This window comes from Acutalibacter intestini (assembly GCF_034334985.1).
In the GTDB taxonomy this organism is placed as follows: Bacteria; Bacillota; Clostridia; order Oscillospirales; family Acutalibacteraceae; genus Acutalibacter; species Acutalibacter intestini.
This window is the reverse complement of the sequence record NZ_JAWXXL010000017.1, coordinates 1-57,671: the sequence shown is the minus strand read 5'-3', so window position 1 is coordinate 57,671 and position 57,671 is coordinate 1. Positions and strand designations below refer to the sequence as shown.

Below are 57,671 nucleotides of genomic sequence, written 5' to 3'. Positions count from 1 at the left end.
CGGCAGAGATGACAAACGCGATGGCGTTGCCATAGGTGTCCATAGCGCCGGCGCCCTCTTCCAGGTAGGTGACATAGTTCTCGTAATTGGGGACCATGCTGGGCTTCAGCTTGTCGGTGCTGCCGGTCTCCACCGCTTCTTTAATGGAGAGGGCGTCCTCATACACTGTGTCACGGTAGTTTAGCTCAAGGGGAATGGGCCAGTTCTCCCAGGAAACGCCCAGGCCGTAGTAGATCTTTGCGCCCTCCTCGTCCAGCATCCGCAGGCCCTGATACTCTTTTGAGAGCAGCTTCATGACCGCCTCGGGGTGCTTGCACTTTTTGCTCACCACCAAGTACTGGCTTACCGGCTCGGGAGAGACAATTTTCAGCTTGCCGTCCTCACCCACCGGCGCCGCCAGCATCTCCCACTCGGCCTCTGGGTTGGCCCGTACCGCGTCGCTGGCCATCCAGGCGCCGTGCCAGGGGTAGAAGAACATTCCCGCTTGGCCAGAGGAGACCAGCCCCGCGTTGGCGTTCCAGTCCCGGGAGGCCAGCTCCTTTTCAAGGGTGCCCTTCTGATACATATCTGCCAAAAGCTTCAGGGCTTCCTTGGTCTCCGGCTGGGTAGAGCCGTAGACAATCTCTCCCGCGTCGTTACGGACAAAAGCTCTGGGATAGGAGCCGAATACATTGAACATGGCATTCAGGGTAAAGCCGCCGCCTACGCCGTTCAGGGATTTGTCCGCGATCAGGCCCACGGTGTCGTTCTGGCCGTTGCCGTCAGGGTCCTGATTTACAAAGGCGTCGGCCAACGCCACCACATCGTCCAGGGTTTCCGGAACGTCCAGATTCAGCTTCTCGCGCCAGTCCTTGCGCACCCACAAAAGCGGCTGGGAATCCTGGGGCTTTGCATTGGGAATGGCATAGGCCCTGCCGTTTATTTTTGCATACTCAATGGGCCGGTTATCATAGGAGGTGTAATAGTCGTGAATCAGCTGGGAGGAATACTGGGGGATAATATCCGTCATATCCGCCAGAAGGTCCGCCTCCACCATTGCCTCATACTGCTGGCGGTTCACAAAAGCCACGTCGGGCAGGTCGTCGGTAGTGGTCATCAGGTTGATGCGGGTGTTGTAAGAATCGCTGTCAGTGGCAAGGTAAGAGAACTCGATCTTCATGTTCAGTTCCTTTTCCAGCCACTGGATGTACTGGTTGGTCTCAAACTCGTCCCCATCGGGAAGATTGTTGCCGTTGACAGCCTGGCGGGCAATGCTCAGCGTCACCGTTTCCTCATAGGGGGCGAAAATTTCCTCCTCGCTCAAGGGGTGGCCAGGGTCTGCGGTCTCTCCTTCCTGCGCCTCTGAGGAGCTGCCTTCTGTCTGGCTTGCCGCAGAGCTGGAACCGGTCCCGCTGCTTTGGGCGCTGGAGCTGCTCTGGCCCTGGCCGCCGCAGGCGGCCAAAGACAAAAGCAGAGAAGCTGCCAGCAGCATACTAAGTAGTCTTTTCTTCATTTCAGATTCCCTCCATATCCTAATTGTGCTCTTTGTGAGCAATTTGATTGAGTACATTCTAGCATATGTAATTACATTAGTCAAGCAGTTCTAGGGGATTTATGCTAACAAATTTTGAAATCATTCAGACAAACTATATCATATATAGACTTGATGGAAAAATTGCGTAGCCATACCTTCTGCCTTTTGAAAAGATCCCAAGAGCAGTCATATTTGTAAATACATAAATTCAGCAGTCAAACTGGTAAAAGGCTGTCACGCCCCCATGTATGGCCCGCAGCTGCCGGAACAGCTCTTCCGGCTCCTTCTCCTCTGAAAGAGCAAATGTAAAGCGGTACTGATGGAATCCTCCCAGCGACGCCTTAAAGTTAGTCTCCCAGAAGTTGTTCATGAGCCAAGCATAGAGGGCATCGTCATTGCGCACCCCTTCCTCTCCACAGAGCCGGATGGGATGAGCCTGGATATCTCCCATGGCCGCAAGAGGCGTATCCCGCATTCCCAGCAGCACACTGACGTTCTTCTTGTTCACAACAACGCCATTTTGCAGCAGATAGAAGTCCGTGCAGGTGCCGGGAATCTGGTCTATTCTGGGCCGCAGGAGGCAGCCTGCCTTGTCCATCCACAAAACATCCTCTCCGGTGCGGGCGTTGAAGGGCAGGGCCAGGTACAGGTTTTCCGGGTCCCACACGCTGGACTTGTGCAGCTGGAAATCCACATCCAGGCGGGGGCTGTGGTGATAGAGAGTAAGAATCAGCGCGCAGTTTTCGGCGCCCTCCAGCTCATAGGAAAGCGCAACGCGTGAGTATAGCGGTCCCTCCTCCAAAACGTTTGCTCCACACATGCGACCGTAGCTCCGGCGGGTGGCAATGGCTTTGCGGTTGCGTCCCATGTCCCGGCGGCCCAGCTGCTGGTTCTCCCCCAGCCGGGTCACCTCATAGATAGGCTGAAACGCTGTTCCAATGCCCGGCGTGACCATCTCCATCTCCCTCTGCTTGTCGTATATGGAGACGATCCCCTCACCCTCCTCATAGCGGATGCGGAGGAAATGGTTCTCCATAGAGAAGGGTGTGGCGCAGGAGCCCCTTTCCAGCCGTCTCTGAAATACCCGCTGGAAGTCGCAGATTCCGTCATGGCCCCTCTCTGCCGACCGCCCGCTGGACACCAAGGGGGGCGCTTCCGTCTCCTCCACCCGGAAGGTGCGCTCTTCTCCTGGCTGAAGCTGGGCCAGAATCTGGAATGCCCGCCCCCGGGCATAAAAGCCCAGCTGATAGGGCGTTTCCAAGCCAGACTGCTCGTCGACCACCCTAAAGTGCTTATGTCCATACAGCACCTCCATGTTGATGCTGGACATATCGCAGATAGGCACATCGTGGGGATTGATAAGCTTAAAGCGGTAGTCATGGTAAAGGGACAGAGCGGTTTTGCCTTTTGACTCCTCGATTTTATCCATAGCCTTATGGGCCAGCTCATTGGCCTTTTGGGCGAAAAGCGCCTTACGCAGGTCCAAATAGTTCACGTTCGGGTGCCACGGCTCTGTAATGGAGGAGGAATAACCCCAGGTGTGTTCAGCATAGAAAATCAGGTTGTAGCTAATGGCCTCTCTCTCCTCCTTTGTAACAACAGCGCAGTCCGGGTCTAGGGCGCAGACCATGTCATATAGCCGGCTGGCCTCCCGGTAGTGGGCCACAATATTGGGGGTAGAGCCTACCCCGTCTGCCCACCAGTCGGTCCAGTCCCCGGAATAAGTGGGGATATCACCCAGCCGGTTCTTTACCGCATCAAAAAACTCCTGGAGGGTCACCATCTTCAGCTGAATTTCCGCTTCGTGCTTCTCATTGAACTGGTGGATAAAGCGTATCACCTTCACGCTGGGCGGGGCGTTGTCGGTCATCATGCCAGAGACTGTCACCGGGACAAAGTCATAGGGATAGCCCTGCTCCTCCATGGTTTTTATATACGAATACAGCCGCAGCTCCGCCTTGCGGAAGCGGTCCCGCATTTCGGGCATCCCATCCTGTATGGTGTACTGGAACTCAGACTCCTGGGCCAGGCCCAGCTCGTTGCCCAGAAGATAGTGCTCTCCATTCCAGACCAGCAGCTTTCTGCCTGAGGGGGCCCTCCACCAAAAGGGGTTCTGCTTTTGAAAGGTGGGATGATACCCATGGTGGGTGTGCAGGCAGCAGAGCAGGCTCTCCACCCCGGCGTCCAGGAGCGCGTCGGCAAAGCCCCAACTGTAGCCGTTGATGTCCGCCGTCATAGCCGAGCGGAGCTTTACGCCGTTCTCCCCCATCAGTCTTTGTATCTTTTGAAGGTTCTGTCCCAGCACCCGGCTGCTTGCCAACTCGGTCAAGTTGAGGTAGCTGCCGGAAACACCAATGCGCCCTGCCTTCACATATTGGAAAAAGCGCTCCCTCTCCTCGGGCAGGGCGTCCGCTAAAAAGCGCTCTACACACCAGGCGCTCTCACAGTTCCACTTGAAGCCGCTCCACTCCCTTTTGCCCTTGTCCTCCTGGCAGAGAATATCCAGCACTTGGCGTATGAACTGGACATGGTGGAACTCCATCTCCTCCTGGGCGTCTGTATAGCCGATGTCCGTATGGCTGTGATGTATCACATAGATGGTCCATTTTTTGTCTGGCGCTTTCATAACGTCCTCCTTATGTTCTAACATATGCCTTGACAACTGTTACCGCCTGGCCCTCTGCCCTGCCAAATGGCCGGATCCTGTAGCGCTTTACCTGTTCTGGGATCATGAAGGTCTCCGCATAGTGTACCACAAAGGGTGCAAACGCCCCCTCTGGGCTTTCCACAACAGCCTCCGCCCCCTCCACCAGGTTCAACACGTTGACGCTGTGCCTGGTTTCATGAAGCACCGGCCCCGCCGAGGTATAGCGCTCTGTTTGGATAAACTCCCGCTGGTGCAGGCCGGTAACCTGGGCGCTGACTCCTTCCGGCGCGGGAAGGGATTGAAAGCGGTTGATCAGGTTCTCCCGCACCCAGGGAGTGGTGCGCTCCCAAACGATGTTCTTTGCCCCATGTCCAATGTGGATGGGCCTGGGTCTGCCGTCCAGGCCCAGACGGTCCCAGTCCCACAGCTTAAAGGTGAAGATATATGGCGTTGCGCTGATTTCCAGAACCATGGCCCCTTTGCCCGAGCAGTGCACAGTACCCGCGGGAATGAGGAAGTGGTCATGCTTTTGGGCGGGGAATGTATTCACATATTTCTCCGCCGGAAAGCTGCCCCCCTCCTCTTGGGCCCGATAGAGCTCCCGGACCATTTCCTCCCGGTCAACGCCCTCCCTGAGCCCCAGGTATACCTGCGCCCCGGGCTCCGCATCCAGAATATAGTAGCTCTCGTCCTGGGTGTAATGCATGCCAAAGGTCTGCTGGATGTACTCTGTCAGAGGATGCACCTGCAAGGAGAGATTCTGCCCGCCCATGGTGTCCAGAAAGTCGAACCGGATAGGGAACTCCGCACCAAAGCGGGCGTGCACCCTGTCCCCCAACAGACCGATGGGCTGGTACAGCACCAGGTCCATGGCCGGAAACTCCACCCGCAGGTCCCCGAAGCGGACATAGAGGCTGTTCTCCTCCGGAACGCCGTCAAAGCTCCAGGCAAAGTTGGGCTGCTCCCGGTCTAGGCCGCAGACCTCCTTCATCCACTGGCCCCCCCATACCCCTGGGTCAAAGTAGGGGACCAGCCGGAAAGGCTCGCTGGCGAGCTTCTTTAAGGCCTGGCGGAAGCACTCCCCCCGAACCATCCTGGGCTCTCCCGGGATGTTGGTATCCAGTAGAAAGTCCAGCGTGGACAGCAGGGGCTTTTTGTGCCGGTCCGCCAGCCGCCACTCAAGAAAGAAGCCCTGCTTGAATTTCTTTGTAAAGCTTTCTCCCTCATTGTGGGCCTTCCAGTTGCCCATGCCCCTTTTCATGCGAGTCTGGATCTCCCAGCGGGCCAGGTCCGCATAGACCAGAATATCCGGCTGGCAGACCAACGACGCGCCAACGCCCAGAATAAGCAGAATCCCCTGCTCCACCCCCTGAACGGCCTCCCGCATTTTGTTCATGGCGGTCGGGTCCACAAAGTCTTCCAGGCGTTTGCAGGTCATCACTCCAAACACCCGGTCGTCTGTCAGGTATTCTGCGCTGCGGCGCTGATATTCGCTGTCTGGCACAAAAACCGCGTCGCTGAGAAAGACGCCGGCAGTGTTCAGCCCTCGCAGTCCCTCCTCTATTTCCAAAAGGTCCACACCCGGGTAGCAATCCACCGCAATTACGGTGCGGCCGCGGCCCGCAGCCGCCTGCCTTATCCGTTCACAAATGGCTCCATAACCACTGACCGCGTCCCCAGAGACAACCTCCAAGCGCTTTTCAGGCCATTTGTCATAATTCTGATAACCGTGTTGATTCATGTGCTCCCTCCGTTATGCTCATTCTATACGGTGCTATCAGTCTAGCATATGTAATTACAAATGTCAAGGCATCCCAAAAAATATCTAACATGACTTCTTCACACCTGCGCCAATCTGGCGAAAAAAAGGAAGTGCCTTTTCAAAAAGCACTTCTTTGTGTTTACATATTGACATTTGTCGGAAAGCACTTTATAATGATAGAAAATTCAGTTACCCGGAGGTTCCCTATGAACGCCTTCATTGCTCTTGATGTGGGAGGTACACAGATCAAATCCGCCATACTGGCAGAGGGCCGTCTCTCGTCCATTTCCAGGGACGCTGCCCTGGCCCGTGAGGACGCAGAAACCATTGTCGGCAATCTGGCTGGAATTATCGCGGCCAGGCAGGCAGAGCTCACCGCGCAGGGACATACTCTTGCCGGGGTGGGGCTGGCTTTTCCGGGCCCCTTCGACTATGCGAGAGGAATCAGCCTGCTGCGGGGCATCGGAAAGTATGACTCCATCTACGGCCTGGACCTGCGGTCGCGGCTGGCCAAAATCTGCGGGTTGGCCGGAGAGCGCTTTGCCTTTCAGAACGACGCGGACCTGTTCTGCCTGGGAGAAGCCGCTTTTGGCCAGGGCAGAGGATTTGACCGGTCCATGATGATCTGTATTGGCACAGGGCTCGGGTCTGGCTTTGTGGAAAAGGGCCGGCTGGTGAAGTCCGGTCCCCGGGTGCCTGAGAACGGTTGGGTCTATTCCCTGCCATACCAGGGCGGCACTGTGGACCAGTACCTTTCTGCCACAGGGCTGGCCCGTATGCTGCGGGAGAGCGGCCTTTTTCACCCGGATATCACGGTCAGAGAGGCCGCGGATCTGGCCCGGCAGGGGGACCCCCAGGCCAGGAAAATCTTTGCCGAATTCGGCGCCCGGCTGGAAGAAGTGATCCCACCTATTTCAGAGTGTTTTGGCGCGGAATGCCTGGTGATAGGCGGTCAGGTGGCAAAGAGCAGCGCCCTGTTCTGCGAAGGACTGGAACGGACCCTAAAACGCCTGGGGACAGCCCTGCGCGTCTCAGCAGACTCCTCCGCTTCTGCCATGCGCGCGGTGCCGCTGCTGTTTCGGTCTGCCGAGGAGGGCGAAAATCATGCATAATTATTCCAAAGTCTATCAATACATTCTGGAAAAAATCCAGAACGGGGAGTTTTTGGAGGGAGACCTGATTCCCAAGGAAATGGACCTTAGCGAGCAGTTCAGCGTCAGCCGCCCCACGGTGCGCCACGCCCTGAACGACCTTGTGAACGAGGGCTATCTAACCAGAGTACGGGGCCGGGGCAGCTTTGTAACAAAGCCAAAGGTATTGCAGGAATATACAAAATTTATTGAGAGCTATAACCAGGAGATGGAGAAAAAAGGGTTCTCTCCCCTGACAAAGGTCCTGGAGCTAAGCATGATCTACCCCAGCGAACACATTCAAAGCTGCCTGTCTATTACAGAGGAGGAACGGGTCATCAAGCTGCGCCGCCTGCGCTTTATCAAGGATGCCGACACAGCAAAGCCCATGATATTGACCACCGTCTATTTCCCCCACTCCCTGGTTCCCACAGCGCTGCAGTTCGATTTTGAGCAGCGCTCCTTCTACGATGTGTTGGAGGAAAACGGCGTTTATGTCAACAAGGTCCGGCGCTTTCTGGAGGTGCGGATGCTCTATGGAAAGACGGCCTCTCTGTTTGGGTTGCCGGATAATTCCCCCTGCCACTACATCTCCTCCACAGGCTATGACAGCGCGGAGCGGCCCATTGAATACTCTGAAAATTTCTATCCGGCGGACCGTAATCAATTCATCGTGGAGATTGTCAAATAGGCTCTCCGCTCAAATTGAAATGGATGAATATCGCTTGACTCTTTCTTTTTTTGCAACGCAGATTTTGCGGACGCTTCCGTTTTCGGCCTTTCGCTTTCTCAGCGCCCAACCCACTTTCTGACCCAGAACCGGAAAAGCTCAGGGAAGCATATAGTGCCAGACTTTCGGGTTTTGGCCGGAAGAATCGAGCAAAAAGGGCCGGAAATGCCTGGAAGCTGCTGGAAAAAATCGAATCACCACAGCCATAACCCGAAGGCCGCAGGTTCGAATCCTGCCCCCGCAACCGAAAATCCCCGGAAACTTTAGGGTTTCCGGAGATTTCTTTTTTCGTTTTCCCTTCGTTGACCCACTGACCCATACCAGAACCCGCTCGGACGTTTCGGGGGTCTGCGACAGCAGAATCAAAAAACTCCGGGAGAAACCGCTTGCGGTTTCTCCTACCCATCACGGGGATAGGAGCGGAAACGACCGGATACTACTCCCCAGGAGGTTGCCCATCGTCTTGGCTGCTTCTTTTTGCGCGGCGGTGGTGACGTGGGCGTAGGTGTCCAGGGTGAACCCTGCACTGTAGTGGCCCAGCATACCCGACACCGTTTTGATGTCTACTCCATTTTGGAGTGCCAGGGTCGAAAACGTGTGCCGTTACGGTATAATAACGACAAACGGAAAAAGCCTTTATTTTCAAGGGGTTTGAGCGTTTGCCGTCATTTATTCAATTCCTTTTCCAAGTTGAAACATGGCGAGAAAAATATCGAAAAAAGGAGGCTGTTTCATTAACGACAAAATTTAATAGTGCCAGCGGTCCGGTGTATCGCCTGACCGCTGGTTGCCGTGGGCGTTTCACTTTTATAGGTGGGCGCCCTTTTTTTATACCCATTTTCAAGAGAAAGGAGATCCACATGGAATTAAACGAAATGGAAAAACGGCTGCTGTTTTCAGGTTGAGGGCGACTATCAATACAAAGTCCTGAACGAGCTCCACATGACTGTATGGTTTCCCGTTATGGGAAAGAACGCTTAGACGAGACTATGGAGCTTATGATTGAAGTGGTTTTGTCCAAGCGTCCATATATCCGTATTGCCGGGGATGATTTTCCCAGGGAGGTGGTAAAGGGCCGTTTCCTGAAGATCAATTCCGGCCACCTGGAGTATGTCTTTGACTGCATTGACAAGAACACCACAAAAGTCGGAAATGTCAAGGCATACCTGCTGGCAGCGCTGTATAATGCCCCGGCAACAATGGACAGTTATTACCGTGCCGAGGTCAATCACGACCTATACGGCTGTTAGGCGCCTTCGGGTGTCTTTTTTCATCACAGAAAGGAGGCGGGGCACGATGAAAAGAAATTCTGTGCCGGCACTATGCCCGGCGTAAGCAAAGAGCAGATTCAGGCAGCGAGGGAGCTGTGCCTGGAGCATGGGCTTTCCATTGTAGAGAATCCGAAACCCAGCCGGGACCATTATGGCACATGGATGGGAAAAGGAGATTATACTGAACAGGCAATACGGGAAAGGATCGCCGGAACCTATATTCCCTCTGTTCAGCCCAAACGGTCCAATTCTTCGGTGAGGATGCTGATTGATATTGACGCCGCAATGCGGGCCGGTAAAGGTGCCGGTTATGAGCGTTGTGCCAAAGTGTTCAATGTGAAGCAGCTTGCGAAAGCTGTGGCTTACCTGAAAGAGCATGGGGATATGAGCTATGAGGACCTTCAAGCAAAGGCCCAGGCTACGACTTCCCGGTTTAATGAGCTTTCCACGCAGATCAAGGATATGGAAAGCCGTTTATCTCAAAATGGAGAATTGCAGAAACAGATCGTCAATTACTCTAAGACGAGATCTGTCTACATTGCGTATCGAAAAGCCGGTTACAGCAAAAAAATTCCGGGCCGAGCATGAGGCTGACATCCTGATCCACCAGGCAGCGAAGAAATATTTTGACAGCCTGGGAGTGGAGAAGCTGCCTACCGTAAAGACTCTGCGGGAAGAATATGCCGAAGTGCTGGAGGCCAAGAGAAAAGCCTATGCGGAATATAAGCAGGTACGGGAAGAAATGCGGGAGCTGCAGAATGTGAAGGCCAATATTGACTATCTGCTGGGACCGTCTGCGGAAAGGACACAGGAAAAAGAACATTCATAAGCATATATGGAAATTATTCAGAAAATTTGATATACTTATTGGCGTGTCTGTGTGGAGTCTACTGCCTTACTTGACAAAGTTTCTCGTTATCCATGGAAAATTCATATACATGACACATTGGAATGCTAATATCTAAATAAAAAAGGGTGATGAAATGGCAAACTTATTGATAGTAGAAGATGATGTCCTGACAAACGAATCTGTTTGTGAGTATTTGCAGGATATGGGCCACATCGTGTTTTCAGCATACGATGGAGAACAGGCTTTAGAGTTGTTCAATAGCAAAGAGATAGACCTGGTTGTTTTGGACATCATGCTTCCCCAAATAAACGGTCTGAATGTTTTGAAAAAGATTCGTCAGGCAAGCAGCATACCAATTCTTATGCTCACAGCGATGGACGACATGGATACACAGATTATGAGTTTTGACAATCTGGCAGATGATTATGTAACGAAACCGTTTTCCATCGTTTTACTGGGAAAAAGGATTACGGCGCTTCTTCGGCGTATTGGAAAAACGGAACCAGCAAATATTTGGAGTTATAAAGATATTATAGTGGACTTCTCCGGCTTTTCAGCAGAAAAGGCAGGAAAGCTGATTGATATTTCACCCAAAGAAGTGCAGTTGCTGAAAATTCTGGTGGATCATACAGGAGTTGTGTTGACTAGAGATCAAATTCTCGATTCTATTTGGGGGACAGATGTTCCATTGAATGATAGGACGATTGACACATATATCGGCAGACTTCGTAAAAAGTTAGGATTGGACTGTATTGTAACAGTAAAGGGAATCGGCTATAAATTTGAGGCTGTGCGATGAAACTATTTCCAAAAACTTTTTGTTATACCCTTACGTTCATGATTATCATTACGTTAATTGGGCATGGGTTGATGTATTTTCTGATACCTGCTTTTTATACAAACCAAAAAGAAAGTCTTGCGGAAAGCATAGGGGAGGAAATAATACAGCAGCTTCAACAATCCTCAGAATTATCGGAAGATAAGGTTTTGGAGCGGTATGCTAAGAATAAGGCATTTGTGAACTTGACCTGCGGAGATAAACAGTATGTCTATGGTTCTTTTTATATTGAAGATGCCCTGAATGGAAACGGGAAAGATTATTCTTTTCAAGCCTCTCCCGGAGATCAAGCGAATGATGCTCAGTCTAATGTTACGGGCGCTGAACAAGGGATTGATGGCCTGGCTCACTACTTAACAGCACAATTTGTAAAGCGGGAATTTACGTTTCAAAATGCAGATAACGAAGATTGTACGTTGCTTATTCTTGTTACATTGCAGCCGGTAAATGAAACAAAAGGCATTGTTCTTGAGATCCTTCCTATTAACTTGTTGATTTGCTTTATTATTTCTGCTATTGTGGCGTTTTTGTATTCCAGACGGCTTTCTACACCAATCAAGAAAATATCAGAAACTACAGAGCAAATGAGGTTATTAAAGAGAAATGCTGTCTGTGAAATTCGCACAAAGGATGAGATCGGACAGTTATCTCAAAATATCAACGCACTTTATAAGGAACTTTTGACATCAATAGATCATCTGCACGCAGAAATCGCCCATGTTAGCGAAGTGGAGCAATCAAAAATAGACTTCATGCGAGCTGCTTCGCATGAGTTGAAAACGCCTGTATCGGCAGTTTGCACTATGCTGGACAGCATGATCTTAGGTGTGGGGAAATTTGAAGATACAGATACTTATCTCCCTGTATGCAAAGAAAAAATGCTGCAGCTTTCTTCTATGATCCAAGAGGTGCTTGACGCCTCTAAATTGACTGGACAGCCAGAAGAACCTATCAAGAAAGTCCAGCTTTCTGAGTTGCTCCATGAGGTCTGTAATTCCTACCGCTTGATTGCAGATTCAAAGGGAATTGTATTTTATATTGAAACAGAAAAAGCCGGGGTGGTTCATATTCCGGTCAAAGCTGTAAAGCGGGCAATCTCCAATGTTATCTCTAATGCTGTGAATTATACAAACAGTGGTGGAAAAGTCTCTGTTATCTGTTCAGAAGGCACGATCATAGTAGAAAATGAATGCGTCCCGATTTCAGAGAAAGACCTAAATCATTTGTTTGAAGCGTTTTACCGGCCTGATTATTCTCGCAGCAGGGAAACTGGTGGAAATGGCCTTGGATTATATATCACCCATAAACTTTTGGATACTTACAAAATCCCTTACTCCTTTATGCCGTATGAGCATGGAATGAGATTTACAATAAACTGCCCCACAAATAACCGCTTCGTAAAATGAAGTTATCTCAACGTACCAATACAAAGAGGACTTCATTAAACAAGATAGGGTTGACCCATTGATAAAATGGAGGTGTATGGTGTATTTATCCGCTATACAGAAGTTCTAATATAAAATAAGGAGAGATTACATTGAGATACACAAAAAACATCATTAAACTATTCTGTTTGACTTTGGTTTTTACATTGGTATTATCTGCCTGTGGAAATTCCTCATATAATGACCGCAATTCCATCCTTTCTAACGAGGACAGCTATACCTATCAAAAATGTGTGGACACCGGAAGTACGGACACTTCTCTGAAAAGAGAATTTCAAGGGTTCAATGGAAAAGATACCATCTGGATGCTCGATGCCCAAGAAGATGCTTCTATTTCCCTTGCCCTTTCGACAAATCTGTCCAGCGGAAAATTCAAAGTGCTGCTTGTCTCCGAGGAGAAGGAAATTTCCACTCTTTTAGAAGATGATGGTACACAGAATACATCCATTGATTTGGAGAAAGGTACGGCAAGAATCATACTTGTTGGGGATGGCACAAGCGGATCGTGTGAAATCACCTTAAGCGATATAAGCAATGTAAGTGTGGATTCACCCTCTGATGGCTTAGATTCCGAAGAATGGATGGATGATTTTTATAATAATTGGACGTAAAATAGAACGACCCATGGAGTGTTTTGATTTCCTGATTTGAATATTCATGAGACAATCAGGCTATAAGTGATTAGCTACCGCACGATGGCAAAAAAGCTGTCGTACAGCAGCTATACTGACACGCTTATTTGATCTGGCGGTGGCTTTTTAGAGCCGCCGCCTTTTTTGCCGAAAGACCAAGAAAACGAAAAATCTGTTTATCAATATACAGACAGTGTTTTGACAACTCCATGACAACTATGTTCCATACCCATGAGAAATATGCCTGCTAAAATACTGAAAAACAAAGCAAAGGAGGCACTTCTATGAATGTGGGAAAAAGGACAATTTTGTATCTTGTCCGAAAATGGAGCAAGACGCTCTTGCTGTTTATGATTTTCTTAGTCGTAGGTACACTTGTAATTTCCGGGGTATCTATTCGCAAGGCCGCTGACCAGGCGGCTGCAAATGTGCGTCAGTCTTTAGGCGGTGGATTTGTCATGAAAGAAGATCACAGCGACCAGAGCAAATATGAACGCCGTGATCTTGGGAACGGTTCCTATGCGATGGCGTATGTGGGAGAATCCCTGACAAAAGAAATTGCGGATAAAGTGGCAGAGGTTCCCGGCGTAAGCGGATATAATGCAGAGAATATTGGCCCCGCAAATCTGAAAACGATGGATGGCGAGTATTTGAAGTTAAAGAGTATTGAAGGAAGTATGTTTGCCAATGAGCCGGTACTGAGTAAACAGGCAAATATTTATGGCTACACCAATACAGCGGAAGCCGATATGTTTACTGGTGGCAGCCTTGAGTTGATTGAAGGACGCCAGATTACCAGCGAGGATCACAACGCTGTGCTGATCCATAAAGAGTTGGCGGAATCAAACAATCTGAAATTAGGCGACCAATTTGTAATCGCTATGAATCCACAAATTACAGGCGGAGATGAAGAAGCTGGAAAATTGCAAGAAACAGTTACCATTGTCGGTATCTTTGATTCTAAGATAACACAACAAGTTTCCATGTTTTCAACACCGGGAGATTTGCTGGAAAATACAGTTTTGATGGATGTGGAAACAAGCGTAGAACTGTTATCCTGGTCATCTGAGGGCTATTACAAAGTTCATTATCAGGTAGATGATCCGGCTAAGTTGGACAGTATTATGGAAGATGTAAGAAATCTGGATTCCATAGATTGGGATTGTTTTACGTTGGCCGAAGAAAATAAATCCTACGAATCTGCAGCTTTGCCGCTGGACAATCTGGGAGGTTTGATTACGACGCTTATTGTGATTACTACAGTCATAAGCGTTGCCATATTAGTTTTGCTTCTGACCATGTGGACAAAGAGCCGTACTCATGAAACCGGAATCTTACTTTCTATTGGTATTAGTAAGGCAAAGATTTTAACGCAACATCTGGCCGAGGTTCTTATTGTTGCCGTATTAGCGTTCAGCCTTTCTTTTTTTGCCAGTACAGCAGTTGCACAAGGAATGGGAAATGCTCTCTTGGACACCGATACCACTAATTCTGTTACACAAGAACCGGAGATTGGTGAGGATGGTTCCTTTGGTTATACGTTGCCTGAAATCCCTACAAACACAACATCTGTCACTGAATTGACAGTCACAGTTGTGCCACAAACACTGTTTTGGGTGTTTGGTATTGGTGGGGTGCTGATTATAGCCTCCGTAACGGTAGCTTCTATTCCGATTTTCCGTTTGAAGCCCAAAGAGCTGCTTGGAAAGATGGATTAGGAGGTCACATCATGAACACTTTAAGCAGAGCCTTTTTATCAGTACACCGTAAAAAGGGAAAAAGCATTGTGTTGTTCATGGTGCTGCTTGTCGTTTCAACCTTTGTTTTGGTAGGGCTTTCGATTAAATATTCTGCCGATACAGCAGCACAAGAACTAAGGCACTCTCTTGGTGGTAGTTTTGGGTTAGTGGTGGACAAATCTAAATCTGAAAACTTTATAGCCAGTGAAAATCAAAGCAGTGGTGTTCAATATGTCGGTGCGCCGTTAGATGATTCTGTGATTGAAGAAGTCTTAAAAACTCCTAATATTGAAAGCTACAATGCTTCTCAAATTGGAGAGGCAATACTGACCAATGCCAATGGAGAATATCTGGAACTGGTAGAGACCAATAATCAATACGATGATGATGAAACATTACTTCATACTGTTACCAGTGAAATGAATACGGACTCTGAAAAAAGCATCTTTTTTTCAAAAGGAACCTTTCAGATCACCGAAGGGCGTCACATTCTGCCGACAGATGAAAATGTTGTTCTCATAAGTAAAGAACTTGCAGGACTTAACAATTTAGAAGTTGGAGATCAAATCTGGCTTCAATCTTCGCAAGAAAAAACATCCAGCCCCTTCTCTATTGTAGGTATCTACGAAATCAAGGAACCACAACTTAATGCGGGGCTTGTACCGCCACCCTCTCTTTATCAGAACCGAATTTTCATTGACGATTCCAATGGGGAATCAGGAGAATATCAACGACTGGAATTTTATGTGAAAGATCCGGCTCAGCTTAGTAATACTATTGAATCTGCAAAAGAAAACGCCAATATTGCATGGGATGATTTTGCGTTAGAAACTGCCGATGAAGAATATCAGCGAACAGCGGCACCTTTGGAAAATATGTCTGTCCTGGTATCGTCCTTGTTGACCTGCTTAATTATTGGCAGTACCCTGGTGTTGTCTTTAATTCTAAGTCTTTGGATTAAGGGCCGTATTCATGAAACAGGTATATTGCTGGCTATGGGATACCGAAAGACGCAGATATTTCTGCAACATTTTGCAGAGGTCATGATGATCGCTGTGCTGGCATTTGGCATTTCTTTCTTTGCTGGCCAAGTCGTTGCGGATGTAACGGGTGATCTTCTCCTGCAAAATGTCTCCGCGCAAACCGAAACAATCGCCAGCGATACCGCCTCTTCTCTGGAAGTGGAAATAACTGTTCGTAACTTTGCGGCTGTTTGTGGAATTGGAACCTTAGTTGTAGCCTTCTCTGTGGGAATGTCTAACATCCCAGTGTTTCGCTTACAGCCCAAAGAGATATTAAGCAAAATGAGCTAAATGGAGGATTTAAGATTATGAGCATTTCGGAATTACCAGAATTGTCAAATTCATTTGATAAAAAAAGCAGCTCCCAAATCGGAGCGGGAAAAAGGTATGCCGTTTCCGGCCTTTCTGGATGTGGAAAGACTACTATGAAGCGCACAAGAAGAATAGTTATGCTGCTTTGTTCGGCTCTGATTTTCACATTGATCTTATCTGCCTGTGGAAATTCCTCATATAATGATCGCAACTTGATCCTTTCTAATGAGGATAGTTATACCTACCAAAAATGTGTAGACACCGGAAGTACGGACACTTCTCTGAAAAGAGAATTTCAAGGGTTCAACGGAAAAGACACCATTTGGATGCTCAATGCAGCAGAAGATACATCTATTTCTATTGACCTTTCGGCAGATTTGTCCAGCGGAAAATTCAAAGTCCTGCTTGTTTCCGAGGACAATAAAATTACCACCCTTTTAGAAGGTGATGATACGCAAAGCACTTCCGTCGATTTGAAAAAGGGTACAGCAAGAATCATACTTGTTGAGGATGGCACAAGCGGATCGTGTGAAATCACTTTAAGCGATATAAACAATGTAAGCGTGGATTCTCCTTCTGGGGGCTTAGATTCCGAAGAATGGATGAACGATTTTTTTGATGACTGGATGTAAGGAGATGTATGTTGATATGAGCATTTTAGAATTTTCCAATTTGAAATATAGTTATGACGGCAAGCAGCCTGTCCTTCGGGGCGTGAGCGGACAACTGGAACAGGGCAAACTCTACGCAATCCTGGGTCCTTCCGGCTGCGGTAAGACCACCCTGCTCTCCCTGATCGGTGGTCTGGATAGCCCCAGCAACGGCCAAATTTGTTTTGAAGGACAAGATATTGCCAAAACCGGTTTGTCTAATCATCGGAAAAACCATGTGGCATTTATCTTTCAGGCGTATAACCTGATCGACTATCTGACCCCCGCAGAGAATGTATCGCTGACCTCCAAGCTGCCGCCGTTGCCCATTCTGGAGCGCCTGGGCCTGACGAAAGAAGAAGCCAAGCGAAATGTGCTGAAACTCTCCGGCGGCCAGCAGCAGCGTGTAGCCATCGCCCGTGCCTTGGCAAGCGAGGCTCCGGTGATCCTGGCCGATGAGCCTACCGGCAATCTGGACGAGGACACTGCCCAGGACATTACAGAAATTCTCAAAGAGAGCGCCCACAAGATGAACAAGTGTGTGGTGGTCGTTACCCACTCCAATGAGCTGGCGAAGCAGGCCGATGTGGTGTTCCGGCTGAAAAAAGGTGAGCTGCAGGTGCTGGAGCGTACTCAGGATGGAAACGCCCAACCCCAATGCCGCAGAAACAATGCTCCCCGCAACGAGAGGAGGGCAAGATGATGGACGAGTTTTCTAAGCCCTCCAAAAAGGGCAGCATCCTCGCTGTGGCCTGCTACGTTTTTGCTGTGGTGCTGTTGATTACGGCCTTTATTTCCTTGGCGGCTTGTCATCAAAACATTTCCCGGCAGCTTGAGCAGGGCGTCCCTGTGCAGGGAAATGAACTGGCCATTGTGAATCTCTACTTAACAAGCTGTGTGCAGTATTTTGCCTTTGCCGCCGCCATGGTGTTTTGCGGCAAGGCTGCCCGCAGGGGGCTGGCAATCCAGAGCGAAGCGCCGGTACAGGTCACGCCCTATATGCTCAACGCCTCGGCAGAGGCCATCGGTCCCGATTATGCCGAGGAAGTTAAGCCGGAGGATGAAGATACGGATTTTGAGGCTTGGGGATTCCGGGAAAAGGAAGAATAAAAATCGACTGTAAAGAAGGATAGCTCAGATTCTTTTTGATTGACACTGAGGAACAGGGGGTGATAGTATGGGGCATTTCGCAGTATTTGATTTAACAGAATCCTGTGAAAAAATAGTCAGGAAACTTTTTGCGCTTCTCACAAAGACACAGCAAAAAGAATTGGAGCGTTTTATTTAGGACGTTACCGATAAAGGACAAGACTGAAAACAACATTTTATTGTGCAGTTACCCTAAATTCTTTCCTTTGTGACAAAATCGAACATCCAGAAAAAAACACGATTTGACAATCGTGTTTTTTTCATGCCCAAAAGGAGGCAACGGCCATGCCGGATATGAAATTTTCGAGCTATTTTTACGGCGACGAGGCGATGCAGTTTACCTACTTCCGCATCCCCTGCCAGCTTATCACCCACCCCCGCTTTAAGCACCTTTCCACGGACTCCAAGCTGCTCTATGGGATGCTGCTTGACCGCATGAGCCTGTCCATCAAAAACGAATGGTACGACGATACCGGGCGCGTCTACATTTACTACACTGTAGACGAGGTATGCAGCAATCTGAACTGCGGACGGGACAAGGCCATGAGGCTGCTGGCCGAGCTGGACACCGGCAAGGGCGTCGGTCTGATCGAGCGGAAGAAGCAGGGCCAAGGCAAGCCCACCCGGATATATGTCAAGCGTTTCACCACACAGGAGATGCCTCCCCAGCCTGAGAAGAAGCCGGAGCCTCCCGCGCCACCTCCTGGCGTCGAGTTTGCCGACGTGCAGAAGTCGGATTTTCCGACCTCAAGACGCCGCAAAAATCCACCTCAAGAAGTCGAGGAAACCGACCCTAATCAAACTAAAAGAAATCAACTTGATTTTATCCAGCCTGATCCATCCATCTATCCCCCAGCCCCCAGCGGGCGGCAAATGGGGATTGATCGATGCGAGGTGAGAGAGGAAGTCAAAGAAAATATCGAATATGAGCATTTACGGCAGGAGCTTCCTTACGACGATGTGGAGAGCCTTTTGGAGCTGATTGTGGACGTGTTGAGCAGCACGGCCTCCACCATACGGATTGGCGGTGAAGTCTTACCTGTGGATGCTGTCAGGCGGCGCTTTCGCCAGCTTGACAGCGAACATATCAAGTACATCATCGACTCCATGAGCCAGACAACCACAAAAATCAATAACATCCGGGCCTATCTGCTGACGGCGCTTTACAACGCGCCTATCACGATAGGCCCTTACTATTCCGCCGCCGTCCGGCACGATTTTGGTTAATGCGTCTCACCGTGAGACGCATTTTTTGGAGGGAAAGAAGATGCCCGAACACACGATAACGACAGATTGCGTCTGGAGAAATTGGCTAGGCGGGACGGTGGACGGCCTGCCCTTTGCCGCGAAAATCTGCGACATCAATTCCCCGGACGGCATCGACAACGGGCGCGTCCTCAAATTGTTTCTGTACACGGAGGACGGCGAACAGGAACTCGCCGCCTATGAGCGCGGCTGGTCAATCTATCCGACTGGCAAACAAGAGGCCAGCATGGATGCCCTGATCGCCTACTGCGCCACGCTCCCCCCTGCGGATAACTGGCATTTCCGGGCAGGCGGGGAAAACCCAACCTTGTGTTGAGAAATGCGTCTCACCATGAGACGTATTTTTTAGCAAATATTTTTAATCAGGAGGACTATAAATGGCAAATGAAATCAGCAAAACCCCGACCCAGGCGAAGCCCCAGGTGATCCCGCTGTCCAAAATCCATGACCTGCCCAACGTGTTCATCGCAAAGCCCCAGGACAAATCGCTGGGCAGTATGGTACTCAGCATTGAGAGCAGCGGCATCAAGGAGCCTGTCATTCTGCGCCAGCGGGACGATGGCGAGTATCAGCTTTTGTCCGGCTACCGCCGCCGCAGGGCCAGTGAGCTGGCGAAGAAGCCGGACATCCCCGCCCATGTCTATGAGATGACCATGCAGGAGGCCATCGCCTACCGCAAGGCGGTGAAGAACAATCCCAACGCTCCCATCCCCGGCAAGCTCCTTGAGCCTGTCCCCGATAAGGATATGACCAAGAGTGCAGAGGCCCCCGCCGCCCCCGGTGAGAAGCCCAAGGAGGACAAGGCCCCCGCCGCCCCCGGCGATAAGACCAAGGAGGACAAGGCCCCCGCCGCCCCCGGCGAGAAGCCCAAGGAGGACAAGGCCCCTGCCGCCCCCGGCGAGAAACCCAAGGAGGACAAAGCCCCCGCCGCCCCCGGCGAGAAGCCCAAAGAGGACAAGACCCCCGCTGCCCCCGGCGATACGCCCAAGGAGGACAAGGCCCCCGCCGCCCCCGGCGAGAAACCCAAGGAGGACAAGGCCCCTGCCGCCCCCGGCGAGAAACCCAAGGAGGACAAGGCTCCTGCCGCCCCCGGCGATACGCCCAAGGAGGACAAGACTCCTGCCGCCCCCGGTGAAAAGGATACACCTACCGTTGCCGAGCTGGAGGCCCAAGCGAAGTCCGGCCAACCCATTTCCCTGACTGACCTCGCCAATGCTGACAAAGCGGAGCGAGAGGCCCAAAAAGGCGGTACGGCAGAGACAGACCCTCCCGGTCAGGATAAGGGCGAAGCCCTGACCGCTGCCAAGGAGGGACCTGCCGGGACTGCTATCACGCAGATTTTTGAGAAGCGCCTCACGGCCCCTGACGAGGCGGCGCGGAAAACTCTGCCCACCCCGAAAGAGGGCGAGTCCTATTTTATCACCCTCCACCCGGCCTATCTGGAGAAATCCAGCTACAACAATTTTTCCGTGGATGTTGAAAGCGAGAACTTCAAGGAGCTTTTGAAATCCATTGAATTGGTGGGCATCAAAGACCCGGTGCTGGCCCGGTTCAACGAAAAGGGCGGGCTGGAAATCCTGTCCGGCCAGCGCCGCCATATTGCCGCCACCATGCTCAACCAGGCCGTCCCCACCATTATCCAGAAAATTGGCGACGCGGACGCCAAGATCATCGTGGCGGACGGAAACCTGCACCGGGACAAAATTTCCAGCTATGACCTGTCCCGCGCCCTGCGGATGAAGATGGAGGGCATGAAGCAGAAGGCGGGCCGCAGAAAGAAAGGCTTTTCCGCAAATGAGCTGCAAAGCGACGCAAAGCTGGCGCAGGAAATGGGCATGACCGTCTCCAAGCTCAACCGCCTGATCCGTATGTCAGAGGCAATCAAGGGCGTGTGCGACCTGGTTGACGAGGGCAAGCTCTCCATTTCCACCGCAGCCGAAATGTCCGCGCTGAAGCCCAAGACGCAGGAATCCGTTCTGCACCTGCTTGACCTGGGCTATAAGACCACCACTGACCGCATTATCCGCATGAAGAAAGCCGAGGGCGAGGGCAAGAAGCTGGACGAAATGGAATTGCGGAAGATTTTGGACGATAAGGACATCGCACCCAAGCAGCCGGAGCCGGTACAGCAGCCGGAGGCCCCCACCACCGGCGCGTCCCCGGAACCCGCTGGCGAACCGGCCCCCCAGCCGCCCATTCCCGCCTCTCCCGATGTTCCCCAGACCCCGGACACGCCCCCCGCCGCAGACATTCCCCCGTGGGAGGAGCCGGAAAAAGCTCCCGCCCCGGAGCAGGGCGCTGAACCGCCCGCCCATGATGCTCCCACCCTGGAGAGGGATGACGACCCGTTCAAGGGGACGCAGGAGCGGCCCGAAGTGACCAAGGTGATTTTGACCGGGGACCGCCTCCGCAAGTATTTCCCCGATGTGTCCATGACCCCCCGTGAGATTGAGGAAAGCGTGTACTCGGCGCTGGAGGAGCGCCGCCAGCGGCAGATGAAAGAGCAGCAGAAAGCAGCGATTTTCAAGAAAAGCGGTCCGACCCGGTGATTATCAGCCCGACCAGCAGCCGGATCGTCCCCGCAACGTGCGCCCAAAGGGGCGCTTTTTTTCTGCCCGAAAGCAGGTGACGGCCCGTAGCTGACAAATACTACCACGCCGTCTCCTGCTCAGGGGGCAAGGACTCGACGGCCATGCTCCTGCTTATGCTGGAGGCCGGGATGCCCATTGACTGCGTTCTCACGGCGGACACAGGCATGGAATTTCCCGAAATGTACCGCCATTGGGACAAAATCGACCAGGTATTGTATCAGGAGCGCGGCATCCACCTGACGATCCTGCGCCACCCCAAGGGTTTTGAATGGCTTATGTTCGACCAGCCGAAAGAAAAACCGAAAACACTTGAAAACCGGGCAAAGCTGGGTGTACCGCCCTATGGGAACGGCTGGCCGGGTATTCGTGTGCGCTGGTGTACCGGACAGCTCAAAACCCATCTGATCGCCAAGGAAGTCAATCGACTGAAAAAGGCGAAGAACGCCCTGCACTATGTTGGCATAGCGGCAGATGAACCGGCCCGCATAAAAGATGAGATTTACCCCCTTGTTGAATGGGGCATCACCGAGGCCCAGGCATTGAAAATCTGCTATGACCGGGGCTTTGACTGGAACGGCCTCTATGAGATTTATCACCGCTGTTCCTGCTGGTGCTGTCCCTTTCAGCGGATAGGCGAGTTGAAAAATCTGCGCTGTCATCACCCGGAGTTGTGGGCCAGACTGCGTGAACTGGACAAGCGGGCTTTAGACCAATTCGGACACAGCGCATTAGGCCGTTTCAAGGATAACTGGAATGTGGAGCAGTTGGAACATCGTTTTGCCGCTGAGGATGCTGCAAGAAAGGAGGCCGAGATGGAACAGGACAAGTCCAAGGAAATCCGCGATATGCTCAAGGGCGTACCGCCCAAAAATGTGATTATCGCCGTTGACGATCTGCCGCCCAAAACGCTGGAGCAGCACTTGAAAGACCGTCAGAAAGGGCAGAAAAAGCCTCAAAAGCGGAAGAAAGGCCGCTGATTATAAGACAGGGTGGAAATGCGTCTCACCGTGAGACGCATTTCCATCTTTCATGCCGGACTATCAGAGAGGATGATTTTTTGAACGAATACGAGCAGAAAAAACAAGAACGCATTGACCGTCTCCGCGAAAAGGCCAGTAAAGCCCGCGCCCAAAGTGATGCGCTGTCCAGGCAATCCTGGGATATGATTAGCGCAATTCCATCGGGCCAGCCGGTTATGGGCGCGGCAGACGCACGCTACCGCGAAAGGGCAGGCAATAAAATGCGCCAGTCCGTCGCGGCATCCGATAAAGCCGACTATTATGAGCGCAGGGCGCAGGCGGCAGAGAATAACACCGCCATTTCCTCCGATGATCCGGAGGCCATCGCCAAGCTGACGGAAAAGCTGGAGGGGCTGAAGCAGACCCAGGAATTTATGAAAGCGGTCAACGCCTATTACAAGAAGAACGGCACTTGCCAGGGCTTTCCAGGCTTGTCCGATGAAGAAGCGGCCAAGCTGGAGAGCGGTATGGAGTACCACCCGTGGGATAAAAAGCCGTTTGCCTCTTGTACATTGAGTAACAACAATCGGAATATACGCACCACGGAAAAGCGCATCCAGAAACTCTCCCAGGCAAAAGAGCTGGGATATACCGGCTGGGCCTTTGAGGGCGGCAGAGTTGAGGCTAACGGGGACAAAAACCGGCTGCAAATCTTTTTTGATGAAATCCCCAGCGAGGAAGTCCGAACAGAGCTGAAAGGCTGGGGCTTCAAATGGGCGCGGAGCGAGGGCGCATGGCAGCGGCAGTTGACGGACAACGCCATTTACGCCGCCAGCCGGATCAAGGCCATCCAGCCCACAGACGGAACCAATCCTATAAAAATCCAGCCGAAGCGGAAGAACCAGTCCGGCCCGACACGATAGGAGGCGCATCAATGAATGTTTTAGTTGTGGAACCCGGCTTTCTTCCCTATGAGAAAGAAATCAATGGCCTTGCCGAGATGCAAAAAACTGTCGGTGGACTTATTCAGGCAATTTACCCATTCCAGGAGGAAGTTGCCCTTGTATGTAATGAGAACGGCATATTTGAGGGCTTAGAGTTTAACCGCTCCATCCCGGAACGCAGTTACGGCGGCGTGTTTGGCACTTTTTTTGTGTGCGGCCTGGGCGAAGAAAATTTTATCTCCCTCACCCCGGAGCAGGTAAAGACCTATAAGGAGCGTTTCAAAAAAGCAGAGGTATTGATTGCTATGAACGGGGATAAGCCGTTCACGATCAAGGTGGACGCAGACCCCAAATATCCATCGGAACGACCGAGGCAGCCGCGCAAGCCTCCCACAAGGTAACGTGCCATGCCCTATGAGACTGACGAGCGCGTGGCCGAGCTGACGGATCGGCTGGAAAACGGCGTCAGGGAGCTGTACGCCAGCGACAGCTACGCTCAATACATCACCGCTATGGCAAAATTTCATCATTACAGTTTTGGAAATGCCCTGCTGATCCTCTTTCAGTGCCCCCACGCCACCAATGTTGCCGGGTATAACACCTGGACACAGTTGGGCCGTCAGGTGAAGAAAGGGGAAAAGGGCATCCAGATTTTAGCGCCTTGTAACTTCCGGGCCACGCTGGAACGGGAGAAGATCGACCCATTGTCCGGGCAGACGATTTACGGGCCGGACGGAAAACCGCTTACGGAAAAAGTGAAAATTTCCCCAAACCGCTTTAAGATCGCCCATGTTTTCGATCTGAGCCAGACCGAGGGGCGGGAGCTGCCACAAATCGGCGTTTCCGAATTGAGCGGCGATGTGGCGGGCTATACCGGCATCTATGACCGGCTGACCGCCCTATCCCCTCTGCCGGTTATGCAGGAGGCTTTTGAGCGGAGCGCAAAGGGCTACACCAGCTTTATGGAGAACAGAATCGTTATCAAGCCCGGAATGAGCCAGGTACAGACAATCAAAACCCTGGTGCATGAGATTGCCCACGCGAAGCTGCACCAGCCGCAGGATCTGTTGGCAGTACCATCGCCAGCGGAAAAACGGCGCAAGGAAGTGGAGGCCGAAAGCATCGCCTATGTTGTGTGCCAGCATTTTGGCATTGACACCACAGACTACTCCCTCGCCTATGTTGCCAGTTGGAGCAAGGGCACGGAACTTGCCGAGCTAAAAGCCTCGCTCAACGTGATCCACTCCACAGCCGGGGAAATCATTGACGCTATCTCCCCGCCCCCGCCGAAGCTGGAGCGGACACAGGAACAGCGCCCCCGCCAGAAAGGAAAACGCCGCGCACAAAAAACACGAAGATAGGAGTTGACCCTATGGAAAAAAAGACCGGGCAGACGCCCCTGCGGGAAATTGAGATTTTCGGTATTCCCGCCCTGTTCACGGATCAGGACATCCCGCCCGACGAGCAAAGCCCTGATATGTTCTACTATGAGCTGGTGAGCGCCGATGGCAGCGCGGCCCTTTTGGGGACGGTACTGACCTTGATCCCTGTGGAAATCCCGGAGAGCGGCGAACGGGACGTTTACGACAGCGACCTTATGCTGGACACCGTGGGGGAGCTGCTGACCCCGGAGGAATTTGCGGAAAAGTACCTCTCCCCGGTGAACGGCCCCGACCTGGACGAACGCTATGGAAAAGAAGATTGATATTATTCCGTTTTTGGCGGGAATTGTGGAGGAAAACACCCAACACTATCAATCGGATTTTGCCTATGACGAAAAGCGCCTGCAAGCCGCCATGCTGGAAATCAGCCAGGAAGATCGTACATTTCTCTGGATGAGCCGCCCCTGCGGGACACTGTGCGTCCCGGAACGGGAGGCATTTATCAAGGAAAGCACAGCACACATCGCCTGGACGCATTACGACTATGACGCGGAGCATATCAAGGCGTACCGTGTCATCGTTGAACCTGGACGGGAGGGCGCATCTGTGCTGGGCCAAGTTAAGCCCCTGCGATATGGAGAGCAGGTAGAGCGTGTGAAGCGGAACGCCGTCCACGCTGAAATGGTAGAACTGACCTTTGCGGACGGCACAGAGCTTGAACTGCCCTATGCAGCATATTCTGGGCACTTTCACAGTCTGATTAACGACCACGGGCGTATTGAACGCATCCACTATAAACCCGGAAATGAGCTGGAGCTGGACTGTGTTCTCCAGAAAGAGCGCATCGCCTCTGCCGTCAGAAAGAGGACGCCCCGTAAGAAGAAACCGGCTGTAAGGTAGCACCCACAGCGGACAGCGCCGCCGAAAGGCGGTGCTGTCCGAGCAAGTATGTCATTTGGTAGCACACCAAATGACCCTTGTTAAGGGGCGAAGCCCCCTTAAACCCCCCAGCGAAATACGTCTCACCGTGAGACGTATTTCCGGCATCAATCAAGGAGGCGATTTTCAAGAGACTCTTTTGTAAACAGAAATGTTCAGATTGTTAACTATTCTTTGTTAGCTGTTCTGAAATCCAGTTTGTAATCGGCTTAAAAATGATATAAAAACAATATCCTATCATTCCACCAATTACATTAGTAATCAAGTCCGTAATGTCCGAAGAACGGGAACCGCTAATCAGCGGTTGCAGCAACTCAATGCCAAGGCTCAAAAGAAAGCAACAGAATATCGTTTTGAAAAAACCTGATTTTTGACCTTGCGAAAGCGGGTATAGAAAGCCAAACGGTACAGTCATAATGATATTTAACACTATCTGCCTGAGAAAATCTCCCCTGCCCGATAACACATCTACAAATGGCACCATATTCATAGGAGTGTAGGGGTGATTGAAAATAAAGGGGAGTTTCACTATGATTGGCATCAAAGTGAAAAAAACCACAAAAGATAGATACACATACATGAGCGTGTTAAAAAACAATGTATCTCTACCTTTGCTTTTCCATCTTTTGAAGAAGTAGAACGCATATAAGATAGCCAACGCTATAAAATCTATTACATATTTTAAGGCATATTTCATAATATCGTTTCTTTTCAATTATGGATTTGTAAAAAAATTATAGCACAGGAACAAAGCACATTCAATGCCAATTTAATATTGCAGAAATGCGTCTCACGGTGAGACGTATTTTTTACTGCCCACCGAAAGGAGGATGCCATGAGGAAACGCAATCGCCATGTGAGCGTGTGGATGAATGAGCAGGAATACCGGCACCTGAAGAAGCAGGCCGAGCTTGCGGGGCTGGGCATTGACCCGTTTCTCCGCGCACTCACCGCTGGAGTACAACTGCGCCCCCGCCCGCCCGACACCTATGCCGCCCTGCTCCGGGAGCTGTCGGCCATCGGCAATAATGTAAATCAGATCGCGTATTGGGCCAACGCCACCAAGGGCATCGGCAAAGCGGAGATTGCGGAGGCCGCCGCTTTAGTCCGGCAGGCGTGGCGCACGGTAAAGGAGACGCTGTAATTGGCCTACGACAAAATCATCACCCTGCACGGGCGCATGGATCACTGCATTGACTATGTGCTGAACGAGGAAAAAACCGGCCTCGCCGCCGCGCTGGCCTATGCGGAGAACCCGGACAAGACGCACCAGCTTGTCACAGGCATCAACTGCTACCCGGACACCGCCCTGTCGGATATGCGCGCCACCAAGAGGCGCTGGGACAAAAAGGGTGGCGTTTTGGGCTACCATATCATCCATTCCTACGCCCCCGGCGAGGTAACGCCGGATGAGGCCCACGCCGCCGGGGTGGAATTTGCCCGCCGTCTGCTGGGGGACAAGTACGAGGTTGTTGTGGCGACCCATGTTGATCGGGCGCATCTCCACTGTCACATCGTTTTCAATTCCGTTTCCTTTGTGGACGGGAAGAAATACCGCAGCGACTTCCAAAGTTATTTTGGGGATCTGCGCGGCACGTCCAACGAGGTAAGCCGGGAGCGCGGCCTGTCGGTCATTGAGCCGCAGGGCCACGGAAAACATTATACCGAGTGGACAGCGGAAAAACAAGGGCGAAAAATCGTGATGGCCGGGGTCATGCAGGACATTGACGCAGCCATCGGGGAGAGCTTTACTTTTGACTCCTTCCTCGCCGCTCTGCGGCGGCAGGGCTATACCATTAAATATGGCTCGAATGTGAAGCATACCGCCGTCCAGCCTCCCGGCGGGGACTATGTGTTCCGGCTGGACAGCCTGGGCGACGGTTACACCGAAGCCCACATCCGGGAACGGCTGGCGGCGGCGCGGCGGGGCGAACCCTACGAGCTGCCCCTGCCGCCGTCTGCGCCGCCCATACCGCTGGTACGCCCCATTCCCCAGGTAAAAAAACGTTATACCGTTCGAGGGGGCGCTGTCCCCCGTCAGCCGCGCCGGAAAGTGCGCGGCTTTCGTGCGCTCTATCTGCGCTACTTATATTTACTCAACGGCTACCGCCGCCCCCGGCGCACCCCGCCGCCCCCGGCTGTTCGCCGGGAAGTGGCAAAGCTCCAACGCTACCAAAAACAATTCTGTTTTCTACTGCAATACCGCATAGAGACGGACAGCCAGCTTGCCATGCTGGGCGACGCCCTGCAAGGCCAGATTGACCTGCTGGTGGACTATCGCCGGGAGTTGTACGGGGCGCGGCGCGAGGGCCGGGACGTGGAGGCCGAGCTGGAAACTGTCAATGACAAGCTGCGCTCCACCCGCCGCGAGTTGACGATCTGCCGAAAAATTATGGAGGATATTCCGAAAATCAGGGATCGGGAGCAGCTCATGCGGCAGGAAGAACGGAGCAGCCATAAGGCCGTCCGGGATCGAACGGACGAGCAAGTAAGAAAGGAGAAGAAAGGCAAATGGATGTAAGTGCTGAAGCTGCCGACGTTGTAGTACGGGAGAGCTTACAGGCGACCGAGGCGGCGGCGAAGCTGACCCTGGAGGGCGTGAAGAATGTCGCCGCCCTTCTGCTGGCGATTGCCAAGCAGGACATGAAAGTGGTGGGCCAGACCACGGCCAAGCGGCTGGCCCGCGACCCGGCCCCCGCCGTGGTCATTCCCATCAAGGCCGAGGACAAGGCCAAATTCCAGAAGCTGGCCAAGGAGTTTGGAGTCCTCTACTTTTTCGCTCAGAAAAAGGGGAATGACAACGGGATGCTTAATGTGGTTTCCAATGAGAACTACGCCGCCCTGCTCAACGCCATCATGCAGCAGTTGGGCTACCCCATTCCCCAAAAGGAACAGGAGGAGGACACGCAAAAAAAAGCGAAGTCCCGCGCTCCACAAAAGAAATCCTCGCCAGAGCGCGGGAGTGGCTTGAAACCGTCTCAGACGACTGCGGCGGCTGTTGAACCGGACTCCCCCACCAAGAAGAAGCTGGATCAGTTACAGCGGCTGGCGGCACAGTCCCGCCCTGGGCCGGAAAAAACGAACAGAAAGGTAAGGTGAATCTATGCCAAGTTTAAGTGAAATCCTTAACTCCAAGGCTGAGAGCAAGCAGCAGCGCACCGAGAACCGCAGGGCCGAACGTAATCAGTTGTCCCAAACACGGGACGGGGCGCTGATGGCCATTACAGCCAACCCCGATCTCTACACACGCTTCCTTATTTTGCAGGCGGACAACATCGGCCTGAGCGCCGGGAATATCGCCCTGACCCTATCGCAGATGGCAGACCCCACCAAGATCGGCACCACCGATTTTTGGCATAAACAGGGCCGGTATGTGATGGACGAGGAAATGAGCAAGGGGGCGGCGGTTTTCGTCCCGTCCCGCAACCCCAATTTCCGGGGCTACCTTATGGGTAACTACTACGATGTAAGCCAGACCACCGGCAGACCCATGAGAGAACCTGAGCCGCTGACCGAGGGCAGCGAGAGACTGAACGCGGCGTTTGCCGCCCTGTTGGATACCGCCCCTGTGGGCTTCATCGAAAACACGGGGCTGGAAGTGCCCGTGCGCTACAATGAGCGCGAATGTATTCTGGAAATCAACACGGGGTACAGCACCCTGGAAGTGTTCGCCGCCCTCGCCACCGAGATCAGCTTTGCCCGCCTCCATGACCGGGGCATGAACCGGGACTATGACCGGGGCGCGTTCCAGTTGAACGCCGAGAGCGTCGGCTTCATGGTGTGCCGCCGTTTCGGGGTGGACTGCCCCGTGCCGGACGCGGCGGGCGTACAGCAGTTTTACAGCTACTATTCGCCGGATGACCGCGGAAAGTCCCTGGACTTCATGCGGCAGACCGCCCGGAATATGGGCGACACCGTGGAGCGTGGCATCCAGCCCCGCCAGCAGGAGCATACCGCCAGCCGGGGCAGCAATAACCGGCAATACGGCAGGCGGTAATCAGTCGGCACGATCCGGGGTATGCCCCCAGCCCCGCGGATTTTACACCACCGGCCTTTGTCCGTCAAGGCCAAGGCAAGCCGCGCCGCCCGCTGGGGCGGTCGGCGCGGGCCTTGACTGCCAAAGTCCGCCGGTGCTTTTAGTAATCAAGGGGGGGGCATACCCCAAAAACCGGCTTGCGCCGGTTTTTGCTACTATGGGGAGACGGGTGCGTTTCCCGGAAAGTCCGGCGGTTATCGCTGGCGGGGGTGGCGGGCGCGTCCGCGCCCCGGAACCGGCAAAAATGCGTTTCACGGTGAGACGCATTTTTTATTTCACCGAGAAAGGAGGGGACCAGCCGTATCAACATAGCGTATCACATGGACTGCACAGATATTTTGTGGGAGCTGCCGGAAAACGCCTTTGACCTCGCTGTTGTCGATCCCCCATACGGCCTCAACATTCGGGGCGATATGGGGCGGCGCAAGGGCAAGCCCCGCAAATACAAACCCGTATTCTGGGACGCCAAGCCGCCTCCCCCGGAGTATTTCCGGGAGCTGCGGCGCGTGTCCAGGCACCAAATCATATGGGGGGCCAACCACTTCATCAGTATGCTCCCCGCCGCCGACAGCCACTGCTGGCTGTGCTGGGACAAGAAGTATTCCCCGGAAGTCTCCTTTGCGTCCTTTGAATTGGCCTGGACGAATTTTGACCTGACCTGCAAACGGATCGCCCTGTCCCCGGTACAGCCGGGCCGCATCCACCCCACGCAAAAGCCCATCGCACTCTATGCCTGGATATACGCCCTGTTCGCCAAACCGGGCGACAAAATCCTGGACACCCATTTAGGCAGCGGGAGCAGCCGGATCGCCGCCTATGACGCAGGGCTGGACTTCACCGGCTATGAGATTGACGGCGACTATTTTGAAGCGCAGGAACGGCGCTTTGCCGCCTATGTACGAGAATACCCACATTAAGAAACGAGGAGGTTTTTCCATGAAGAAACACCACAGGCTGTTTTCCCTGGCCTCCGCGCTCCTGCTGGCCCTGGCCGCTTTGCCCTGCACGGCGCTGGCGGCGGAGACAGAGGGAACGGAACCGGCCCAGGGAGCGCCGCCCCCTGCGGTCCTTTACCCCGCAGAGGTACGGGCGAGCGAGGAAAACGGCATGATCCGGCTGGAAAAGGTTTATTACCTCTCCACCCGTGACGACCCCGCCGCCATTCCCACCGGGGACTTTGACCGGGAGGGCCGTCACTACACGCTGCTGGACGTTCTGAAGAACGACCTGAGCGAGACGGACGCCAAGGACTACATCGAGGTTGTCACGCTGGACAGCAGCACCAAGGATATGGCCGAGATTATCAAGATGCTGGAGCCGGAGCGTGAGATCGCCACCGAGGACGGCTACACCGGCATTTTGAAGCCCGACTACACCAAAATCACCGTGGAGGCCGCTGGCTATAAGAATAACAGCTGGACGGTATCTGCCACCCGCACTTACCCCAACCTGTCCGACGCCGACGCCTCCCTCATCCCCAAGACCATCACGGACAGCGGACGGACGCTGACGCTGGCGGGCGTAGACTGGCAGGAGGCGGGGGAGTTTTACAACGCCATCGCCAGCTACACCGGCACCGCCAGCGGGCGCAGCGTCACCGGGTACACCGTCTCCGTGGAGTACAGCGGCGAAGTCACCAAGACCAGCCGGGACACGGTGATTTATACCGCCGTGTTTTCTGCGGAAAATGCGTCTCACGGTGAGACGCATTTAGACCCGGACCCCACCGCCATCCCGGAGGGCGGCGAACCCCAGCAGACCCAGCCCCCGGAACCGGCCCAGGACAGCGGCGGGAGCGTCGCCGGGAAAATCGTAGTCACAGCTCTGGCCGGGATCGCCGCCCTCGCCATCATTGGTTACGGCGGCTGGCGGGGCTACAAATTTATCCGAGATAAGAAACGGGGGTATGTCTAAATGAAAAAGTATCTTTCCACCCTGCTGGCCGTCTGCCTTGTGCTGACGGCGCTTTCCATGCCCGCCTCCGCGTTGGAATACACCTTTGACAACCCGCCCACCGGGGATTTTGGCACGCCTACCAGTACGGAGGACATCATCCAGACCGGGGCCGAACCCGCCAACAAGGACAGGAGCAAGAGCAGCGCCCTCATTCCTCCCGGTTTTGGGACGCCTACCAGTTACCTGCCCAATTCCGGGGAGTACCTGACCCCGAACCTTGCGGCGGACGGCCCCCTGAGCGGGAACTACACCCTCACCGTGACGGGCGGCACGAACGGCGGCACACCGGCCCTCCCCGGCGCGGTTGACACGTCCGCGCCCACCAGTCCGGCCTATCCCACCACCAGCGGTCCTGTCACCGCATTTACCGACGTGACCGCCGACCTCTACTACCGCAACGGCAGTTTGGGCACACTGGAAATCCCGTCCATCGGCTTGAGTGTCAATATCTATCAGGGCACGGACAGCGCCGCTTTGAAAAAGGGGGCGGGCCACTTCACCAACACCAGCATCTGGAATGGAAATGTTGCGTTGGCTGGGCACAACCGGGGGATAAATAATCATTTTGGCAAAATCCATACACTTGACACGGGCAACACCATCACCCTCACCACGGCCCTGGGAACCCGGACCTACACTGTTACCAGTGTTGCAAAGGTTGACGTGATGGACAACACCATGCTGGAGGCCACCAGCGACAACTGCATCACCCTTTTTACCTGTGTGATGAACCAGCCCAGCTACCGCTGGTGCGTCCGGGCAGTCGAGGCTTGACACGCCATTTTTGGACAATTTCTTCCGAATGTAGTATAATAATGTTAGGAAATCCCAACAAAAAACTACATTACAGGAGGAAAGCGACCATGAAAAAAGCAAGATTGACCACCCGGCTCACCGCCGCCATGCTGACACTCTCCCTGCTCACTATTCCGGCCATAGCCGCAGATCCCCCGGCAAGTGCTGTCCGGGTAAACAGCTACAAGGGCAATACCCTGGCAGTCGGAGAACGGAGCGGCCTCATGATTGGCCCCAGCGGGGCGGAGTACACCGTTACCTCCAGCGACCCGGACACAGTAGCGGTGGAGCAGGTCATGGGCTTTTGGGTAGCTGTCGCCAAGGCGGAGGGGAGCGCAGAGATCACCGCCGCCAACCGTGCTGGAGAGAGCGGAACCCTGACGCTCACCGTTGGCTCCGGCACTCCAGCGGCCCCCTCCGTCGTGGATGGCCCCAGCCCCACGGAGGAACCGGATGTACGGCAGGAACTGGTACGGCTTATCAATCAGACCCGCAAGGCCAACGGCGTGGCGGAGCTTCCGGTCAGCGAGGCCCTGATGACCGCCGCCCAAGCCCTCTCGGATCAGCGGTACACCTGGCATCACACAAAAGAGGAATGTGAGGCCGTGATCGCCAGCGGCTACCCCTACGGTTTCGGCATAAACCTGACGGTATTCACCGGCGTCGCTACGGAGGACGCCGCCCAGCACGCCCACGACAACTGGCTTAAATCTCCCGGCCACTTTGAAACGATGATAAAGCCGGACTGTGACAGTATCGGCGTGGGCGTGACCGAGAGCGGCGGCGTGACCTACTGCTTTATGATTGTCGGCAGGCCGAACACCCACAATCCCTACGAACCCTAAAAGTACAGACGGAAAAGGCCCCCCGGCTGGAGGGCCTTTTTCTGTGCCCGGAAATGCGTCTCACCGTGAGACGCATTTCTCCGCAGCCGCCTTGTTCCGCAGGGCGGTTATTTTATTCCCCTAAAAATAGAGATCGGGAACACCCAAACACACGCATGAAAGGAGGACGGTATTTCCCGATATTTTAGGGGGGGTATAGCCTCTTTTCATGCCAACACATGATGAGGAGGCTATATGAAAAAACGAATTACCGCATTGCTTCTGGCAGTCGTCTCCATTCTCAGTATGCTGACGGCTCCCGCCAGCGCCGCCGCGCCGGATACCATCAAAATGGATGACTGCGCTTACAGCGGAACCAAGTACGATTCCCCGGCCCTGGGTGAGTGCTATATGCACCAGATGCACTTTGCCCTCAACGGAAAAAGTACCATGGGCTTCTGTGCCGAGAAGGGCAAGGGCATGGGCTGGTCACTGAAAGGCCACACCTGGGGAAATCCCAAGCCCATCTCCGATCCCACAGTCAAAACGATGATGGCCTACTTCTATGCCCATTCCACCGGCGTCTTTACCGATCAGGCCAAAGCCCTCGGCGTGGACGACGTGTGGGATAGCAACTACACCTGGACCATGAACTCCTGGACCCAGGCTGTCGTCTGGCGCTACAAGGCCGGTCTGCTGTCTGACCCCGTGGTGGCCTGCGCCGAGGAACTGCTGTGCGTTTACAACAATCTGGAGCATACCAGCTATACCAGCATTGACGATACCATGGACGGCAGATCGTTCCGCGACCGCGCCCAATATATTCTGGATTTGGGCGCACAGGGCGTATGGGGTGAGTGCAGCGTCTACGAGTATGCCTACACCGGCCCCGGCTCCAACTATCACCCCGCAAATGACGTGCAGGCCGTTATGGTGGGCGAGCTGAACATCACCCGCCAAAAATATGAGCTTACCGTCAAAAAGGTGGACAGTACCAACCCCAACAAGGGCCTCGCCGGGGCGCGATTCTTAGTGAGTTCGGAAAATGGCGCCTTCTCCAAAGAGATTGTGACGGGGCAGGACGGGACATATACCCTGACCGCTCTGGATGCGGGCACTTATGCCGTAACCGAACTGGAGGCCCCGGAGGGCTACGAGATCGACAACGCGGGGCCGCAGTATGTTGTCCTGCCCAGCAATGGCAACAACACTGTGACCGTCACCTTTGCGGACACCCCCACCATTACCGGCGAGGGCAGCATCCGCAAGGTGGACGCGGACGATCCCACCAAGGGGCTGGCCGGAGCGGTTATTAAAATTGAGGGCGTGGACAACGATTTTACCGGCACATATGTCACCGGAACCGGCGGCTACCTGACCGACGTACCCTGGAAGGATATGCCCCTCGGCAGCTACACCGCCGAGGAAGTCACGCCCCCGGAGGGCTACACCAAAAGCCCCGATGTGAATAAGACCAAGCAGACCTTCCGCTGGGACGGCAAGACCGACATCGCCCTTGTCTTTGAAAATGACGCCAAAGTGAAAGTCAAGCTGATTAAGCTGGACGACAGCGATAACCCCCTCCCCGGCGCGGTGTTCAACATCATCAAGGACGGCCAGATCATCGGCACGGAGGCCACCAAAGCGGACGGCTCCATCACCGTGACCGACGTTACCGAGGGGATGTACGCCTTTGTGGAGGTGAGCGCCCCGGCCCCCTATGCCACACTGACTGAGCCGGTTATCGCCCATGTGGATCAGGCGACTATCAACGGCGGCGGCACTGTCACCGTGACGGCGGCGGATAAGAAGCTGCCCAGCCTGTCCATCCTCAAGCGGGACGCGCAGACCAAGGAGGTCATTCCCGGAACCGTCTTTGAGGTCAAGGGCATCCACTACGGCTATCACAACGACGTGACCACCGGGCCGGACGGAAAGGCCGTCCTGACCAATATCCCCGTGGACAGTTATGAAATCATTGAGAAGTCCGTCCCGGACCCCTATGTGGTGGGGGATGAACCCATGCAGACCATCTACCTCGGCCCCGGCGAGGAACAGGAGCTGATTTTCGATAATTTGAAGCAGCCCCTTCTGACCATCGCCAAACTTGATGCTGATACAAATGATATTATCCCCGGCACTGTGTTCACCATCGAGGCCATTGACGGCGACTATCGCAACGATGTGACCACCGGCGCGGACGGAACGGTTTCCCTGCGGCTGGCCCCCGGCTCCTATAAAATCACGGAGAAGTCCGTCCCCGCGCCCTACTACCTCCCCAGCAAAAACGCCGACCGGGAGCAGACGGTCAGCCTGAACCCCGGCGATGAGAAAACCCTCACGTTCAAGGACCACAAGGCCCCGGAGCTGACCATCTTCAAGGAGGACAGTGTGGCGGGCGCTCCTATTGAGGGGGCCAAGTTCCACGTCACCTACACCAGCAACGGCGAGGCGGCGGACGCTCCCGGCTCCATTGACTACGGGTATATTTTCACCGACGCCAACGGTCAGATCAAGGTGCATGAGCAGGGGAAGAAGATGTACCCCGGCGAGTACACCGTGACCGAAGTGGCCCCCGCCCCCGGCTTTCAGATGAAGGAACCCACCACCCAGCGCGTTATCATCCACGGCGGTGAAAGCAAGACCCTGACTTTCCAGAATGAGCCGCTGAATGGAATTATTGTGGAGAAATACGACAGTGTGACCCATGAGGCCCTGCCGGGATGCACCTTCCAGCTCCGCTACCTGGGCGGGACTTCCGGCACAGGCGGCACCGTGATCGGTCAGAAAGTGACCGGGAAGAACGGCACCGCCATTTGGACAGGGCTGAAAAGCGGCACCTATGTGGTGGAGGAAGTAGACCCGGCTGACGGGTATTCCATCATCAACGCCTCCGAGACGGTGTTTCTGGCCGACAGCGGGGAGCAGAGCGTTGTCACCGTCCGCTTTGACAACGCCCCGGACGGGATTTTGCTTATCAGAAAGGTATGCTCCGTCAACCCCAGCATTACACTCCAGGACGCCGAGTTCAAAATCATGTACGCGGACGGCACCCTGATTGGGGACAGCAACGGCATATACCGCACCGACGAGAATGGCGAAATCCGCATTAGCGGGCTAAAACCCGGCAAGAGCGTGGTAGTTACGGAAACCCGCGCCCCTGCCGGTTTTATCATCGACAGCCAGAGCCAGACCGTGCAGATCAAGGAGGGCCGCACCGTTACCCTCACCTTTAAGAACCAGCCGAAAGGCAGTCTGATTATCCAGAAGCGGGACAGTCTCACAGGCCAGCCCCTCCCCGGCGCGGAGTTTCGGTTGGCTACCGCCGCAGGGTGTGAAGTGGGGCTGGACGGCGTAATTGGCGACAGCACCCTGACGCAGAACGGCTTGTTTATCACTGACAGCAACGGCGAAATCCGCGTTACCAACCTCGCGCCTGGGGCCTATGTACTGACTGAAACAAAGGCTCCAGCGGGCTATGTCATGGACAGCCCCAGCACCAACGTGGTCATTGGGGCCAACGGCGATACGCAGACCGTTATCATAACCAACACCCCCAAGGGCGGGCTGATCGTGGAGAAGTACGACAGTGTGACGAAGCTGCCCCTCTCCGGCGCTCAGTTCAAAATCACCAACGCCAACGGGGAGCTGACCCCGGACAACGAGGGCCTCACCAGCAGCAACGGCCTGTACACCACCGACCGCGGCGGCCAGATCGTGCTGTCCAAGCTGCTCCCCGGAACCTATGTGGTATCCGAGGTCAAGGCCCCGGACAATTATCAGGCGGATCCCACCCCGCAGACCGTTGTGGTCAACGCCGGGGATACGCAGACCCTCCGTTTCTACGATGACCCTCTCTGTACCCTCACTATTTTGAAGCGGGACGCTGTGACCAAGAAGCCGCTGAAAGGGGCGGAGTTCCTGGTTCGGGACAGCGAGGGCAGGGCTATCGGCCCCAACAATGGCCGGTATATCACCGGGACGGACGGTACTGTGACCGTCTCCGGGCTGGCCCCCAACGCCACTATCGTGGTGTCCGAGAGCAAGGCCCCCACCGGCTATATCAAGGACGAAACCCCGAAAAATATCGTTGTCCGTACCGGCATTGCCAACAGCCTGATTTTTGACAACGAGCCTGCTACCACCCTGATTATCCGAAAGTTCATTGAGGGCACGGAGAACGAGCCTTTGAGCGGCGTTTGCTTTAAGGTGGTAGACGGTTCTGGGGCCGCTGTTGGCCCGGACGACGGCTGCTATTACACCGACAAGGCGGGGGAGATCGTTCTGGACGGTATCGAACCCGGCACAACCGTTATCGCCAGGGAAATCAAGACCGTGGAGGGCTATGTCCTCGACGGCACGCCCCAGGACATTTTGATTAAGGCCGGGGAAGTCCAGCAGTTGACGTTCTGGAATAAAAAGGCCGGTACGCTGGTCATTCAGAAAAAGGACAGTGTTTCCGGCAATCTGATCGCCGGGGCGCAGTTCCAGCTCACCTACGCCTCCGGCGGCTATGTGGACAACGACAACGGCCACCTCTCCAGCAACGGCCTGTACACCACGGACGATAAGGGAGAAATCCGCGTTTCCGGCGTGACCGGCACTATCGTCGCCAAGGAGGTCAAGGCGGCTCCCGGCTATGTGATCGACCAGTCTACCCAGACGCAGACCGTCACCGTCAACCCGGAGGACACACAGACCCTTGTGTTTCTCAATGAGCCTCTTTGCAGTTTGACCCTGACCAAGCTGGACTCCATGACCGGGAAGCCGGTTCCCGGCACGGAATTTACCGTGAAGGACGGCAACGGGACCGTGCTGGGCCGCTACACCACCGGCAAGGACGGGACTGTGACCGTATCCGGCCTCGTTCCCGGCAGTACCGTTGTGGTCAGCGAGAGCAAGGTCCCCAGCGGCTATGTGCTGAACACCACCCCGCAGACCATCATCGTCCGCAACGGCTCCAACAGTGTCACCAGCGGCACGGGCGGCAGTTCGGGCGGCGGCAATACCGGGAACAATGGCGGGACTGGCGGCAACGATTTGACGTTTGAGAACGACCCCAAGACCCGGCTGGTCATTGAGAAGTATGTCACCGGGACCACGGACCCGCTGAAAGGGGTAACTTTCCTGGTAACGGAGTCCAATGGTCAGGTAGTAGGCAGCTCCAACGGCGAGTATATCACCGACGAGAATGGCCGCATTGTGATTGAGGGCCTGGAACCCGGCGTGACCATTACCGCCAAGGAAATCAAGACATTGGAGGGCTACGTCCTCGACACTACGCCCAAGTCCATCAAAATCAAGGTGGGCGAGGCGCAGACCCTCCGCTTTTACAATCAGAAGCAGGGCTGCATCGTGGTGAAGAAGCTGGACAAGCAGACCGGGGAACCGCTGGCCGGGGTGGAGTTCCAGATCACCTACTCGGACGGCTCCTACCTGGACGACGACTACGGCCACCTGTCCAGCAAGGGCCTGTATAAGACCGACGCCAACGGCGAAATCCGCATTTCCGGCGTGGTGGGTACGCTGGTCATCACAGAGACGAAGCCCCTGCCCGGTTACGTTATGGACGAGGGCAGCAGGACGCAGACCGTCAAGGTGAACCCCACCGACACGCAGACCATCACCGTGTATAACACCAAAATCGGGGGCCTCACCATCATCAAAAAGGACGAGGAAACCGGGGAGCGCATTAAGGGAGTTCAGTTTGAAATCCGCAAGCTCAACGGGGAAATTGTCGGCACCTATACCACCGACCAAAACGGCGTTATTTCCCTGCCCGAAGCGGAAAAGGGATGGTATCAGGTGACGGAGCTGAAAGCGGCCAAGGGCTATCAGTTGGACGATACCCCCCACCAAATCGAAGTAAAGGACGGCGGCACGGCTACACTGGAGATCACCAACCGGCAGACCGGGAGCGCCCTCATTCATAAGGTGGACAGTCTCACCGGCGAGGGCATCTACGGCGTGACGTTTCTGCTCTCCGACGCCAAGGGGAATCCCGTGGGCACCTATCAGAGCGACAACGAGGGCTATGTGTATATCGACCAGGGCCTCGCGGACGGTAAGTACACCATCCGGGAGATTGAATGTGCGGACGGCTATATTCTGGACACCCAGCCTAAAACGATTTACGTTCAGTACGGCGGCTGTACCACCATTACCTGGCCCAACACCGCCGTCCGGGGACAAATCCAGATTGTGAAGAAGTCCGCCGACTACAACCCCACCAATGGCCTGCCCGCCGGTACGCTGCTGGAGGGGGCCACCTTTGAGATTTACAACGAGCGCAACGGGAACAAGGTGGACACCATTGTAACCGGGGCCAACGGCCTCGCGTCCTCCAAGGCCCTCCCCCTGGGCCGCTACACCATCCGGGAGACAAAGGCCCCGGCCAACTACGGCGCGTCCTCGGAAACCTATACCGCCGTGCTGGAGTACAGCGGCCAGATTGTCAAGCTGGAAATCACCAATAAGAGCCTGTCAACCGGCGTTTCCATTGAAAAGACCGGCCCCAAGGAGGCCACCAGCGGCCAGCCTGTCCGCTATGTGTTCTCCCGGATCGGCAACACCAGCAACGTCATGCTCCAGTCGTTCTACTGGCGCGACACCCTGCCCGCCGCCGTCCGGCTGGATAAGGTTGTCACCGGCACCTACAATTTCCCCGGAACCTATAAGATTGTCTATAAGGTGAACAACACCGGGGACTACCGCACCCTGGCCGACAGTCTCAGCACCAGCCGGAATTACACACTGGCGGCGTCCCCCACAGCCCTGGGCCTTGCGGCCAATGAGCGCGTCACCGAAATCATGTTCGTGTTCGGGCAGGTCCCCGGAGGCTTTAGCCAGGTGGAAGCCCCCATGCTCCACTGTAAGGCCGTGTCCGGCCTGACCCCCGGCAGCAGCTTTGTAAACGTGGCCGACGTGGGCGGAACCCATGACGGCGTATGGGTGCAGGCCGTGTCCCGCTGGGTGACGACTGTGTACGGCAAGCCCACGCCCCTGCCCAAAACCGGCTATTGAGAACCCTACCGGGAAATGCGTCTCACCGTGAGACGCATTTCCCCCCTGCATGAAAGGAGGAAGTATGTCCGAGAAAAAGTATATCCGCTTTATCAACAGCGACTATGAAACGCTGTTCCATATCCCGGACGGCGGGCGCATCCGAATCACCTACCCCGACAGGGAACCGGCTGAACGGGTATGCCGGTTTATCGACGAGTACCACACGGCAGTTGGGAATTGTCACTACCACATCTGCGAGTTTGCCGAGCGCATGGAGCAGATCGGCGCGAAGTATGAGCCGCTGGACTACATCCGGGAACCTGAGTTTTACCCCAAGTATTATCTTGCGGCAAGTGAAAATGGCCCCGGCCCTGCCTACCATATCATCGACACAAGGCAGGAATACGGTTTTGCGTTCGCACCCAAGGGAGCCGCGAGGGGCCAGAAGTATTGCATTTTCAGACGGCGGGTGGATGAAAGCGGCCATTATCGCGTTAGCTGCGTTGTCCAATGGAGCGACAATCTGAAAGACATCGCTCCCCAGGACTGGGGCTTTGACATGAAGAAGATCAAGGCCGTAACGCAGAAGCCGAAAAAGCGGACTGGCCCCAGGCGGTGAGCGGAGGCGATGCGCCGACGTCCAGCCCAAACGCGAGAGCGCCCCATAGCTGTGGCGCGGCTTTTCTCAGCACCAATTCTGAGCGGAAATGCGTCTCACCGTGAGACGTATTTCCGCTCTCTTATAAGGAGGCGAACACCATAGACGATTTTAAGGCAGTACCCAGCAGTCTGGACATCAGCAAATATCTGAAAGAATTTCTGATCATGTGCGACCCCGTAAAATACCCGCCGGGGGATGACGCTAAAATTGTACGGCGCTTGAACGATACCCTGCAAGGACGGGGGGAGCAGACGGTTCAGGAAATGCTGGCTGAAATAGACACGGTATGCGGACGGTTGGGAATCTACAATTCGGAATGGCTGGCATTTCAACAGAAAATTGAAGATTTCCAGCATCAGAAATCACTGTTAGACCAGCCCTATACCAAAAGCAGCAGCAAGCAGTACAAATATCGGAGCTATGACCCGCCCATTGGCCGCAAGTTAAAAATCGTCAATCAGCGGCTTTATGACTGCGCGGCAAAGGCGGGCTTTCCCCCGAACTTTTTCCGGGAAACTTACTTTGACCAGGTGACATTCTACTGCATACCCGACCACACGGATTTTAACTTTTCCTATTTCAGCAACTGCACCTTTGCCGTGTGCCGGATCAGGGAGGCCACCTTTGACGGGGCAACTCTGTCCAGTTCTGAATTTCATAGCTGCGTTATGCAGTACGCCACATTCTTTAATGCGTCCATCGACCACACCCATTTTCACGACAGTACCCTGCGAAATGTTTCATTCCAAGAGGCCCGCCTCAAATCCTGCAATACCGTTGACTGTGAATTGGATGGCGTCGGCTTTTTGAACGCGACATTGGACGGCTGTTTTTTTGGACGTGTCGCCGCCCGCAGCATCCGGGGCCTGCACACCGCCACCATCACCCAGGGCGGCGCGACGGACTACGAGGTGAAGCGTAACCGGGAATCCATTTTTGCCGCCCTCCGGCCTGAGCAGGGGCTGCGGCTGGAGTTTCCGGCGAAAAGGCGGGGTGGGCGGTGAAAAATCAATCGGACAACAGCTATTCCAAGTGGCTCTTCCTCGCCCTGCCCGTGCTGTGGATCGGCGCGGGGCTGGCCTCCGGCTATGAGGACGGCATGACGGCATTTGAAGTGCTGGGTAAGTTTTCCGAGTGGGCCGACCACCCGTTTCTGCTCCGCTGGACGCCCTATACTCTTAAATTCATGCTGGGGGCGCTGGTGGTGTATGCCTTTGCTGTGGTGCTGTACATTTCCGGTAAGCAGAACCGCCGCCCCGGAGAGGAACACGGCAGCGCCCGCTGGGGAAATCCCCGCCAGCTTGACCGCAAGTATCGGGACAAAGACCCCAAGCGCAACGCCATCCTCACGCAGAACCTGCGGATGAGCTTAAACAGCCGCCAGCACTTCCGCAACCTCCTGCAAATCGTGGTGGGCGGCTCCGGCGCGGGCAAGACCCGCTACATCGTGAAGCCCAACATTTACGAGGCCAACGCATCGTATATAGCGACTGACCCGAAAGGGGAACTTGCCCGCGACTCCATCCCCCTGCTGCTCCGGGAGGGGTACACGATCAAGGTTTTCGACCTCGTTGACCCGGATCGCTCCGACTGCTACAACCCGTTCCACTACATCCGCAACGACGCCGATGTGCTGAAGCTGATCGCCAATTTCATTCGCAACACCACCCCGAAAAACGCACATTCCAATGACCCGTTTTGGGAGAAAAGCGAGACGGCCCTGGACAGCGCCCTCATGCTCTATCTGCTCCACGAGGCCCCGCCGGAGGATCAGAACATGGAGATGATGCTCACCATGCTGGAGTACGGCGCGGCCAAGGAGGGGGACGGCGACCATGTTTCAGCCCTTGACCTGCTCTTTCAGGCGTTGGAGGAAGAAAACCCCAACCACATCGCCGTGCGGCAATACAAAGTGTTCAAGCAGGCCCCCAGCGAAACAGCCATGAGCATCTTGATCAGCGCCGCCGTGCGCCTCGCTCCCTTTTCCCTGCCGGAGATACAGCGCATCACCAGCCGGGACGAGATGGAGCTGGGCAAGCTGGGGGAACGGAAACAGGCCATTTTCTGCATTATCCCGGACAGCAACGATGTGAGCCTCAATTTCCTTGTTGGTATGCTCTATTCCCAGGCGTTCCAGGAGCTTTACTTTCAAGCCGACAAGGTACACGGCGGCAGTCTGCCCATTCCCGTCCGGCTCATGTTCGACGAATTTGCCAATGTGTCACTGCCGGACGGCTACGCCCGACTTCAGGCCACCATGCGCTCCCGCAACGTGATGGCCACCATTATACTGCAAAACATTTCCCAGCTCAAGGCCCTTTTCAAAGATGACTGGGAGGGTATCATCGGCAACGCGGATGCCTTTATCTATTTGGGCGGGAACGAGCAGAGTACGCACAAATATGTTTCGGAGCTGCTGGGCAAGGAGACGATCCAGACCCAAACCAGCAGCCAGAGCAAGGGGCGCAACGGATCGTACAGCCAGAATTTTCAACAGGCCGGGCGCGAATTACTCACACCCGACGAAGTACGGATGCTGGACAACAAAAAGGCCATCGTCCTCATTCGCGGCGAGGCCCCGGTCATTGACGATAAGTACGATCTGATGAAGCACCCCGCTATCAAGTTCACGGCTGACGGGGGCGCGGCCGCTTATATACACAGTCCAGTTTGCCTTTACGACGTGGGCGACCTGGACTTTTCCTTTACGTCGCTGGACGATGTGGAAATCATCGAATGAAAAAAGGAGGAAATTCTACTATGAAAAAGCACATTTCCAACACGACTCTCACCACCCAGAGCAAGGTCCGCCGGTACATGGCCGTCTGGACGGCGCTGGTGCTGTCCCTGTGCCTGTTCACCGTCCCGGCTTCCGCCGCAGGCGGCGACCCGCTGGATATTGTCAACAACCTGTCCGACTTTATCTTCTCCATTATCAAGGCCCTGGGCGTCATTATCCTGGGCTGGGGCATCGTGCAGGTGGGTATGTCCATCCAGTCCCACGACGCCAGCCAGCGCACCCAGGGCTTCCTGTGTCTGTTCGGCGGGCTTATGATCGCTTTCGCGAAAGAAATTTTGACCGCCATTGGCGCGGTGTGACCGGCCCCGTCAACCCTACGCCGGGGAAATGCGTCTCACCGTGAGACGCATTTCCCCCAACGAAAGAGGTGATTTTATTTGAGTGACAACTGGATCGTCAGCAATTTGGAGAGCGCCCTGGCAGGCTGGAACGACAAGCTGGCGGAAATGTGGGCGCTTCTGACCCAATCCCCGGAGACGTTCAAGGGCGGCACCATTTGGGGCCTGATCCTAAACGTCCACAATGCCCTTGTGGGCATCGGCTACGGCCTGTTGGTGCTGTTTTTCGCTATGGCGATTTTTCAGAGCGCCGCCAGCTTCCGGGACTTCCAGAGGCCGGAGTATGTTCTGCGCCACCTGATCCGCTTTATCCTCGCCAAAACCGCCGTGGGCCGGTGTATGGAGATTATGACCGCAATTTTCAATATCTGCGGCGGCATCACCCAAACCGTGATGAGCGGGCTGGGCGGCTCCATTACCACGGCGGCATCGCTGCCCGGCGAGATCGTGACCGCGATAGAGGGGGTGGGCCTGTTGGAGAGCATCCCCCTGTGGCTGGTGTCCCTGTTGGGCACCCTCTTTATAACCGTCATGTCCTTTATTCTGCTGCTCACCGTCTACGGGCGGTTTTTCCGGCTCTATATGTTCACCGCCCTGGCCCCCTTGCCCCTGGCGTCCTTTGCCGGACAAACCACGTCATCCAGCGGCAGGGCGTTTATGAAAAGCTACATTGGCGTGTGTATGGAGGGTGCGGTGATCGTGCTGGCCTGTCTCATTTACTCGGCGTTCCTGTCCAGCAGTGCCCCCGCCGTGGACAGCAGCTTGCCCGCCGTCACAATGGCGTGGCAGTACATCGGACAGCTCATTTTCAATATGCTTATCCTGACCGGCCTTGTCCGGGGGGCCAGCCGGATCGTAAAGGAGATGTTCGGCTTATAGGAAAATACAGTGTGATTTATGCCGACCCGCCCTGGCGTTATCAGAACTGGAAAGGGCAGGGCGTGGCCGAGCGGCACTACCCCACTATGACGTTGGAGGACATCAAGGCCCTGCCCGTGACGGGGCTGGCCGGAAAAGACTGTGTTCTGTTTCTGTGGGCCACCTGTCCCATGCTCCCGGAGGCATTGGAAGTCGTCCGGGCGTGGGGCTTCACCTTTAAGACCGTTGCTTTCACCTGGATCAAGCTGGCCCCCAAAGCGGACAGCATCTATTGGGGCCTGGGCTATTGGACGCGCTCCAATGCCGAGATTTGTCTGCTTGCCACCAGGGGCCAGCCCAGGCGGCAGGCTAAGAATGTCCATCAGGTGATCATTTCCCATGTGGAGGAACACAGCAAAAAGCCGGACGAGGCCCGGCGGCGCATTGTGGCCCTTATGGGCAACGTGCCCCGCGTGGAGCTGTTCGCCCGTTACCCGGCCCCCGGCTGGGACGTGTGGGGGAACGAAGTGCCCAGCAGTATCCAATGGCATAACAGCACATAGGGGACGGCGGTTTATTCGCTGTTCCTTTATTTTATCCGCGAAAGGAGAATCCCATGGAAATTAAAATCCCCAAAGAAGTACGCCAGCACAAGGAAACCATCTTTTTCGGCCTGTCAGCGCGGCAGTTTTTCTGCGCCGCTGTCGCCGTGGGGCTGGCCGTGGGCGTGTACCTGGGCCTCGGCCCCATGATCGGAAAGGAGACGGCAAGCTGGGTGTGCATCCTCGCTGCCGCCCCCATCGCCCTGGCGGGCTTTTTCAACTACAACGGCATGACGCTGGAGCAGTTTGCCTGGGCTTTTATCAAGTCCGAAATTCTCTGCGCCGGGGACCGCCGCTTTGTTTCCCGGAACTTTCACTATGAGCTGCTGAAGCGGAAAGGAGGGCAGGACTTTGATTAAATCTCTTGTCTTTGCCAACAAGAGCGAACGGGAGAAATTCACCGTCCCCCGGAGCGTCCAGGCAACGATCCCCGTCAAGTGCGTGTACCCGGACGGCATCTGGCTTGTGGGGAACCGGCACAGCAAGAGCTGGCGGCTCACCGACGTGAACTACGCCGCCGCCTCCGACGAGGAGCGGCGGGGCATTTTCCTGGCCTACGGCGGCGTCCTTAACTCCCTGCCCACCGATGCCGCCACCAAGATCACCATTATCAACCGCCGTCTGAACCCCGTGGACTTTGAGCGCAGTATTTTAATGGAGGAACGCTGGGACGGGCTGGACGAGTACCGGCAGGAGGCCAACGCCATTTTGAAGCGCCGCGCTGCCGAGAGCAACAATCTTGTGCAGGAGAAGTATATCACCCTGTCCATCCCCCAGCGGAAGATCGAGGAAACCCGTTCCTATTTCCGGCGGGTGGACGGCAACCTGACCAAAAGCCTGGGGCGGCTGGACAGCACGGCGCGGGAGGTTGCCAACCATGACCGGCTCCGCATCCTCCATGATTTTTTCCGGCCCGGAGAGGAGCAGTATTTCACCTTCGACCAAACTGCGGCTATCCGGCATGGGGTAGACTTCAAAGACCTGGTTTGCCCGGACGGTATTTCCTTTAAGGCCGGACACTTTGAGATGGGCGGCAAGTATGGGCGCGTCCTCTTTCTCAAGGAGTACGCCAGCTATATTGAGGACGATATGATCTCCGACCTGTCCGATTTTGACCGCAGCCTCATGCTGTCCATTGACATCCTGCCCATTCCCACGGATGAGGCTGTGAAAGAAATTCAAAGCCGGATTTTAGGAATTGAGAGCGACATCACCCGCTGGCAGCAGCGGCAGAACGACCGGAATAATTTTACCGCCGCCATTCCCTACGAGTTGGAACAGCTCCGGGCCGAGACAAAGGAATTTTTGTCCGACCTTACCGAGCGCGACCAGCGCATGATTTTTGCCGTGGTGACGCTGGTGCATATTGCGGACACGCTGGAGCAGTTGGACGCGGACACGGAAACCCTGCTGTCCATTGGCCGGGAACACCTATGCCAGTTTTCCGTTTTGCGCTACCAGCAGGAGGACGGGCTGAACACCGTCCTGCCCTACGGCCTCCGGCGCGTCAAGGCCCTGCGGACGCTGACCACCGAGAGCGCCGCCGTCCTCATGCCCTACCGGGTGCAGGAGATACAAGACCCCGGCGGGCTGTCCTACGGCATTAACGCCATTTCCCGCAACCTTCTGATTTGTGACCGCAAGCGGCTCATTTCACCCCACGGCTTTTATTTGGGCGTCTCCGGCTCCGGCAAGAGTATGGGTATGAAAGACGCCATTACCGAGGTTGTGCTGGGCACCGGTGACGATGTGATCATCATTGACGCCGAACGCGAATACGGCCCGCTGGCCAAGGCTCTGGGCGGCGAGATTATCGAAATCTCCCCCCACAGCCAGCACCATATTTCCCCCCTTGACCTTGCCAGCGGCTACGCCGACGACGAAAACCCCGTTGCCATGAAGTCTGAGATCATCACCAGCATTTTGGAGCAGCAGATGGGCGCGGGGCGCATGAGCGCCAGCCATAAATCCATCATTGACCGCTGTACCACCAATATCTATCAAAACTACTTCCAAGGAAAGGGCAAGGTGCGGATGCCCCTGCTCACCGACTGGCGGGAGGAAGTGCTGAAGCAGGCCGACCCGGAGGCGCGGGAGATTGCCCTCGCCGCCGAGCTGATCACCGAGGGCAGCTTGAATGTGTTCGCCCACCCCACCAACGTCAACATGGATAACCGGCTGGTTGTCCTTGACCTCTACGAGATGGGGGAGCAGCTGCGGCCCACGGCCCTGGTGGTGACGCTGGAAGCCATCCAGAACCGGGTGATGGAGAACCGCAAGCGGGGCAAGTTTACATGGGTATTCATTGACGAGTGCTACCTGTACTTTAAGTACCACTATTCCGGCGAATTTCTCTACCGGGCGTGGAAACGCTTCCGCAAGTACGCCGGGATCATGACGGCGGCGACGCAGAACGTGGAGGAATGTCTGAAGTCCGAGACAGCGCGGCTCATGCTGGCCAACAGCGAATTTCTGCTTTTATTCAACCAGTCCGCCACCGACCGGGCGGAGCTGTCCAAGCTCCTGCACATTTCCGATACGCAGATGGGCTACATCACCAACGCCGACCCCGGACACGGCCTGCTGCGGTTTGGCGGGGCGCTGGTGCCCTTTGCCAACACCATCCCCCGCGATTCCGGCCTCTACCGCTTGATGTCCACAACGCCCGGAGAAAACTGAACCACTGCCGGGAAATGCGTCTCACGGTGAGACGCATTTCCCCGTTTTGAAAGGAGGCGAATACCTTGCCCGAAGTGCGGGAGCGAAAAAACAGCGATAAAATCAAGGGGAAAAGTGACAAGAAAAGCGGCTCTGTGAAAAAGGACGTGCGCCGCCAGATGACGGCTAAATATGTGAAAGAGCTGACCCAGCGGCAGCGGAACCGGGGTACGAGCGGCAGTACGGATACGGCCCCGGAAGTCCAGGCGGCGGAGCAGGTGGAGGAAATGATCTACACCACCGCCGACAGCCTCCGGGATCGCACCGCCACAGCCGTTTCAAAATCCATTTCCCGCCATAAGCGGAAGCAGCAGAAGAAACAGGAACACAGGGAGCAGCCACCCGGCGAAGCGCCCCCAGCTGGTACGGAGGCCCCGCCGCCCCCGGCAGGGGGACATCCACGGGAGCAGCCACAAGAGCATCCACGGGAGAGGCCCACCGGCGATATGCGGACGCGCCCCCCGGAGGATAGCCGCCGCCCCGCCCCCATGCGGGAGCGCCGGCCTGATACCGTCCGTGAGCGGCCAGCGGCCTCCCGCCCCGGCCCGGATCGTGCCCCGGCAGGGCCGACCCCGAAAGAGCGGATGCGGCATACTGCCATTAAGGAGAAGCGGAACCGGCAGACGGACATCCGGCGCAGGCCCGCCGGTCCCCCAGGCCAGCGGCAGACCAGCCCACCGGGACGAAAACCTGCAGCGGCCCAGCCGAAGCCCCAGGAGCGCATGAGGCAAAAGGCCAAGGCAGAGGCACAGACCCGGCGGGCAAAGGCGGGACGCGTTCCCACCCCGCCCCGCCCGGAACGCCAGCCAGCGCCCAGGCACATCGCGGGGAGTACCCCTGCCTCTCCCGGCAATCAATCTATCAATCCAATCAAAGAGCGCCCCCGGCGCTCTTTTGCTCCGAAAGAGAAGCCCACTGGCGGCTCTTTTATCCCCAAGACCCGGCAGACTGCTGCGGCGTCCAAGTCTACCGCGAAAGCGGCGTCTGCAGCGGCGAAGAAGAAAACGGCGGCGCGGCCTTTAGAGCTGGCAAAACGGCGCGTTCAGCGCAACGCCCAGCGCAAGCTGCTCCAACAGTCTGGAAGCAGGGCCAAGACCGCGCTGGATCTGTCCCGGAAAGCCGCCGTTGTGACGGCCAAGGCCGTGTCCTCCCTGATCAGCGCCATCGCCGGACTTTTGGGCGGTGCGTTCCTGATCCCGATTATCTGCCTGATTGTTTTAGTTGCGGCGATTATCGCCTCACCATTCGGCATCCTCTTTGCCAATGAACCGACGCCGGGGGCCATGCCCCTCAATGTGGCCGTGGGGCAGCTCAACATGGAGCTGGCCAACACACTGGAGACGATGCAGACCGGCGACTACGACAGCATCGACATCCAGGGCCAAGGCCCGGACTGGCGGGAGGTTGTCGCCGTGTTCGCCGCGAGGACGGCGGGGGCCGACGACGGAACAGACGTTGCCGCCCTGACCCCTGACCGGGTGGACCGGCTGAAGGCCGTCTTTTGGGATATGTGCGCTATTACATCAGAAGTGGAGACGATCCCCCACCCGGACAGCGACCCGGACGATGACACAGACGATAGCTGGACAGAGCGTATTCTGCATATCACCATTACGGCCAAAACCGCCGAGGATATGCGGACAGAGTATGCCTTTACCGAGTATCAGAACCGGGCACTGACGGAGCTGCTGGCCGAGCTTGCCACAATGAATCTGCTGCTTACCGACCTGTCTGCGTCCCAGGAGCAGGCCCGGAACATCCTGCGGAACCTCCCCGACGGTCTTTCCCCGGAACGGCGGGCCGTGGTGGAGACTGCCTGTAAGCTGGTGGGGAAAGTCAATTATTTTTGGGGCGGCAAAAGCCGGGTGATCGGCTGGGACAGCCGCTGGGGGACCATTCAGAAGGTATGGGCAGACGGCAGCAGCACAACCGGAACCTACCGGCCCTACGGCCTCGACTGCTCCGGTTTTGTGGATTGGGTATTTTACAATATCTCCGATGGGGCCTACACCATAGGCCACGGCGGGGGCGCTCACGCTCAGCATACTTACTGCACAGCAATTACCTGGACTGAGGCGCAACCGGGCGATTTGGTATTCTACCCGGAGGACACCCACGTTGGCATCGTGGGCGGCTGGGACGAGAGCGGCAATATCCTGATTATCCACTGCGCCAGCGGCTATAATAATGTAGTTGTTACAAAGCAGGAGGGCTTTACCACCATAGGCAGACCATTGTATTACTCTGAATAAAAGAACGTCTCACGGCGCGGCGCGTTTCCTGTTGGGAAATGCGTCTCACCGTGAGACGTATTTTTCTGCTGAATGGCTAACGGTAATACCTGCGACCCCGTTCATCCAACTCGGCCAGGGCCTCAAAGAGCTGATCCTGCAATTCCTTTTTGGACAGGCTTTTCACATAGGAGCGCAGCGCCTCATAGTGATCTTCCATGCGCTGTTCTTCCTCCCGTTCGTATTCCTCTACTTCTTCCATGTACTGCTCCGCTTCCTCCGGGAACGCGGCAAAGAACAGGGCGACCATGTGCTTACAAATCACCCGCCGCCCGTCCGCATGGGGACAGTTGCATTTGGACTGCCGGGGATGGGCGATATTGATTTTCACCTGATAGGGGGCGGAGCCGCTCCCGGCCACCTGTCCCGTGTACTCGTCCTCGCCCGTTTGGGAAAAGGAAAGCACCTTTTTCCCCTCGTAGTATTCATATCCCCGCCATGCGGACGCACCGCTGGCTAACGTGCGGATGCTCATAGTAGCCCCCCTGATAGCTGGTACGTTCATAATACCACAGGGCCGCGCCCCAAACAAGGGATTTGACAAAATGCGTCTCACCGTGAGACGCATTTCTTACGGCCACCATTATTTCATATTGTCGATCATATTCAAAACAAGCTGTTTCTGTTCAGCGGTCAGCAACGCCCATTTATCCAGCAGTACCTGCTGTTCCTTGGTCAGTGGCACAAGCTCCCCCTCCGCAAAAAACTCGCCCAGTGTCATACCAAACGCCTTGCAGATTGTTTCCAGTGTTGAGATCGTTGGCTCCGAATCCTTGCGGAAAACGTGTGACAGTGTAGACTGTGCCAAGCCGGACTCTTTGCATAGGCGATATACGCTCCAACCCCGCTGTTCCATGAGCTGTTCGATCCGTCCAAGTACATCCATAGTCTATCACCTCTTTTGAAACTATTCTACATTCGTTTTAGGCCGTAAAATAGAACGAAAGAAGGCTTTAATTTACTTCGATAATAGGCTATAATAGGATGTGCAATCAGGGATGAAAAATCAGCGGAAAGGGAGCGAAAAATGGAAATAGCAAAAAAACGGATGCAGACCTGCTGCTTTACGGGCCACCGGGAGCTGCCGCCAGAGGAACAGGCGGAGATTGCCAACAGGCTGGAGTGTGTCATATCGGCCCAATACCAAAAGGGCATCCGATACTACGGTGCCGGGGGCGCCCTGGGTTTTGATGCCCTCGCCGCCCGGACGGTGATCCGTCTACGTGAGAGCTACCCCGATATGAAGCTGATCCTTGTTCTGCCGTGTCTGACGCAGACCAGGGGATGGAGGCCGGAGGATGTGGCGGAGTATGAGCGCATCAAGGCCCAAGCAGATAAAGTCGTCTACACAGCCCAGCAGTACACCAGGGGCTGTATGCACAGGCGCAACCGTCATTTGGTAGACAACAGCGGGGTATGCGTCTGCTATCTCAACAGGGACAGCGGCGGGACGGCCTATACCGTCAGATACGCAAAAGAAAAGGGGCTTGAGATCGTGAACCTTGTCCAAGGTGAGAAATGCGTCTCACCGTGAGACGCATTTCTGACAAACAAAAACGCTGCTGGCCTCCTCAAAAGAGAAATAAAGGCCCAAAACACATACGCTTGCGCCCTAATACTCCACATATTATAATGATTTTATTGCAAAGAAAACTTCTTTGGGAATTTCAAAAAAATTTTGTTGTAGCGTGTAGTATTTTCCAAAAAATCCATAGTAGATAGTTGAGGGACAGAAAGGGGGGATACACCGATGGATGACAGCGCCATCATAGAACTGTTCTTCGCCCGGTCAGAGCAGGCAATCCGGGAGCTGGACGGCAAATACGGCAAGACCTGCCACCGTTTGTCTTACAATATCCTATACAACAGCCAAGACGCGGAGGAGTGCGTGAACGATGCCTATCTGGGCGCTTGGAACGCTATTCCACCGGCCCGGCCCAATCCGCTGTTGGCATTTCTGTGCCGAATCGTCCGCAATCTTTCCCTCATGCGGTATCATGCGGACAGGGCGGCCAAGCGTGGCGGCGGTAGCTACACCGTGGCGCTGGAAGAACTGGAGGGCTGTCTGGCCTCGCCCCAGACTGTGGAGGGGAACATGGAGGAACAGGAGCTTATTCGGCTGATCGAGGACTTTCTGGATACTCTATCCCCGGAGAATCGCGTTCTGCTTATGCGGCGGTACTGGTTTTCTGACAGCTATGGGGAGATCGCGGCGCGGACAGGCTTATCGGAAAAGAATGTATCCGTCCGGCTGACCCGTATCCGAAAACAACTGCGGAACTATTTTGAAGAAAGAGGGGTTGTACGATGAACGCAGAACAGTTTTCCAGCGCGCTGGGAAAAGTCAACGACAAGTACATCATGGAAGCAATCACCTATGAGCGCAAAAAGAAAAGCGGCTGGCTGAAATGGGGCGCTATGGCGGCGTGTTTTGGCCTGATTGTCACAGTAGCTATGGCAGCATTACCGGGCCTTTTGAAAGGGCCGGGTGGAGTTGCGCCGCCTCCTAATCCCAATCTTGGGCCTGGGGTTAGCGATACAGTTCCCCAAAAAACAATTAACGTGGTGGATTTGTCTCAGAGTAATCCTGGAGAATTTGCAGGTGATATGTATCGACCGAAAGGGTTCAATGATAATATCGGTTCTGCCCTTGCTTTGAAAATAAGCATAACTGACGATATTAACTACAAGTATTCTGTGCTTGTTCGTACTCCTCTCGAATCAACGCTTGAACAGGTGCTAAATAACGCAAACAAAAGCCTGAATGTGACAATCAATGCCACTGATGCAATTTCTGTCAATATCTCCGGCGCCTTTGATGCCTACAACGGATACTATTACTTCTTGACAGCGGAACAGATTTTCGCCCTTGCAGAAAATGGAGCAAGGTGTTTTTACGTTGGTTCTGGTCAAGGAGATTATGAGGATATAAATTGGGATACCAAAGACGGTATCAGCACCTTTTGCGAATTGAACGGGGATATGTATATATTGGCAGGCGAAAGTATAGAGGCCCATCCCGATATTGGTGTCCTTCCTGACAAGGGCAGCGCCCCCACCGAATACCCCGACACCATCATTGTCCCAGGCTTCGACCTGGACGAACCCAGTGAACCTAATACACCTTAATGCTATAATATGTACGCACCGTATCGCCTTTGCCCTATTGAGAAATGCGTCTCACGGTGAGACACATTTCTTGATGGAGAAAAATTATTTTGAAATTTTTCAAAAATCTTGTCCCCAAACTTTTCTTTTCCAGGTTTATATATACAGTAGTATTTTTACGGGGAAGTATTGTCAAAATCACGGCCCACCCTATATGAAGCGGAATACGAGGTAACACCCCATGTTAATATACTTGCAAATGTTGGACACGCCGGAGGAACGGGCGAAGTTTGAAAAGCTATATTACAGCCACCGGCGGACTATGCTGCATATCGCCATGAAGATTTTGAAAGATCACCAACTGGCCGAGGACGCGGTACAGGAGGCTTTTCTGCGGCTGGTGAAAAATTTTTCAAAAATCGGACAGGTGAATTGTCCCCGAACGAGGCTATTTACGGTTATTATAGTTAGAAACATTTCGCTCACCATGCTTGCGGAGCGAAAGAAAGAGAATGTCCTTGAACGCCCAGAGGCCATGATCCCGATAGAATATGATTTGGAGGAGGATGTACTGGAACGAATTGCATACGAGGAAGTGTTAAGCGCCATCCGGGAGCTGCCGGTCATTTACAGGGATATTCTGTATCTTCAATACGTGGAGGAATACAAGCTGACAGAGATTTCCAAGCTGCTGGGCATTGAGGCGGAAACAGTGAAAAAGCGCGCCCAGCGGGGGCGGAAGAAGCTGCTGGAACAACTGACAAAGGAGCATGAAAATGACGACGCTTAAAGCGGCTTTGCAAGAGGCGTATTTCATGGAATTAGAGGAAATACCCTCCGAGGAAATATTGAGCGAGGATGAAGCCCTGACTTTTTCACCGGCCTTTGAGCGCAAAATGAAAAAGCTGATCCGCCGGGCCGACCACCCTATTCGGTATCGGATCGCCCAGGCTGCGGCCTGCCTCCTGTTGGCGGTGCTGTTGAGCGGCTGTACCGTCCTGGCAGTCAGCCCGGAGGCGCGGGCGGCTTTTGTGGGATGGGTGCGGGAATTGTCGGAGGGGTGGTTTGTGTACCGTTATACTGGCAAAGATCAAACTGCCCCGAAGAATATTGTGTACTGTCCGACCTGGGTGCCAGACGGGTATAAACTCATAACAGAGCCAAAGGACAGAGCACACATAATTGCTATTTATGAAAATCCAGAGGAAGATATAATTCTTTTTAACTGCTATATGAATACAGAATCAATGAATCTTCAAATAGGAGAGGATACCCAACTTATAGATGCTTATGTGAGCAATATTCCTGCTGACCTATACATCGACAATACAAGTGGAGCTGTGAATCATTTAGTATGGGAAGATGAAAATAAGCAGAGAATTTTCTGGATTACATCAACTCTTGACGGTGAAACAATAGTTAAAATTGCCGAGAGTGTGGAGACGCAGGAGGCCCCAAAAGAACTGGCTGAATACCGGCCCACATGGATTCCAGAGGGCTATAACGAGCTGAAAAAATCTATATCGGATAATCATGTAAGTATTATTTACGAAAATGATGAAGGGTATTTACTCTCATTCACTTATACCAGGAATCGAGAATCCGTAAGTGTGTACTCTGAATATCAGGGAACCGATGTGCAAACTGTCATAGTTGGCGATAATGCCGCTGATTTGTATTTGGATCAACGGGAGGGCAACACAAATACGTTAATATGGAGCGATGAAGAAAAAAGTGCAATTTTTGTAATATCCGCTCACTGTTCAAGTGATGAACTTATTAAAATAGCCGAGAGCGTGGAGGCGGTGCAATAGGAGCATTGTATTACAGATATTTGCGGCCCCGGTTGGGCCGATTAAATTAGGAGCAGAAACGAGGCAGATAAAATGAATGTAACAAACTTCGCAAATCTTTTTCACCAAAACAGCATCTTTCAGCAGACTAAACCGCTGGGGCAGAAACTTGTTCAGCCGCCGGTCAATGACACGCTGCACCGGCTGTCCGAAAATCTGCTGAATGCGAAAAATCAGGCAAAGGATATGAAAACCCGGTTTGATACGTTGGAGCTGTCGGCGGAGGCCACGGAGGGCAAGAAAAATTCCCCGCTGGAGGAAATGCCGGAGGGCCTGCTGCACTTCTACTTGAACCAGTGTAAAGTGGGCGCATATTTGAGCCAGCAGCATGAAACGTCTTTGATGGAATACCGGGATCAGCTCTCCGCTTTCGACCAAACCATTCAAGAATATCAGGAAATGCTGGACGGCAGCAAGGCTTTGCCGGAGCAGATGAAGCTGGAGGACGTTTCCAAGCTGCTGGACGCAACCAGGGCGGCGCGTGAGCAGTTTATGCAGCAGGGCGCGGCGGAACTGAACCGGGTATCGGATCACAACCCCACTCAGGAGGGCTACATGGGCAAGGCTTACAGCATGGCCGCAGAGTGGGCGGGGAACGGCGAGAATGATACCCATTGGCAGATCAACACCTCCGCAGACGATATTTACGGTGAAATTGACCGCGCTCTTTCCTCCGCACATGGTATAACGTCCACGTTCCAAAAGGGGGCCTCCAGCATCCTGGCCGAGTTAAAGCGGCGGGACTGCGTAGAGGAGGGGGAAGAAATTCACTTTGAAGATTGGGAGACAGCGGACACCGGCGCTGTTCAACGGGAATCGCTGTTCCAGTCCATTTATGACGATATTTGGAACACGTTCAAAAAGAGCATTGACAGCGCGGAATAGAAAGGAGATCGTATAGTATGCAAATTGGCGGAGTAAATAGTCTTCGGGAGGCCGCCAGGTGGGGGGAAACGCCTATCATCCAGAAAAAGGCGGTTGAAGCGTCTAAAAATGCAATGACAGACGATTTTGCTGAGAAACTCCAGGAGTTAGCGCGGAGAGATGCTCAAAAAGGTATTTATATGAGCCAAGAGGCGATTAACCTCCGTCATGCACAGATGGGCAAGTATGTTTCTCCTGACCGTTCTGCTCCGATTGCACAGATGTCCCAGGAGCTGAAGAAAGCAGCGCAGGAGCATAAAGAGGAGCAGGACCCTACATTGGAATTTCTCGACAGAATGATAGCACAGCTCAAAGGCAAAGGAAAACCGAGTCGCATTGTGAAATCTTTCAGCGGGCTGGCTGGCGGTTGTTCCGGGGACCTTAACAGCACCCCTGAGAGCCAGTCCGCAACCGTATATTCACCTGATGGGGAGCAAATTGCGCACTATAATTCAGGTAACATCGGTGGTTGGATGAATTTAACTACCAGGGCAGAAAATCAGTTTCTTGGGGATTCCAATGATGTTTATAAGCAAGCTTGGGATGCTGCACGTGCGGAGATTAAGAATGGAGCGCAGAAACAACCAGTGGCTTGCGAAGGGGAAACTGCGACTTTCGATGTTCGTGCATGAGATTATAACCATTATAGAATGAGGTGGAATTATGATTACAGGTTTTCAAAAAGTAAGCTCTCAGAATATAAATTTGGCGATGACGGGGCTGCAAAATGCGAAGTCAAATTATCCAGCCGCACGCTATGGACGGAGTGTAGACACTTACATTTCGGGTGATGGAGAATACAAAGTAAAGCTGGAAACGTCAAAATTGACGGATGAAATGGCGGCTTCTTTGGCAAAGAAATATGATGTCAAAAACATGACCCGCGACGAGTACGGCAGCTTACTGAAAGAACTGCGGAATGCTGGCGTTATTTCTTCCCAGGATTTTAGTGTCGGCTTTGGCGGTGCGGTTCCCTATAATGGGCCGTCCGGGTTAACGATTGGAGCGTCTAAGAATCTGTTTAGCATCTATTTAAGAGCAGACGAATAAAGGCAAGAGAAAACATTTGAAAAGAGTTCTGTAATTTACGTTCGCAGTTTTTCCAGAGTCTCCGACATTTGTCGAGCCAGG

55 protein-coding genes and 3 pseudogenes (1 of these 58 running past the window's edge) are annotated in these 57,671 nt (G+C 54.3%); 49 read left to right on the top strand and 9 right to left on the bottom strand.

Features of this window, described 5'->3' with window-relative positions:
* The 3 genes from U8U68_RS12980 to U8U68_RS12970 form a co-directional block, all read right to left on the bottom strand.
* On the bottom strand, positions 1-1,492 hold the 5' portion of the coding sequence (locus U8U68_RS12980; RefSeq protein WP_322201445.1) for an extracellular solute-binding protein. 224 nt of this gene lie to the left of the window's left edge; only the first 1,492 of its 1,716 coding nucleotides appear in the window; the start codon lies at positions 1,490-1,492; its stop codon lies beyond the left edge, outside the window.
* A 229-nt stretch (positions 1,493-1,721) separates the two neighbouring features.
* Positions 1,722-4,139, bottom strand: a complete 2,418-nt coding sequence (locus U8U68_RS12975) for a glycoside hydrolase family 38 N-terminal domain-containing protein (RefSeq protein ID WP_322201443.1) — start codon at positions 4,137-4,139, stop codon at positions 1,722-1,724.
* 10 nt (positions 4,140-4,149) lie between these two features.
* Positions 4,150-5,901 carry a class I mannose-6-phosphate isomerase gene (locus tag U8U68_RS12970; RefSeq protein WP_322201441.1) on the bottom strand — a complete coding sequence of 584 codons (1,752 nt, stop codon included), beginning with the start codon at positions 5,899-5,901 and terminating at the stop codon, positions 4,150-4,152.
* A 227-nt stretch (positions 5,902-6,128) separates the two neighbouring features.
* On the opposite strand from U8U68_RS12970, the gene U8U68_RS12965 reads away from it, so the two are divergent.
* Entirely contained in the window at positions 6,129-7,034 is a 906-nt protein-coding gene (locus U8U68_RS12965; RefSeq protein WP_322201439.1) for an ROK family protein, read from the top strand.
* On the top strand, positions 7,027-7,743 hold the full coding sequence (locus tag U8U68_RS12960; protein ID WP_322201437.1) for a GntR family transcriptional regulator: 717 nt from the start codon (positions 7,027-7,029) through the stop codon (positions 7,741-7,743). Before U8U68_RS12965 ends, U8U68_RS12960 begins: the two co-directional genes overlap by 8 nt.
* Here the strand turns inward: U8U68_RS12960 and U8U68_RS12955 are convergent.
* Positions 7,736-8,101 carry a hypothetical protein gene (locus U8U68_RS12955; protein ID WP_322201435.1) on the bottom strand — a complete coding sequence of 122 codons (366 nt, stop codon included), beginning with the start codon at positions 8,099-8,101 and terminating at the stop codon, positions 7,736-7,738. The two genes, U8U68_RS12960 and U8U68_RS12955, sit on opposite strands and share 8 nt — an antisense overlap.
* An 86-nt stretch (positions 8,102-8,187) precedes the next feature.
* Positions 8,188-8,385, bottom strand: a pseudogene (locus U8U68_RS12950) (tyrosine-type recombinase/integrase); the annotation flags it as partial.
* A gap of 56 nt (positions 8,386-8,441) precedes the next feature.
* Here U8U68_RS12950 and U8U68_RS12945 point away from each other — a divergent pair.
* The 21 genes and pseudogenes from U8U68_RS12945 to U8U68_RS12845 all read left to right on the top strand — a co-directional run bounded on the left by U8U68_RS12945 (position 8,442) and on the right by U8U68_RS12845 (position 25,732).
* Positions 8,442-8,687 (top strand): hypothetical protein, encoded by a 246-nt coding sequence (locus U8U68_RS12945; RefSeq protein ID WP_322201433.1) that lies wholly within the window; start codon positions 8,442-8,444, stop codon positions 8,685-8,687.
* Positions 8,688-8,732: 45 nt separating this feature from the next.
* Positions 8,733-9,032 carry a DUF6017 domain-containing protein gene (locus tag U8U68_RS12940; protein WP_496196382.1) on the top strand — a complete coding sequence of 100 codons (300 nt, stop codon included), beginning with the start codon at positions 8,733-8,735 and terminating at the stop codon, positions 9,030-9,032.
* A gap of 72 nt (positions 9,033-9,104) precedes the next feature.
* Complete coding sequence (locus U8U68_RS12935) at positions 9,105-9,641, top strand: hypothetical protein (protein ID WP_322201431.1); 537 nt, start codon at positions 9,105-9,107, stop codon at positions 9,639-9,641.
* The gene (locus tag U8U68_RS12930) at positions 9,592-9,882 is read left to right on the top strand and encodes a hypothetical protein (RefSeq protein WP_322201429.1); all 291 of its coding nucleotides are present in this window, start codon (positions 9,592-9,594) and stop codon (positions 9,880-9,882) included. Before U8U68_RS12935 ends, U8U68_RS12930 begins: the two co-directional genes overlap by 50 nt.
* A 154-nt stretch (positions 9,883-10,036) precedes the next feature.
* On the top strand, positions 10,037-10,702 hold the full coding sequence (locus tag U8U68_RS12925) for a response regulator transcription factor (protein WP_172544023.1): 666 nt from the start codon (positions 10,037-10,039) through the stop codon (positions 10,700-10,702).
* Positions 10,699-12,147 carry a sensor histidine kinase gene (locus U8U68_RS12920; protein WP_322201426.1) on the top strand — a complete coding sequence of 483 codons (1,449 nt, stop codon included), beginning with the start codon at positions 10,699-10,701 and terminating at the stop codon, positions 12,145-12,147. Before U8U68_RS12925 ends, U8U68_RS12920 begins: the two co-directional genes overlap by 4 nt.
* Positions 12,148-12,278: 131 nt before the next feature.
* On the top strand, positions 12,279-12,797 hold the full coding sequence (locus tag U8U68_RS12915) for a hypothetical protein (protein ID WP_322201424.1): 519 nt from the start codon (positions 12,279-12,281) through the stop codon (positions 12,795-12,797).
* Positions 12,798-13,102: 305 nt separating this feature from the next.
* Positions 13,103-14,536 (top strand): ABC transporter permease, encoded by a 1,434-nt coding sequence (locus U8U68_RS12910; protein WP_322201422.1) that lies wholly within the window; start codon positions 13,103-13,105, stop codon positions 14,534-14,536.
* Positions 14,537-14,547: 11 nt separating this feature from the next.
* Positions 14,548-15,870: an ABC transporter permease gene (locus U8U68_RS12905; RefSeq protein WP_322201420.1), complete on the top strand. Its 1,323-nt coding sequence runs from the start codon at positions 14,548-14,550 to the stop codon at positions 15,868-15,870.
* Between the two features lie 17 nt (positions 15,871-15,887).
* Complete coding sequence (locus U8U68_RS12900; protein ID WP_322201418.1) at positions 15,888-16,523, top strand: hypothetical protein; 636 nt, start codon at positions 15,888-15,890, stop codon at positions 16,521-16,523.
* Positions 16,524-16,539: 16 nt separating this feature from the next.
* The gene (locus tag U8U68_RS12895; protein ID WP_016217829.1) at positions 16,540-17,244 is read left to right on the top strand and encodes an ABC transporter ATP-binding protein; all 705 of its coding nucleotides are present in this window, start codon (positions 16,540-16,542) and stop codon (positions 17,242-17,244) included.
* Positions 17,241-17,651, top strand: a complete 411-nt coding sequence (locus tag U8U68_RS12890) for a hypothetical protein (protein ID WP_322201414.1) — start codon at positions 17,241-17,243, stop codon at positions 17,649-17,651. The genes U8U68_RS12895 and U8U68_RS12890 overlap by 4 nt, the downstream gene beginning before the upstream one ends.
* A 324-nt stretch (positions 17,652-17,975) precedes the next feature.
* Positions 17,976-18,917: a replication initiator protein A gene (locus U8U68_RS12885; RefSeq protein ID WP_322201412.1), complete on the top strand. Its 942-nt coding sequence runs from the start codon at positions 17,976-17,978 to the stop codon at positions 18,915-18,917.
* Positions 18,918-18,957: 40 nt separating this feature from the next.
* Positions 18,958-19,272 carry a DUF7678 domain-containing protein gene (locus tag U8U68_RS12880; protein ID WP_289387453.1) on the top strand — a complete coding sequence of 105 codons (315 nt, stop codon included), beginning with the start codon at positions 18,958-18,960 and terminating at the stop codon, positions 19,270-19,272.
* Positions 19,273-19,333: 61 nt separating this feature from the next.
* Positions 19,334-21,505: a ParB N-terminal domain-containing protein gene (locus tag U8U68_RS12875; protein WP_322201409.1), complete on the top strand. Its 2,172-nt coding sequence runs from the start codon at positions 19,334-19,336 to the stop codon at positions 21,503-21,505.
* 119 nt (positions 21,506-21,624) lie between these two features.
* A pseudogene (locus U8U68_RS12870) lies at positions 21,625-22,524 on the top strand (phosphoadenosine phosphosulfate reductase domain-containing protein); the annotation flags it as partial.
* 80 nt (positions 22,525-22,604) lie between these two features.
* Positions 22,605-23,429, top strand: a complete 825-nt coding sequence (locus tag U8U68_RS12865; protein WP_289387457.1) for a DUF3560 domain-containing protein — start codon at positions 22,605-22,607, stop codon at positions 23,427-23,429.
* An 11-nt stretch (positions 23,430-23,440) separates the two neighbouring features.
* Positions 23,441-23,851, top strand: coding sequence for a DUF3846 domain-containing protein (locus U8U68_RS12860; protein ID WP_289387459.1), 411 nt, complete (start codon positions 23,441-23,443; stop codon positions 23,849-23,851).
* 6 nt (positions 23,852-23,857) lie between these two features.
* On the top strand, positions 23,858-24,811 hold the full coding sequence (locus U8U68_RS12855) for an ArdC-like ssDNA-binding domain-containing protein (protein WP_289387460.1): 954 nt from the start codon (positions 23,858-23,860) through the stop codon (positions 24,809-24,811).
* 11 nt (positions 24,812-24,822) lie between these two features.
* Positions 24,823-25,155, top strand: coding sequence for an LPD28 domain-containing protein (locus U8U68_RS12850; protein ID WP_322201405.1), 333 nt, complete (start codon positions 24,823-24,825; stop codon positions 25,153-25,155).
* Entirely contained in the window at positions 25,139-25,732 is a 594-nt protein-coding gene (locus U8U68_RS12845) for a hypothetical protein (protein ID WP_257591204.1), read from the top strand. The genes U8U68_RS12850 and U8U68_RS12845 overlap by 17 nt, the downstream gene beginning before the upstream one ends.
* A 202-nt stretch (positions 25,733-25,934) precedes the next feature.
* Here U8U68_RS12845 and U8U68_RS12840 read toward each other — a convergent pair whose 3' ends face one another.
* Positions 25,935-26,468: a VanZ family protein gene (locus U8U68_RS12840; RefSeq protein ID WP_289387467.1), complete on the bottom strand. Its 534-nt coding sequence runs from the start codon at positions 26,466-26,468 to the stop codon at positions 25,935-25,937.
* A gap of 138 nt (positions 26,469-26,606) precedes the next feature.
* Here U8U68_RS12840 and U8U68_RS12835 point away from each other — a divergent pair, with 138 nt between their 5' ends.
* From U8U68_RS12835 to U8U68_RS12750, 18 genes are all read left to right on the top strand, one after another.
* A complete protein-coding gene (locus tag U8U68_RS12835) occupies positions 26,607-26,915 on the top strand; it encodes a MobC family plasmid mobilization relaxosome protein (RefSeq protein WP_289387469.1) in 309 nt (102 codons plus the stop codon).
* Positions 26,916-28,292, top strand: a complete 1,377-nt coding sequence (locus U8U68_RS12830; protein WP_289387471.1) for a relaxase/mobilization nuclease domain-containing protein — start codon at positions 26,916-26,918, stop codon at positions 28,290-28,292.
* On the top strand, positions 28,283-28,870 hold the full coding sequence (locus U8U68_RS12825; protein ID WP_289387473.1) for a DUF3801 domain-containing protein: 588 nt from the start codon (positions 28,283-28,285) through the stop codon (positions 28,868-28,870). Before U8U68_RS12830 ends, U8U68_RS12825 begins: the two co-directional genes overlap by 10 nt.
* Positions 28,871-28,874: 4 nt before the next feature.
* On the top strand, positions 28,875-29,768 hold the full coding sequence (locus U8U68_RS12820; protein ID WP_322201400.1) for a hypothetical protein: 894 nt from the start codon (positions 28,875-28,877) through the stop codon (positions 29,766-29,768).
* Positions 29,769-30,127: 359 nt separating this feature from the next.
* Positions 30,128-30,724, top strand: a complete 597-nt coding sequence (locus U8U68_RS12815) for a DNA methyltransferase (RefSeq protein WP_289387478.1) — start codon at positions 30,128-30,130, stop codon at positions 30,722-30,724.
* A gap of 19 nt (positions 30,725-30,743) precedes the next feature.
* Entirely contained in the window at positions 30,744-31,721 is a 978-nt protein-coding gene (locus tag U8U68_RS12810) for a hypothetical protein (protein ID WP_289387480.1), read from the top strand.
* Positions 31,722-32,537 carry a class D sortase gene (locus U8U68_RS12805; RefSeq protein ID WP_289387482.1) on the top strand — a complete coding sequence of 272 codons (816 nt, stop codon included), beginning with the start codon at positions 31,722-31,724 and terminating at the stop codon, positions 32,535-32,537.
* A gap of 89 nt (positions 32,538-32,626) precedes the next feature.
* The gene (locus U8U68_RS12800; RefSeq protein WP_289387483.1) at positions 32,627-33,403 is read left to right on the top strand and encodes a CAP domain-containing protein; all 777 of its coding nucleotides are present in this window, start codon (positions 32,627-32,629) and stop codon (positions 33,401-33,403) included.
* A 234-nt stretch (positions 33,404-33,637) separates the two neighbouring features.
* Positions 33,638-40,405 carry an MSCRAMM family protein gene (locus U8U68_RS12795; RefSeq protein WP_322201395.1) on the top strand — a complete coding sequence of 2,256 codons (6,768 nt, stop codon included), beginning with the start codon at positions 33,638-33,640 and terminating at the stop codon, positions 40,403-40,405.
* Positions 40,406-40,469: 64 nt separating this feature from the next.
* On the top strand, positions 40,470-41,006 hold the full coding sequence (locus U8U68_RS12790) for a hypothetical protein (RefSeq protein WP_023349051.1): 537 nt from the start codon (positions 40,470-40,472) through the stop codon (positions 41,004-41,006).
* A gap of 206 nt (positions 41,007-41,212) precedes the next feature.
* Positions 41,213-42,052 (top strand): pentapeptide repeat-containing protein, encoded by an 840-nt coding sequence (locus tag U8U68_RS12785; protein ID WP_322201391.1) that lies wholly within the window; start codon positions 41,213-41,215, stop codon positions 42,050-42,052.
* Positions 42,049-43,788, top strand: a complete 1,740-nt coding sequence (locus U8U68_RS12780; protein WP_289387583.1) for a VirD4-like conjugal transfer protein, CD1115 family — start codon at positions 42,049-42,051, stop codon at positions 43,786-43,788. Before U8U68_RS12785 ends, U8U68_RS12780 begins: the two co-directional genes overlap by 4 nt.
* 20 nt (positions 43,789-43,808) lie before the next feature.
* Entirely contained in the window at positions 43,809-44,147 is a 339-nt protein-coding gene (locus tag U8U68_RS12775; protein ID WP_289387581.1) for a glutamyl-tRNA amidotransferase, read from the top strand.
* Positions 44,148-44,225: 78 nt separating this feature from the next.
* Positions 44,226-45,065 (top strand): VirB6/TrbL-like conjugal transfer protein, CD1112 family, encoded by an 840-nt coding sequence (locus U8U68_RS12770; protein WP_322201388.1) that lies wholly within the window; start codon positions 44,226-44,228, stop codon positions 45,063-45,065.
* 11 nt (positions 45,066-45,076) lie between these two features.
* Positions 45,077-45,607, top strand: a complete 531-nt coding sequence (locus U8U68_RS12765; protein WP_295759721.1) for an MT-A70 family methyltransferase — start codon at positions 45,077-45,079, stop codon at positions 45,605-45,607.
* A 53-nt stretch (positions 45,608-45,660) separates the two neighbouring features.
* Positions 45,661-46,005, top strand: a complete 345-nt coding sequence (locus U8U68_RS12760; protein ID WP_322201385.1) for a PrgI family protein — start codon at positions 45,661-45,663, stop codon at positions 46,003-46,005.
* Complete coding sequence (locus tag U8U68_RS12755; protein ID WP_322201383.1) at positions 45,998-48,325, top strand: VirB4-like conjugal transfer ATPase, CD1110 family; 2,328 nt, start codon at positions 45,998-46,000, stop codon at positions 48,323-48,325. The genes U8U68_RS12760 and U8U68_RS12755 overlap by 8 nt, the downstream gene beginning before the upstream one ends.
* 74 nt (positions 48,326-48,399) lie before the next feature.
* Entirely contained in the window at positions 48,400-50,616 is a 2,217-nt protein-coding gene (locus U8U68_RS12750) for a C40 family peptidase (RefSeq protein WP_322201478.1), read from the top strand.
* A gap of 76 nt (positions 50,617-50,692) precedes the next feature.
* Here U8U68_RS12750 and U8U68_RS12745 read toward each other — a convergent pair whose 3' ends face one another.
* Together U8U68_RS12745 and U8U68_RS12740 are read right to left on the bottom strand one after the other, a co-directional pair.
* A complete protein-coding gene (locus U8U68_RS12745) occupies positions 50,693-51,130 on the bottom strand; it encodes an SWIM zinc finger family protein (protein ID WP_322201382.1) in 438 nt (145 codons plus the stop codon).
* A gap of 108 nt (positions 51,131-51,238) precedes the next feature.
* Positions 51,239-51,541: a helix-turn-helix domain-containing protein gene (locus U8U68_RS12740; RefSeq protein ID WP_322201380.1), complete on the bottom strand. Its 303-nt coding sequence runs from the start codon at positions 51,539-51,541 to the stop codon at positions 51,239-51,241.
* 141 nt (positions 51,542-51,682) lie between these two features.
* Between U8U68_RS12740 and U8U68_RS12735 the strand changes: the two genes are divergently transcribed.
* The 8 genes from U8U68_RS12735 to U8U68_RS12700 all read left to right on the top strand — a co-directional run bounded on the left by U8U68_RS12735 (position 51,683) and on the right by U8U68_RS12700 (position 57,590).
* Positions 51,683-52,189 carry an SLOG family protein gene (locus U8U68_RS12735; RefSeq protein WP_322201378.1) on the top strand — a complete coding sequence of 169 codons (507 nt, stop codon included), beginning with the start codon at positions 51,683-51,685 and terminating at the stop codon, positions 52,187-52,189.
* Between the two features lie 216 nt (positions 52,190-52,405).
* Positions 52,406-52,966, top strand: coding sequence for an RNA polymerase sigma factor (locus tag U8U68_RS12730; RefSeq protein WP_322201376.1), 561 nt, complete (start codon positions 52,406-52,408; stop codon positions 52,964-52,966).
* Complete coding sequence (locus U8U68_RS12725) at positions 52,963-53,784, top strand: hypothetical protein (RefSeq protein WP_023347532.1); 822 nt, start codon at positions 52,963-52,965, stop codon at positions 53,782-53,784. Before U8U68_RS12730 ends, U8U68_RS12725 begins: the two co-directional genes overlap by 4 nt.
* A gap of 220 nt (positions 53,785-54,004) precedes the next feature.
* Positions 54,005-54,553, top strand: a complete 549-nt coding sequence (locus U8U68_RS12720) for an RNA polymerase sigma factor (protein WP_322201371.1) — start codon at positions 54,005-54,007, stop codon at positions 54,551-54,553.
* Positions 54,540-55,577 (top strand): DUF4367 domain-containing protein, encoded by a 1,038-nt coding sequence (locus U8U68_RS12715; RefSeq protein WP_322201369.1) that lies wholly within the window; start codon positions 54,540-54,542, stop codon positions 55,575-55,577. The genes U8U68_RS12720 and U8U68_RS12715 overlap by 14 nt, the downstream gene beginning before the upstream one ends.
* Positions 55,578-55,649: 72 nt before the next feature.
* Positions 55,650-56,501 (top strand): hypothetical protein, encoded by an 852-nt coding sequence (locus U8U68_RS12710; RefSeq protein ID WP_322201367.1) that lies wholly within the window; start codon positions 55,650-55,652, stop codon positions 56,499-56,501.
* A 17-nt stretch (positions 56,502-56,518) separates the two neighbouring features.
* Entirely contained in the window at positions 56,519-57,172 is a 654-nt protein-coding gene (locus U8U68_RS12705; protein WP_322201365.1) for a hypothetical protein, read from the top strand.
* A gap of 31 nt (positions 57,173-57,203) precedes the next feature.
* The gene (locus U8U68_RS12700) at positions 57,204-57,590 is read left to right on the top strand and encodes a hypothetical protein (RefSeq protein WP_322201363.1); all 387 of its coding nucleotides are present in this window, start codon (positions 57,204-57,206) and stop codon (positions 57,588-57,590) included.
* Here U8U68_RS12700 and U8U68_RS12695 read toward each other — a convergent pair.
* Positions 57,562-57,671: pseudogene (locus tag U8U68_RS12695) on the bottom strand (IS5/IS1182 family transposase); the annotation flags it as partial. The gene U8U68_RS12700 and the pseudogene U8U68_RS12695 sit on opposite strands and share 29 nt — an antisense overlap.

Excerpts from the sequence above, each read along its gene's own strand:
- U8U68_RS12975 (WP_322201443.1), bottom strand. The coding sequence starts at position 4,139 with ATGAAAGCGCCAGACAAAAAATGGACCATCTATGTGATACATCACAGC.
- U8U68_RS12970 (WP_322201441.1), bottom strand. The coding sequence starts at position 5,901 with ATGAATCAACACGGTTATCAGAATTATGACAAATGGCCTGAAAAGCGC.
- U8U68_RS12965 (WP_322201439.1), top strand. The coding sequence starts at position 6,129 with ATGAACGCCTTCATTGCTCTTGATGTGGGAGGTACACAGATCAAATCC.
- U8U68_RS12960 (WP_322201437.1), top strand. The coding sequence starts at position 7,027 with ATGCATAATTATTCCAAAGTCTATCAATACATTCTGGAAAAAATCCAG.
- U8U68_RS12955 (WP_322201435.1), bottom strand. The coding sequence starts at position 8,101 with ATGGGTCAGTGGGTCAACGAAGGGAAAACGAAAAAAGAAATCTCCGGA.
- U8U68_RS12940 (WP_496196382.1), top strand. The coding sequence starts at position 8,733 with ATGGTTTCCCGTTATGGGAAAGAACGCTTAGACGAGACTATGGAGCTT.
- U8U68_RS12935 (WP_322201431.1), top strand. The coding sequence starts at position 9,105 with ATGCCCGGCGTAAGCAAAGAGCAGATTCAGGCAGCGAGGGAGCTGTGC.
- U8U68_RS12925 (WP_172544023.1), top strand. The coding sequence starts at position 10,037 with ATGGCAAACTTATTGATAGTAGAAGATGATGTCCTGACAAACGAATCT.
- U8U68_RS12920 (WP_322201426.1), top strand. The coding sequence starts at position 10,699 with ATGAAACTATTTCCAAAAACTTTTTGTTATACCCTTACGTTCATGATT.
- U8U68_RS12910 (WP_322201422.1), top strand. The coding sequence starts at position 13,103 with ATGAATGTGGGAAAAAGGACAATTTTGTATCTTGTCCGAAAATGGAGC.
- U8U68_RS12905 (WP_322201420.1), top strand. The coding sequence starts at position 14,548 with ATGAACACTTTAAGCAGAGCCTTTTTATCAGTACACCGTAAAAAGGGA.
- U8U68_RS12900 (WP_322201418.1), top strand. The coding sequence starts at position 15,888 with ATGAGCATTTCGGAATTACCAGAATTGTCAAATTCATTTGATAAAAAA.
- U8U68_RS12895 (WP_016217829.1), top strand. The coding sequence starts at position 16,540 with ATGAGCATTTTAGAATTTTCCAATTTGAAATATAGTTATGACGGCAAG.
- U8U68_RS12890 (WP_322201414.1), top strand. The coding sequence starts at position 17,241 with ATGATGGACGAGTTTTCTAAGCCCTCCAAAAAGGGCAGCATCCTCGCT.
- U8U68_RS12885 (WP_322201412.1), top strand. The coding sequence starts at position 17,976 with ATGCCGGATATGAAATTTTCGAGCTATTTTTACGGCGACGAGGCGATG.
- U8U68_RS12880 (WP_289387453.1), top strand. The coding sequence starts at position 18,958 with ATGCCCGAACACACGATAACGACAGATTGCGTCTGGAGAAATTGGCTA.
- U8U68_RS12875 (WP_322201409.1), top strand. The coding sequence starts at position 19,334 with ATGGCAAATGAAATCAGCAAAACCCCGACCCAGGCGAAGCCCCAGGTG.
- U8U68_RS12860 (WP_289387459.1), top strand. The coding sequence starts at position 23,441 with ATGAATGTTTTAGTTGTGGAACCCGGCTTTCTTCCCTATGAGAAAGAA.
- U8U68_RS12855 (WP_289387460.1), top strand. The coding sequence starts at position 23,858 with ATGCCCTATGAGACTGACGAGCGCGTGGCCGAGCTGACGGATCGGCTG.
- U8U68_RS12850 (WP_322201405.1), top strand. The coding sequence starts at position 24,823 with ATGGAAAAAAAGACCGGGCAGACGCCCCTGCGGGAAATTGAGATTTTC.
- U8U68_RS12845 (WP_257591204.1), top strand. The coding sequence starts at position 25,139 with ATGGAAAAGAAGATTGATATTATTCCGTTTTTGGCGGGAATTGTGGAG.
- U8U68_RS12840 (WP_289387467.1), bottom strand. The coding sequence starts at position 26,468 with ATGAAATATGCCTTAAAATATGTAATAGATTTTATAGCGTTGGCTATC.
- U8U68_RS12835 (WP_289387469.1), top strand. The coding sequence starts at position 26,607 with ATGAGGAAACGCAATCGCCATGTGAGCGTGTGGATGAATGAGCAGGAA.
- U8U68_RS12825 (WP_289387473.1), top strand. The coding sequence starts at position 28,283 with ATGGATGTAAGTGCTGAAGCTGCCGACGTTGTAGTACGGGAGAGCTTA.
- U8U68_RS12820 (WP_322201400.1), top strand. The coding sequence starts at position 28,875 with ATGCCAAGTTTAAGTGAAATCCTTAACTCCAAGGCTGAGAGCAAGCAG.
- U8U68_RS12815 (WP_289387478.1), top strand. The coding sequence starts at position 30,128 with ATGGACTGCACAGATATTTTGTGGGAGCTGCCGGAAAACGCCTTTGAC.
- U8U68_RS12810 (WP_289387480.1), top strand. The coding sequence starts at position 30,744 with ATGAAGAAACACCACAGGCTGTTTTCCCTGGCCTCCGCGCTCCTGCTG.
- U8U68_RS12805 (WP_289387482.1), top strand. The coding sequence starts at position 31,722 with ATGAAAAAGTATCTTTCCACCCTGCTGGCCGTCTGCCTTGTGCTGACG.
- U8U68_RS12800 (WP_289387483.1), top strand. The coding sequence starts at position 32,627 with ATGAAAAAAGCAAGATTGACCACCCGGCTCACCGCCGCCATGCTGACA.
- U8U68_RS12795 (WP_322201395.1), top strand. The coding sequence starts at position 33,638 with ATGAAAAAACGAATTACCGCATTGCTTCTGGCAGTCGTCTCCATTCTC.
- U8U68_RS12790 (WP_023349051.1), top strand. The coding sequence starts at position 40,470 with ATGTCCGAGAAAAAGTATATCCGCTTTATCAACAGCGACTATGAAACG.
- U8U68_RS12785 (WP_322201391.1), top strand. The coding sequence starts at position 41,213 with ATGTGCGACCCCGTAAAATACCCGCCGGGGGATGACGCTAAAATTGTA.
- U8U68_RS12775 (WP_289387581.1), top strand. The coding sequence starts at position 43,809 with ATGAAAAAGCACATTTCCAACACGACTCTCACCACCCAGAGCAAGGTC.
- U8U68_RS12760 (WP_322201385.1), top strand. The coding sequence starts at position 45,661 with ATGGAAATTAAAATCCCCAAAGAAGTACGCCAGCACAAGGAAACCATC.
- U8U68_RS12745 (WP_322201382.1), bottom strand. The coding sequence starts at position 51,130 with ATGAGCATCCGCACGTTAGCCAGCGGTGCGTCCGCATGGCGGGGATAT.
- U8U68_RS12740 (WP_322201380.1), bottom strand. The coding sequence starts at position 51,541 with ATGGATGTACTTGGACGGATCGAACAGCTCATGGAACAGCGGGGTTGG.
- U8U68_RS12735 (WP_322201378.1), top strand. The coding sequence starts at position 51,683 with ATGGAAATAGCAAAAAAACGGATGCAGACCTGCTGCTTTACGGGCCAC.
- U8U68_RS12730 (WP_322201376.1), top strand. The coding sequence starts at position 52,406 with ATGGATGACAGCGCCATCATAGAACTGTTCTTCGCCCGGTCAGAGCAG.
- U8U68_RS12725 (WP_023347532.1), top strand. The coding sequence starts at position 52,963 with ATGAACGCAGAACAGTTTTCCAGCGCGCTGGGAAAAGTCAACGACAAG.
- U8U68_RS12720 (WP_322201371.1), top strand. The coding sequence starts at position 54,005 with ATGTTAATATACTTGCAAATGTTGGACACGCCGGAGGAACGGGCGAAG.
- U8U68_RS12715 (WP_322201369.1), top strand. The coding sequence starts at position 54,540 with ATGACGACGCTTAAAGCGGCTTTGCAAGAGGCGTATTTCATGGAATTA.
- U8U68_RS12710 (WP_322201367.1), top strand. The coding sequence starts at position 55,650 with ATGAATGTAACAAACTTCGCAAATCTTTTTCACCAAAACAGCATCTTT.
- U8U68_RS12705 (WP_322201365.1), top strand. The coding sequence starts at position 56,519 with ATGCAAATTGGCGGAGTAAATAGTCTTCGGGAGGCCGCCAGGTGGGGG.
- U8U68_RS12700 (WP_322201363.1), top strand. The coding sequence starts at position 57,204 with ATGATTACAGGTTTTCAAAAAGTAAGCTCTCAGAATATAAATTTGGCG.